General features: G+C 63.8%; 55 protein-coding genes and 1 pseudogene (1 of these 56 running past the window's edge). 18 read left to right on the top strand and 38 right to left on the bottom strand.

Annotation, left to right across the window (positions count from 1 at the left end):
* The 3 genes from JWQ24_RS18375 to JWQ24_RS18365 all read left to right on the top strand — a co-directional run.
* On the top strand, nt 1-230 hold the end of the coding sequence (locus tag JWQ24_RS18375) for an amidohydrolase family protein (protein WP_299811114.1). Its footprint begins 1,060 nt before the window's first position; 230 of the gene's 1,290 nt are visible here — the last part of the coding sequence; its start codon lies off the left edge, out of view; its stop codon occupies nt 228-230.
* Between the two features lie 51 nt (nt 231-281).
* Entirely contained in the window at nt 282-1,652 is a 1,371-nt protein-coding gene (locus JWQ24_RS18370) for an FAD/NAD(P)-binding protein (protein WP_299811112.1), read from the top strand.
* A gap of 112 nt (nt 1,653-1,764) precedes the next feature.
* The gene (locus tag JWQ24_RS18365; RefSeq protein ID WP_299811109.1) at nt 1,765-2,574 is read left to right on the top strand and encodes an IclR family transcriptional regulator; all 810 of its coding nucleotides are present in this window, start codon (nt 1,765-1,767) and stop codon (nt 2,572-2,574) included.
* A gap of 49 nt (nt 2,575-2,623) precedes the next feature.
* Here JWQ24_RS18365 and JWQ24_RS18360 read toward each other — a convergent pair whose 3' ends face one another.
* A complete protein-coding gene (locus JWQ24_RS18360) occupies nt 2,624-3,808 on the bottom strand; it encodes a hypothetical protein (protein WP_366521454.1) in 1,185 nt (394 codons plus the stop codon).
* A gap of 177 nt (nt 3,809-3,985) precedes the next feature.
* Here JWQ24_RS18360 and JWQ24_RS18355 point away from each other — a divergent pair, with 177 nt between their 5' ends.
* Nucleotides 3,986-5,164, top strand: coding sequence for a glycosyltransferase family 4 protein (locus JWQ24_RS18355; protein ID WP_299811106.1), 1,179 nt, complete (start codon nt 3,986-3,988; stop codon nt 5,162-5,164).
* Here JWQ24_RS18355 and JWQ24_RS18350 read toward each other — a convergent pair.
* The 6 genes from JWQ24_RS18350 to JWQ24_RS18325 form a co-directional block, all read right to left on the bottom strand.
* A complete protein-coding gene (locus tag JWQ24_RS18350; RefSeq protein WP_299811103.1) occupies nt 5,161-6,306 on the bottom strand; it encodes a glycosyltransferase in 1,146 nt (381 codons plus the stop codon). The two genes, JWQ24_RS18355 and JWQ24_RS18350, sit on opposite strands and share 4 nt — an antisense overlap.
* Nucleotides 6,299-7,321: a polysaccharide deacetylase family protein gene (locus JWQ24_RS18345; RefSeq protein WP_299811101.1), complete on the bottom strand. Its 1,023-nt coding sequence runs from the start codon at nt 7,319-7,321 to the stop codon at nt 6,299-6,301. Before JWQ24_RS18345 ends, JWQ24_RS18350 begins: the two co-directional genes overlap by 8 nt.
* A 44-nt stretch (nt 7,322-7,365) precedes the next feature.
* On the bottom strand, nt 7,366-8,862 hold the full coding sequence (locus JWQ24_RS18340) for a lipid II flippase MurJ (protein ID WP_366521453.1): 1,497 nt from the start codon (nt 8,860-8,862) through the stop codon (nt 7,366-7,368).
* Between the two features lie 82 nt (nt 8,863-8,944).
* Nucleotides 8,945-10,330, bottom strand: a complete 1,386-nt coding sequence (locus tag JWQ24_RS18335; RefSeq protein ID WP_299811099.1) for an O-antigen ligase family protein — start codon at nt 10,328-10,330, stop codon at nt 8,945-8,947.
* Nucleotides 10,327-11,478, bottom strand: a complete 1,152-nt coding sequence (locus JWQ24_RS18330) for a glycosyltransferase (protein ID WP_299811097.1) — start codon at nt 11,476-11,478, stop codon at nt 10,327-10,329. Before JWQ24_RS18330 ends, JWQ24_RS18335 begins: the two co-directional genes overlap by 4 nt.
* Nucleotides 11,478-13,802: a tyrosine-protein kinase domain-containing protein gene (locus tag JWQ24_RS18325; RefSeq protein ID WP_299811092.1), complete on the bottom strand. Its 2,325-nt coding sequence runs from the start codon at nt 13,800-13,802 to the stop codon at nt 11,478-11,480. The genes JWQ24_RS18330 and JWQ24_RS18325 overlap by 1 nt, the downstream gene beginning before the upstream one ends.
* A gap of 333 nt (nt 13,803-14,135) precedes the next feature.
* On the opposite strand from JWQ24_RS18325, the gene JWQ24_RS18320 reads away from it, so the two are divergent.
* Entirely contained in the window at nt 14,136-14,309 is a 174-nt protein-coding gene (locus tag JWQ24_RS18320) for a DUF1328 domain-containing protein (RefSeq protein ID WP_299811089.1), read from the top strand.
* Nucleotides 14,310-14,351: 42 nt separating this feature from the next.
* On the opposite strand, the gene JWQ24_RS18315 is transcribed toward JWQ24_RS18320, so the two are convergent.
* The 8 genes from JWQ24_RS18315 to JWQ24_RS18280 form a co-directional block, all read right to left on the bottom strand.
* Nucleotides 14,352-15,065: an ABC transporter ATP-binding protein gene (locus JWQ24_RS18315; protein ID WP_299811086.1), complete on the bottom strand. Its 714-nt coding sequence runs from the start codon at nt 15,063-15,065 to the stop codon at nt 14,352-14,354.
* A complete protein-coding gene (locus tag JWQ24_RS18310) occupies nt 15,046-15,810 on the bottom strand; it encodes an ABC transporter ATP-binding protein (RefSeq protein ID WP_299811083.1) in 765 nt (254 codons plus the stop codon). The genes JWQ24_RS18315 and JWQ24_RS18310 overlap by 20 nt, the downstream gene beginning before the upstream one ends.
* Nucleotides 15,807-16,808: a branched-chain amino acid ABC transporter permease gene (locus JWQ24_RS18305; RefSeq protein WP_299811080.1), complete on the bottom strand. Its 1,002-nt coding sequence runs from the start codon at nt 16,806-16,808 to the stop codon at nt 15,807-15,809. The genes JWQ24_RS18310 and JWQ24_RS18305 overlap by 4 nt, the downstream gene beginning before the upstream one ends.
* Nucleotides 16,805-17,674: a branched-chain amino acid ABC transporter permease gene (locus JWQ24_RS18300; RefSeq protein ID WP_299811231.1), complete on the bottom strand. Its 870-nt coding sequence runs from the start codon at nt 17,672-17,674 to the stop codon at nt 16,805-16,807. The genes JWQ24_RS18305 and JWQ24_RS18300 overlap by 4 nt, the downstream gene beginning before the upstream one ends.
* Nucleotides 17,675-17,835: 161 nt before the next feature.
* Nucleotides 17,836-19,014 carry an ABC transporter substrate-binding protein gene (locus tag JWQ24_RS18295; RefSeq protein ID WP_299811077.1) on the bottom strand — a complete coding sequence of 393 codons (1,179 nt, stop codon included), beginning with the start codon at nt 19,012-19,014 and terminating at the stop codon, nt 17,836-17,838.
* An 83-nt stretch (nt 19,015-19,097) separates the two neighbouring features.
* Nucleotides 19,098-20,534 carry a glutamine synthetase family protein gene (locus tag JWQ24_RS18290; protein WP_299811074.1) on the bottom strand — a complete coding sequence of 479 codons (1,437 nt, stop codon included), beginning with the start codon at nt 20,532-20,534 and terminating at the stop codon, nt 19,098-19,100.
* Between the two features lie 31 nt (nt 20,535-20,565).
* A complete protein-coding gene (locus JWQ24_RS18285) occupies nt 20,566-21,924 on the bottom strand; it encodes an aromatic ring-hydroxylating dioxygenase subunit alpha (protein ID WP_299811071.1) in 1,359 nt (452 codons plus the stop codon).
* 37 nt (nt 21,925-21,961) lie between these two features.
* The gene (locus tag JWQ24_RS18280) at nt 21,962-23,662 is read right to left on the bottom strand and encodes an amidohydrolase (RefSeq protein ID WP_299811068.1); all 1,701 of its coding nucleotides are present in this window, start codon (nt 23,660-23,662) and stop codon (nt 21,962-21,964) included.
* Between the two features lie 261 nt (nt 23,663-23,923).
* Here JWQ24_RS18280 and JWQ24_RS18275 point away from each other — a divergent pair, with 261 nt between their 5' ends.
* From JWQ24_RS18275 to JWQ24_RS18265, 3 genes are all read left to right on the top strand, one after another.
* Entirely contained in the window at nt 23,924-25,144 is a 1,221-nt protein-coding gene (locus tag JWQ24_RS18275; protein ID WP_299811066.1) for an FAD-dependent oxidoreductase, read from the top strand.
* 13 nt (nt 25,145-25,157) lie between these two features.
* Nucleotides 25,158-25,946: an IclR family transcriptional regulator C-terminal domain-containing protein gene (locus JWQ24_RS18270; RefSeq protein WP_299811063.1), complete on the top strand. Its 789-nt coding sequence runs from the start codon at nt 25,158-25,160 to the stop codon at nt 25,944-25,946.
* Between the two features lie 119 nt (nt 25,947-26,065).
* Nucleotides 26,066-26,410: a 5-carboxymethyl-2-hydroxymuconate Delta-isomerase gene (locus JWQ24_RS18265; protein ID WP_299811060.1), complete on the top strand. Its 345-nt coding sequence runs from the start codon at nt 26,066-26,068 to the stop codon at nt 26,408-26,410.
* 4 nt (nt 26,411-26,414) lie between these two features.
* Here JWQ24_RS18265 and JWQ24_RS18260 read toward each other — a convergent pair whose 3' ends face one another.
* The 5 genes from JWQ24_RS18260 to JWQ24_RS18240 all read right to left on the bottom strand — a co-directional run bounded on the left by JWQ24_RS18260 (nt 26,415) and on the right by JWQ24_RS18240 (nt 30,889).
* A complete protein-coding gene (locus JWQ24_RS18260; RefSeq protein WP_299811057.1) occupies nt 26,415-27,026 on the bottom strand; it encodes a hypothetical protein in 612 nt (203 codons plus the stop codon).
* On the bottom strand, nt 27,023-27,868 hold the full coding sequence (locus JWQ24_RS18255) for an ABC transporter permease (protein ID WP_299811054.1): 846 nt from the start codon (nt 27,866-27,868) through the stop codon (nt 27,023-27,025). The genes JWQ24_RS18260 and JWQ24_RS18255 overlap by 4 nt, the downstream gene beginning before the upstream one ends.
* Nucleotides 27,865-28,650: an ABC transporter ATP-binding protein gene (locus tag JWQ24_RS18250; protein ID WP_299811228.1), complete on the bottom strand. Its 786-nt coding sequence runs from the start codon at nt 28,648-28,650 to the stop codon at nt 27,865-27,867. The genes JWQ24_RS18255 and JWQ24_RS18250 overlap by 4 nt, the downstream gene beginning before the upstream one ends.
* Entirely contained in the window at nt 28,650-29,594 is a 945-nt protein-coding gene (locus tag JWQ24_RS18245; protein ID WP_299811051.1) for a YVTN family beta-propeller repeat protein, read from the bottom strand. Before JWQ24_RS18245 ends, JWQ24_RS18250 begins: the two co-directional genes overlap by 1 nt.
* Nucleotides 29,595-29,710: 116 nt before the next feature.
* Nucleotides 29,711-30,889 carry an ABC transporter substrate-binding protein gene (locus JWQ24_RS18240; protein ID WP_299811226.1) on the bottom strand — a complete coding sequence of 393 codons (1,179 nt, stop codon included), beginning with the start codon at nt 30,887-30,889 and terminating at the stop codon, nt 29,711-29,713.
* 128 nt (nt 30,890-31,017) lie between these two features.
* On the opposite strand from JWQ24_RS18240, the gene JWQ24_RS18235 reads away from it, so the two are divergent.
* Complete coding sequence (locus JWQ24_RS18235; RefSeq protein WP_299811048.1) at nt 31,018-31,524, top strand: DUF3280 domain-containing protein; 507 nt, start codon at nt 31,018-31,020, stop codon at nt 31,522-31,524.
* 123 nt (nt 31,525-31,647) lie between these two features.
* Here JWQ24_RS18235 and fghA read toward each other — a convergent pair whose 3' ends face one another.
* From fghA to JWQ24_RS18220, 3 genes are all read right to left on the bottom strand, one after another.
* Nucleotides 31,648-32,493, bottom strand: a complete 846-nt coding sequence (gene fghA, locus JWQ24_RS18230) for an S-formylglutathione hydrolase (RefSeq protein ID WP_299811046.1) — start codon at nt 32,491-32,493, stop codon at nt 31,648-31,650.
* 96 nt (nt 32,494-32,589) lie between these two features.
* Nucleotides 32,590-33,159, bottom strand: a complete 570-nt coding sequence (gene gfa / locus JWQ24_RS18225) for an S-(hydroxymethyl)glutathione synthase (RefSeq protein ID WP_299811044.1) — start codon at nt 33,157-33,159, stop codon at nt 32,590-32,592.
* A gap of 215 nt (nt 33,160-33,374) precedes the next feature.
* Complete coding sequence (locus tag JWQ24_RS18220; RefSeq protein ID WP_299811042.1) at nt 33,375-34,070, bottom strand: DUF1045 domain-containing protein; 696 nt, start codon at nt 34,068-34,070, stop codon at nt 33,375-33,377.
* Nucleotides 34,071-34,329: 259 nt separating this feature from the next.
* Here JWQ24_RS18220 and JWQ24_RS18215 point away from each other — a divergent pair, with 259 nt between their 5' ends.
* A complete protein-coding gene (locus tag JWQ24_RS18215; RefSeq protein ID WP_299811040.1) occupies nt 34,330-34,632 on the top strand; it encodes an HU family DNA-binding protein in 303 nt (100 codons plus the stop codon).
* 114 nt (nt 34,633-34,746) lie between these two features.
* Here the strand turns inward: JWQ24_RS18215 and JWQ24_RS18210 are convergent, their stop codons facing one another.
* From JWQ24_RS18210 to xoxF5, 4 genes are all read right to left on the bottom strand, one after another.
* Complete coding sequence (locus JWQ24_RS18210) at nt 34,747-35,256, bottom strand: PQQ-dependent catabolism-associated CXXCW motif protein (RefSeq protein ID WP_299811223.1); 510 nt, start codon at nt 35,254-35,256, stop codon at nt 34,747-34,749.
* Nucleotides 35,257-35,300: 44 nt separating this feature from the next.
* On the bottom strand, nt 35,301-36,194 hold the full coding sequence (locus JWQ24_RS18205; RefSeq protein WP_299811038.1) for a substrate-binding domain-containing protein: 894 nt from the start codon (nt 36,192-36,194) through the stop codon (nt 35,301-35,303).
* A gap of 48 nt (nt 36,195-36,242) precedes the next feature.
* A complete protein-coding gene (locus JWQ24_RS18200; RefSeq protein WP_299811036.1) occupies nt 36,243-36,767 on the bottom strand; it encodes a c-type cytochrome, methanol metabolism-related in 525 nt (174 codons plus the stop codon).
* Between the two features lie 101 nt (nt 36,768-36,868).
* Nucleotides 36,869-38,674: a lanthanide-dependent methanol dehydrogenase XoxF5 gene (gene xoxF5, locus JWQ24_RS18195; RefSeq protein WP_299811033.1), complete on the bottom strand. Its 1,806-nt coding sequence runs from the start codon at nt 38,672-38,674 to the stop codon at nt 36,869-36,871.
* Between the two features lie 340 nt (nt 38,675-39,014).
* Here xoxF5 and JWQ24_RS18190 point away from each other — a divergent pair, with 340 nt between their 5' ends.
* Nucleotides 39,015-39,947: a quinoprotein relay system zinc metallohydrolase 2 gene (locus tag JWQ24_RS18190; protein WP_299811028.1), complete on the top strand. Its 933-nt coding sequence runs from the start codon at nt 39,015-39,017 to the stop codon at nt 39,945-39,947.
* A gap of 45 nt (nt 39,948-39,992) precedes the next feature.
* Nucleotides 39,993-40,808 (top strand): quinoprotein dehydrogenase-associated SoxYZ-like carrier, encoded by an 816-nt coding sequence (locus JWQ24_RS18185; RefSeq protein WP_299811025.1) that lies wholly within the window; start codon nt 39,993-39,995, stop codon nt 40,806-40,808.
* Between the two features lie 11 nt (nt 40,809-40,819).
* Here the strand turns inward: JWQ24_RS18185 and JWQ24_RS18180 are convergent, their stop codons facing one another.
* Entirely contained in the window at nt 40,820-41,167 is a 348-nt protein-coding gene (locus tag JWQ24_RS18180) for a hypothetical protein (protein ID WP_299811022.1), read from the bottom strand.
* Between the two features lie 157 nt (nt 41,168-41,324).
* Here JWQ24_RS18180 and JWQ24_RS18175 point away from each other — a divergent pair, with 157 nt between their 5' ends.
* Nucleotides 41,325-41,669, top strand: coding sequence for a hypothetical protein (locus tag JWQ24_RS18175; RefSeq protein WP_299811019.1), 345 nt, complete (start codon nt 41,325-41,327; stop codon nt 41,667-41,669).
* A 1-nt stretch (nt 41,670) separates the two neighbouring features.
* Here the strand turns inward: JWQ24_RS18175 and JWQ24_RS18170 are convergent, their stop codons facing one another.
* Together JWQ24_RS18170 and JWQ24_RS18165 are read right to left on the bottom strand one after the other, a co-directional pair.
* The gene (locus JWQ24_RS18170) at nt 41,671-41,898 is read right to left on the bottom strand and encodes a hypothetical protein (RefSeq protein ID WP_299811017.1); all 228 of its coding nucleotides are present in this window, start codon (nt 41,896-41,898) and stop codon (nt 41,671-41,673) included.
* 116 nt (nt 41,899-42,014) lie between these two features.
* Nucleotides 42,015-42,878 carry a hypothetical protein gene (locus JWQ24_RS18165; protein WP_299811015.1) on the bottom strand — a complete coding sequence of 288 codons (864 nt, stop codon included), beginning with the start codon at nt 42,876-42,878 and terminating at the stop codon, nt 42,015-42,017.
* 211 nt (nt 42,879-43,089) lie between these two features.
* On the opposite strand from JWQ24_RS18165, the pseudogene JWQ24_RS18160 reads away from it, so the two are divergent.
* The 5 genes and pseudogenes from JWQ24_RS18160 (at nt 43,090) to atzF (ending at nt 49,091) form a co-directional block, all read left to right on the top strand.
* Nucleotides 43,090-44,260, top strand: a pseudogene (locus JWQ24_RS18160) (catalase).
* A gap of 75 nt (nt 44,261-44,335) precedes the next feature.
* Nucleotides 44,336-44,569, top strand: a complete 234-nt coding sequence (locus JWQ24_RS18155) for a cysteine rich repeat-containing protein (RefSeq protein WP_299811013.1) — start codon at nt 44,336-44,338, stop codon at nt 44,567-44,569.
* 289 nt (nt 44,570-44,858) lie between these two features.
* Nucleotides 44,859-45,569: an isochorismatase family cysteine hydrolase gene (locus JWQ24_RS18150; protein ID WP_299811010.1), complete on the top strand. Its 711-nt coding sequence runs from the start codon at nt 44,859-44,861 to the stop codon at nt 45,567-45,569.
* A gap of 15 nt (nt 45,570-45,584) precedes the next feature.
* Complete coding sequence (locus JWQ24_RS18145; RefSeq protein ID WP_299811008.1) at nt 45,585-47,240, top strand: regulator; 1,656 nt, start codon at nt 45,585-45,587, stop codon at nt 47,238-47,240.
* 18 nt (nt 47,241-47,258) lie between these two features.
* Nucleotides 47,259-49,091 (top strand): allophanate hydrolase, encoded by a 1,833-nt coding sequence (gene atzF, locus JWQ24_RS18140; RefSeq protein WP_366521452.1) that lies wholly within the window; start codon nt 47,259-47,261, stop codon nt 49,089-49,091.
* A 107-nt stretch (nt 49,092-49,198) separates the two neighbouring features.
* Here atzF and JWQ24_RS18135 read toward each other — a convergent pair whose 3' ends face one another.
* The 8 genes from JWQ24_RS18135 to JWQ24_RS18100 all read right to left on the bottom strand — a co-directional run.
* Nucleotides 49,199-49,912, bottom strand: coding sequence for a GntR family transcriptional regulator (locus JWQ24_RS18135; RefSeq protein ID WP_299811004.1), 714 nt, complete (start codon nt 49,910-49,912; stop codon nt 49,199-49,201).
* A 2-nt stretch (nt 49,913-49,914) separates the two neighbouring features.
* Entirely contained in the window at nt 49,915-50,316 is a 402-nt protein-coding gene (hpxZ, locus tag JWQ24_RS18130) for an oxalurate catabolism protein HpxZ (RefSeq protein ID WP_299811001.1), read from the bottom strand.
* Between the two features lie 2 nt (nt 50,317-50,318).
* Nucleotides 50,319-51,734, bottom strand: a complete 1,416-nt coding sequence (locus tag JWQ24_RS18125) for an AtzE family amidohydrolase (protein ID WP_299810998.1) — start codon at nt 51,732-51,734, stop codon at nt 50,319-50,321.
* Nucleotides 51,724-51,903 (bottom strand): DUF4089 domain-containing protein, encoded by a 180-nt coding sequence (locus JWQ24_RS18120; protein WP_299810996.1) that lies wholly within the window; start codon nt 51,901-51,903, stop codon nt 51,724-51,726. Before JWQ24_RS18120 ends, JWQ24_RS18125 begins: the two co-directional genes overlap by 11 nt.
* Nucleotides 51,904-51,913: 10 nt before the next feature.
* Nucleotides 51,914-53,644, bottom strand: coding sequence for an ABC transporter ATP-binding protein (locus JWQ24_RS18115; protein WP_299810993.1), 1,731 nt, complete (start codon nt 53,642-53,644; stop codon nt 51,914-51,916).
* A 10-nt stretch (nt 53,645-53,654) separates the two neighbouring features.
* Nucleotides 53,655-54,554 (bottom strand): ABC transporter permease, encoded by a 900-nt coding sequence (locus JWQ24_RS18110; protein ID WP_299810990.1) that lies wholly within the window; start codon nt 54,552-54,554, stop codon nt 53,655-53,657.
* Nucleotides 54,555-54,557: 3 nt separating this feature from the next.
* On the bottom strand, nt 54,558-55,571 hold the full coding sequence (locus JWQ24_RS18105; RefSeq protein ID WP_299810987.1) for an ABC transporter permease: 1,014 nt from the start codon (nt 55,569-55,571) through the stop codon (nt 54,558-54,560).
* A 100-nt stretch (nt 55,572-55,671) separates the two neighbouring features.
* Nucleotides 55,672-56,471, bottom strand: an 800-nt coding sequence (locus JWQ24_RS18100) for an ABC transporter substrate-binding protein (protein ID WP_299810984.1), incomplete at its 5' end; no start/stop codon positions are given.

The raw sequence follows: 56,471 nt of genomic DNA, 5'->3' as shown, positions 1-56,471 counted from the left end.
CGGCGACAATAATGGGGCTCGAAGGCTACGGCCTTGATGTCGGCTGCAACGGCGACCTGGTACTGCTGCAGGCGCGCGATCCGATCGAGGCGATCCGGTTGAAGGCAACGCGGCTCGCGGTCATCCGCCGCGGCCGCGTGATTGCGGAAACGCCGGCCCGCATCGCGCAGCTGTCGCTGGCGGGACGGCCCGGCGCCATCGATCCTGCCGGCTACTCGCCGCCAGAATGACGCCAGAACGATTCATGGCGACGCATAGCCTTTGAGCGAATAGAACACCGCATGACTTCTCTTCCTTCCACACTTCGCCACGTCGCCATCGTCGGCGGCGGCGCTGCCGGCACGCTGGCTGCGATCATTCTCTCGAAATTGCCTGGTATCGGTCGCCTCACGCTGCTCGATCGCGACGGCCGGTTCGGCCGCGGCCTCGCCTATTCCGCACCGGAAAAATGGCATCGCATCAATGTCCCCGCCATCAAGATGGGCGGCGTCGATGCCGAAGATTCCGAGGCCTTCGTCGACTGGCTCGCCGCACGCGGCGACGTGACCGGGCCGGAATACTCCGATTCCTTCGTGCCGCGATGGACCTACGGCGATTTCCTTTGCGACCAGCTCGCAAAGATCGACGCCACCGGCCGGCTCGAGCAGCGCACGGCCACAGCGGTCGCCGTTGCGCGCAGCGGCGACCGCTACCGGATCGAGCTTGCTTCGGGCGATGCGATCGAGTCCGACATGGCGGTGCTCTGCATCGGCAACCAGCCGCCATCACCGTTTCCCGGCATCGAGCCGTCGGCGCGCTCAATCGACAATGTCTGGACTAGTGGTGCGCTCGATGCGATTGCACCGGACGACCGCGTGCTGGTGATCGGCACCGGCGCCACCGCGGTCGATATCGTCATCGACCTCATGCATCGTGGCATCCGAAAAGAGGTCACGATGCTCTCCCGCCGCGGCCTGCTGCCGCGCGTTGACGTGGCGACGGTCGCCGATCCCGATCCGGTCGAGATCTGGCCGATACGCACGGTGCGCGGGCTGCTGCATTCACTGCGGGAGGACATCCGCCGCAAACAGGCGGCCGGTCTGCCGTGGCAGACTTCGATCGATACATTCCGGCTGCAGACCGCCGGATTCTGGCAGGGGCTTTCGACAGGCGAACAAGCGCGGTTCTCGCGACATCTGCGCGCCTACTGGCTGTCGCACCGCCACCGGCTGGCGCCGGATGTCGCGACTTCGCTGGAACAGTGGCAGAGCGATGGCCGGCTATCCGTGGTCGCCGGCAATATCGTCTCGGCCGTCGCCACGCCGACGGGACACGATGCCAGGCTGCGCCGGCGCGGCGGCAGCGAACAGCATCTTGCGACCAACTGGATCCTGAACTGCACCGGCCCGGAAGAACGCTACGACCGGATCGGCGATCCGCTAATCGGCTCGTTGCTGGCAGGGGGCCAGGCACGGCGCGGTGCGCTCGGCCTCGGCCTCGACGTCGATCCAAACTGCCGGCTGCGCGACGCCGCAGGCTATGCCCATCAAGGCCTCTATGCGGTGGGACCCGCAACGCGTGGCGCGTTCTGGGAAGTCACTGCGGCAAGCAATATCCGGAAGCAGTTGCTAGGGGTCGCCGATTACCTGCGGTCCACCAACCAAATTAGCTAAGAAACTCAATAGAAAATTCCCTACCGTGTTTCCCGTTTGCCGGTAACCGCATCTTATTTTATGGTATTTGCAGGCTGTATTCTTTATCCGCGATGACGCGGATCGGATGGTGATGTCGGTGCTCGATCACGACACGGTTCTGCAAGCCGAAAGCAATATCCGCAACGCGTTGCCTTCCGCCGAAGGCAGCTCGCGGAAGGTATTGCGCGCGCTATTGGCGTTCTCGATCGACCGACCGCGGCATACGGCCGAAAGCCTCGCCGCCTGTATCGGGTTGCCGCTATCCTCGACCTATCGCTATCTCAACATCCTCAAGGAAGCCGCGCTGATCGACGAAGACGGCCGCGGGAACTTTGTGCTGGCACCGCGCGTGATCGGGCTGGCGCAGGCCGCCCGCGCCGGTACCGGCCTCGCCTCGATCGCGCGACCGCGGCTGCGCAGCCTGTCGCAGCAGACCGGCGAGACCGTGATGCTGGTACGCCGCTCCGGCGACCGCGCCGTCTGTCTTGAACGTGTCGAGGCGACCTCGCGTTTCCAGATGACGTTTGAGGTCGGCATGGCGCTGCCGCTGCATCGCGGCGCCGCGCCGAAGATATTGCTGGCGCAGCTTCCGCCGGCGCAGATCGAGGCGACGCTCGACGACGTCGTGGCGCGCAATCCAGCGTTTGCTCCGCAACGCACGGCGCTGCGCGACGAACTCACCGCCATCCGCCGCCAGGGCTGGGCGGAATCCTACGCCGAGATTACGCCGCATGTCGTGTCAGGCGCGGTCGGTATCGTTGACGACAGCGGCATCGTCACCGCAATCTCCTTCGTCGCGCCGGTCTACCGTACGCCGAAGGTGGCGCAGAACAGGCTGATGCAGCATCTGCAAGACGCCGCCACGGATATTGCGCGGGCTTTCGACGAAATGGCGTTTTGATCCAAGACGTTTTGATCCAGGACTGCTGCGTACCCCTTTCAGATGCCGATTATTTCCTCAGACGCGGAAGGTACAGCATGTAGGTTTCATCGGCCGGCAGGCCGGTGAGCACCACGCGGCCATTGCTGACCGCGAGGTCGCGGCGCTTGCCGTCCCAGGCCCATAATTCGGCTGTTGTTGCCCATGGCGGCAATTGTACTTCCCAGACTGGTCCCCAGGTTTCGGTCCAGCCCTTCACGTCCTGCCAGACCTGCAACTGGCCGGCCGCGCCTTCCAGCGTGTACTTGCCGGACTGCCGATCCAGCGCCGTGAAGGTCATGTCGCCGGCCAGCTCGAGCACCATGCGCAAAACTTTCGCGCGCGGGTCCGGCGTCCACGGCGTTTCGGACGCGGCCATCGCATAGGCCGGGCCTTCGATGCGGCCGGTGTCGGCGAGATTCCAAGGAAACGCCAGCACGGTCGCCGAGGTCTTGCCGTCGGCACGGACGACGCCGGCATTGTCCCACAACGCCGTGAGAAACAGTTTGGCGGCAAGGTGTGGATCGAACCAGGCGCCGTCGCGGGTGATGTTGAATTCGGTGGAATAGAAATTGATGTCGCGTGTCAGGCCCATCGTCGTTTTGATACGCTCAAAGCAGGTCTGCGCCGAAAATTCGCGGCCGCGGGTCAGCGGGTACCACTGCGCATGGTAGTAGGTGTGCAGATCGATACCGTCGAGCCGGCCGTCCTGCAACAGGCCGGCGATGGCGGGGCCGTAGCCGCGCAAGGTTGCGTCATGGTGCGAATTGCAGGTCGCAAAACCACCGGGCACGACGCGCAGTTTCGCGTCGATGCTGTGCACGCCGTCAGCGAGCCCGGCCATCGCATCGCGGTAGACATCGCGCGGGATCGTCGCCTGCACGTCGGGCTCGTTGATCGCGGTATATATTTCCACACCCCAGTTTTTGATACCGTTTTCAACACCCCATTCACCATTTGGACGAAAACGCCTGGCGAAAGCCTGCCCTGCCGCGAACCAATCGTCGTATGATCCTGTCGGTTGCGGAGGTTGCAGCGTTTGATAGCTGCCTTCGTATTCCAACAGGATGATCGGCATAATACCATTGCGATGTGCTTCCAGCATCGCGGCATCGAAATTTTTCGGAATGGGCTTGCGATCGAGGTGACGCCAGCCGTAGGAGTCCATCCGTCCCATTTTGGCGCCGACGCCGTGCAGGGCGGTATATAGCTGCACGGACGGCGCCCCAGTCATATGTGTCACAAGGTTTCCGCCACCGATGCGATCTCGCAAAGGTGAAACCGGTACAATGGCGTCCGCAGCATGAACGTGCGACATCGATAAAGATAACAAGACGGCCACGGCCATCCATTTCTGATACTGGTTCATTCGGTCCCCTTATAGCGTCACCTTATGACAATCGAGATCGTTCAAATAGTCCAGGAGCTGAGCACGGTTGGCGGCGTCGAAAGCGTCGCCTGCGAACTTGCCGCCGCGTTCAGCCGCGCCAAGGTCGCCAACACCGTGCTGGCCAGTGCCGTCGGCAACCGTATCAACCCGGAGACGCGGATCGAGCGGGTCGGCGCCTGGCTATCCCGGATCCGCACGCGTGGTGTACTACGCTACTTTGGCCGTTTCATTGTGGTCCCGGTGTTCACGATCCTGGCGACGCGCGCGGCGATCCGGCATCCCAACGCGGTCATCATCAGCCACGGCGACAGCCTGACGGGCGATGTGCTGGTGGTCCACGCCGTCAACGCGCAAAGCCTCGCCGAAAAGCGCAACGCGCAGGACTGGTCGTGGCTGCTCAATCCGCTTCATCTCTGGGTGGCGCTGCGCGACCGCTGGATGATCGGCGGCTTGCGTTACCGGATGTTTGTCGCGGTGTCGCCGCGGGTCTCCACCGAGTTGCAAGCAATCTACGCGGTGCCTCCGTCGCGGATCCAGGTGATCCCGAACGGCATCGACCTCACCCGCTTCGTGCAGGATTCCGCTGCCGGCCGCGCGGTGCGCGTCGAGTTCAACATTCCCGAGGACGCTCGACTACTGCTGTTCGCCGGCCATGAATTCCGCCGCAAGGGGCTGGCGCATGCCATCGCTGCGCTGGAACGGCTCGGCCCCAATGTCTGGCTGCTGGTCGTCGGCTCCGACAATCCCGCGTCATATCGCAAGATGGCGACGACTTCGGCCGACCGTCTGGTATTCGCAGGGTCGCGCACCGACATGCCGGCGCTGTATTCGGCCGCCGACGGCTTCGTGCTGCCGACCTCCTACGAGACGTTCTCGCTGGTCTGCATGGAAGCGATGGCCTGTTCGGTGCCGGTGTTCGCAACCCCGGTCGGCGGCATTGAGGATTATCTGGTCGATGGCGTCAACGGCTACCAGATCCGGATGGACGGCGCGGACATCGCGGCCAAAATCGAGCACGCGTTTTCCAATTCCGAACTGACGCAGCGGCTGCGCGACGGCGCTCGCGCCACCGCCCTCGACTACGGATGGGACCATGTCGGCGCGCGCTACATCGCGCTGCTGGAGCAGGTGCAGGCTTCCAAGGAAGCCCGTTCGGCGCGCACGATCACCGCCACGGTCTAGCCTCGCCGCGCCGCCGCGGCTGCGCAGGCCGAAATCAGGTCGTCAGCGACGACGCGGTACGTAAAACGGTCGGAGACGTTCGACTGTGCGGCCAGACCTTGCGCCCGAAGCGCGTAGGGATCATCAGCAATCACATCGAGCAGTTTGGCCAAAGCCGAGGGATCGCGCTCCGGCACGATCCAGCCGCCGTCGCCGACGACATCCGGAATGGCGCCGCCCTGCGAGCCGATCACCGGAATGCCACAGGCCTGCGCCTCGACGATGACGCGGCCGAACTGCTCGCGCACCGATTTGGTGGTGCGCGTCAGCAAGATCATGACGTCAAGACTGCGCAGGAATGACGCGACATCAGTCGGTGTGCCCCAACCACGGATAGTCACCCGGTCGCAGAGGCCGAGTTCCACGATCCGCTCGCGCAGCCGCGCCTCGTGCGGCCCCTCACCCATGATCGCCAGCGACACCCGCGCCGCCGTCATCTTCAAAGCATCGAGCGCGTCGTCGAGGCCCTTTTCCTCGACGATCCGCCCGACATAGCCGATGCGAAAATCCGGCCGCGTCGCGCGAGCAGGCGAGGCTTCTGCGGCTGGATGAAAGGTCACCAGATCGACGCCGTAGCCGATTGACGTCACCGGACCCTGATAACCCCTTGCGCGCACCACCGCCGTGGCGTCGGGGCTGCGCGACAGCACGTGGTCGGTGTGGCCCAGCACCTGCTTGCGGATAAATTCGAACGGCGGCGGCAACCGCTTCAGGATGTTCTGGTCGACTTCCATGACCATCGCCGCCCGGCCCTTCACGAAGCGCGCCTGCAAGGCGACGACGCTCCAGGGCTCCTCCCATAGGTGAATGACGTCAGGATCGATTTCCCTGATCAACCGGCGCAGGCCGGGATAGAAATGCAGGTACCAGCTCATCGGCCCCGCGCGCTTGAACGCGATCGGCAGGATATGCAGTTTCAGGCGATCATCACGGGAGAGATCGGCATGCAGCGTACGGCCGAACTGGTGCCAATCTGCAGGCACCACGAGGTGGACATCGACATCACTGCGCTTGACCATTTCGTAATAGCGCAGCCGGCCGCCGTCGGCGGTCATGGCAGGGTGGGCGATCGACAGAATCTTCAGACGCTTGGAATCAGACACGCCCGGTCATCCTCGCGGCCGCGCCGGTCAGGCCGGTGAGATGCAATTCCATCGTCGCCAGGCTACGGTGCGCGCCGTTGATCGTATTACGCGGCAGGTCGAAGGCATCCTGCCCGCTGCGCATCAGGCCTTTCCGCGTGGTCGCGGCGCTGACGAAGCCGCTGTCGCGCGCGATCTCAAAATCGCGCGGCCCGCAATCGGCGCTGCGGCCATAGGGAAACGCAAAGTGCCGGCACGGAATTCCGAGCTTTTCGATCAGCCGGTCGCGGCTGCCCTGCAGTTCGGCGCGCGCGCGCTCGGGCGTCAGCGACGAGACGTGGGGATGGCTGACAGTATGGGCGCCGATCTCGACCAGGGGATCGTCGCGCAGCGCTTCCAGCATTTCCCAGGAGATCGCGTGCTTCCAGTGCATCGCGTCGATGTCGATATCGTTGAGCTTGCAGAATTCGACGTAGCACGCGGCGGCATGCGGGCCGTCCCATTGTCCGGCAACGCGGTGAAACGCGGCATTCTTGTCCTCGAAGGTCGCGACATCGACAGCGCCGTCCTCGAACATCACGCGATCATGGGTGAGCAACACGTCCTCAAGTCCTGCCGCCCACAGCGGCAGCGTAGCGTCGGGTATCCCGGTGGTAACAAACAACGTCACCGGCAGATCGTGGCGGCGAAACAGCGGCACCACTTGCTCGAACGTATCGCGGTAGCAATCGTCGATCGAGAAGTTGATGAAGCGATCATTGGCCCGACCGAGCGCGGAGCGGCGCAGCGCCTCCTCCATCGTCACCACGTCCCAGCCGCGATGCGTCAGATAGGACAGGAACTGATCGAGAAAATCGAGGTCGAGATAGAAATCGCGGTTCGGCAGTTTTTCCCACGCTTGCGCCGATGCGCCGCGATGAAAGGTCACCAGGCAACCGCGTGCGCTCATGAAAAAATCAGCGGCCATCGTGATCGGCCGGATCAACGCTTCCGAGGTAGCTAATTGCTTCGCGACGCCGGACAAAAAATGTTTCATGGAAACTTCCCAACCACAGAGCGCGTTCTATCCCAAAACATCCTCTAAATTCGTAGCAAGAGCCGCACGCGCGCAAATGCCGCAACGCATAGGCTCGGTATCAACATCGCAACGCCCAGGGCGATGCACGCCAGATAAGCAAGACCGCCGGCCATCAGACGGGGCAACGTGCCGTCGATACGCTCGTGAATCTGCCAGCCCAGCAGCGCCATCAGCGCCGCAGGGAAGCTCGCCAGCAGGATCAGCCACAACAGCTTGCGGCGCGAATCCAGAGCAATCACGACGCCGGCCAACAGCACAAAGCCGCGGGCAGTTTCACCAACACCCAACATCAGTGTGCCGTCGCCAGCGCCCAAAACCTGCAACGTCAGGAAGTTGACAGCGGTATTTACCACGTAGGCGGTTACAATAATCACTGCGGCCGCAAAATTCCGGCCGGCACCGTTAAGAATTCGTATCAGGATCCAGCCCAGCGTCGAGGCCCACAGGCCGAAGGCGATGCCGCGCAACGCTTGGCTGGTCAGCGTAACCGCGTGGTCGTTGAAGGCGCCGCGGAAGAATACCAGCCGCACGATCTCGGGGGCGAACATGACCAGGAACGCCGAAGCCGGCAGCGCCAGGGCCAGGATCGGGCGGGCGATCGACTCGACCTGGGCGGCGGGATCCTTCGGCGGATGGCTCGACAGCACGGCCAACCCGACCGGCTGGCTGATCAACAGCAGCGCGCTTTCGGTCAGCGTGCGCGCATAGTCCATCGATGCCACGGCGCCCGTCGCGACCCGCGACGCAAGCAGCCGCTCGACCCAGACATTGGCCTGCTCCGCGACCGGCAGCGCCAGCAACGGCCGCAGCCGGCGCAGGTATTCACGGCCTGCCGACGCCACATCCGCCAGCGTCAGCCCGCGGAAGCTGAGCACGCCCTCGCGCCACATCGTGTAGAGGCCCCAGGCGCCGAGCACATTGAAAGCGATCGAAAACGACCAGGCCAAGGTGTGGAAATTGCCGGACGCCGACAGCAGCGCGATGCCGATCAGCACCGCGATGTTGAGGATGCTGGCGCGGACATTGGTAAGCCGCGTGCGGCCGAGCGCAATCTCGCCGGCGGCCAGCACGTTGATCATCGCCGAAGCCGGCATGCCGAGCGCCATGATCCGCACGAAGTCCAGCGTCAGGCTGCGGCCCTCCGCCGAAAAACCGCCGACAAAGGCGTGGATCCAGTATTCACCGAGGATCTGGATGCCGATCATCAGCAGCGTCGCAACGGCGGTGACGGCGACCGTGAGCGCACCGAGACGCTGCGGCCCGTTGCCCGCTTTCAACGCATCGCGATGCATCGGGATCATGATCGCCGGCACGCTCTCGTTCTGCAGGAACGCCAGCGGCAGCATCACCGCGGTGATCGCGCCGCGAAAGCCGTCGGCGACCAGAGAGGCGCCGAGCACGTTGGCCATCAGTATCTCGCGCCCGAAGCCGAGCACCTTGCTGGCCAGGGCGCCGCTGATCAGGATGGCGGTAAAGCGGCGCGTCGAGGATTTGGACAAGGCTATACCGCCACGGCTCGGAGGGAGCCCATTGGGCCGGCTTCAGGGACTGCGCCGATCACGGCAATGCTGTTTGGACTTGTCATCTCCGTGAGTCCACCGATCCGCGCAGCCGCGGCGTAGACAACACCGCAAAGGTCCAGAAAAAGAACCCGGCCTCGCCGGAAGTAATGTTTGCCAGCGGAATCTGCATCAGCCCGCCGAGGCCCAGCGCGCCGACGATCACGGCCTCGCGGCTGGTGTCATGCCATGCCGTCCATATCGTATTGAGCCCCGCCCAGACCAGCGCGGCCAGGCAGATCAGCCCGAAGAAGATGCCCATCGTCACCCAGCAGGCGATGATCATGCCGTCGATCGGCATCGCGCCGGCGGTGCCGGCGTCGGTCGTCGTAAACCCGCTGCCGATTGCGGAAGAATCCCACTGGCTCCACAGCGTGACGAATTCCTCGAGCCGTTCCTGCGCACTGCCGTCCTGCGAGCCCTCGCCGAGCGTCGCGACACGCTCAGCGATGCTTTCGCCGAACGGCGTCAGCGTCGCTGCCAGCACGACGACCACGACCACGCCGATGGAGATCACGGCGGCCTTGCGGCGGGTAGCGCCGAACAGCAGGCAGAACAGGATGCCGACTGCGAGCGAGATCCACGCCGTGCGGTACGACGACAGCAACAGCGCGAAGGCTGCGGGCGTGGTCAGCAACAGCGCCAACCAGGGCAGGCGCGCAAAGCATACGATCATCAGGCCGACCGCCACGAAGGTGGCGAAGGAGGCCGGCGAGTTCATCGTGCTGTAGGTGCGCACCATATAGGGCAGCGGCAGGCCGGCCGATGTGATCGACGCATACTGCATCCAGTACACATCCCAATCCGGCGGATTGATGTACTGCAAAATGCCATAGACGCCGATCGCCGGCAGGATCAGCAGGAACGCCCACGCGGCGGCCTGCACCAGTTCGTCGCGTTTGTCGGTCTCGATCAACGCCGCGGCATAGACCAGCGGAGCGATCCATTTCAACGCGCCGGACGCAGCATTCATCCAGTCGGCCTGCATGATCGAAAGCGCCGTGCCATAGACGACGCAGATCCCAACGATCAGCACCGGCCATAATTCACGGCTCGGCGACAGCCGCGCCTCCAGCAGTCGCCAAAGCCGCGGCGCCGGCGCGAGGATCGCGAGCAACGGGCCGACCAGCAGCAGGCCGGACTGGTCGAAGCCGGCCGTCAGATCGACGACGCGGCGCACGAACGGCGCAAAGGCGAACAGCATCAGCGCCGCCTGCAAATGCGCCGCCGGCCCCTGCCGCCATGCATACCAGCCGACACCGACGCAGCCGAGCATGAAGAGCGGTCGCGAGATCGAACCGAGCGCGCCGCCAATCAGCGCCGTCCCGGCGAGCAGCGCCAAGGCGACGACCCAGCCCGGCACCGGCCAGACGCTGGCCCTGAAACTGGACAGGGTGACCGCGGTCACGCGCGCGCTCCCGAGGCATCGTCGATGACGCCGGCGATGGCCCGCAGCATCTGCGCAGCGCCGTAATGCGATTTGGCACGCGCTTCCGCATAGTTAAGCTGTGCTGCCAGTTCGGGCGGCTTCGACATGATGTTGATGATCGCCGCAGCCAGCGCGTCGGCATCGCCCGGCGGCACCAGCGTGCCGGCGCGGCCAGCTTGGAGAATGTCGGACGCAGCCCCCGCATCGGTGGCGATAACCGGCACACCGGCCAGCATCGCTTCGACCAGGGTACGGCCAAACGGTTCGGGATCGATCGAGGGGTGCACGACCGCATCGACGGCGCGCATCAACCGCGGCACGTCGCTGCGCCGACCGAGAAAATGCACGCGGTCGCCGAGATCAAGATCGATGACCATCTGGTTGAGTTTGGCCGCATAGGCCTGCTCGCCGAACATCGCGTCGCCGGCAATGATACAGCTCACGCCGGGCGTCCTGGCCAGTGCCTGCAAGACGACATGCTGGCCCTTCCACGCCGCCAGACGGCTGAACACGCCGACCAGCGGACCTTCCGGCAATTGCAGCTGTTGCCTGATCTGCGCCGGCGAAAGCGCCTCCGGCGCGATGTCGAGGCCGTTCGGCACCACGACGACCAGCGGCTGCTTGCCGCCCTCTGCAATGAAGGCATCGGCGCAGGCCTTTGAGGGCACCACGACGCGGCTGGCGAAGAGGTTTGCCAGCGTCACCTGCACGCGGCGCTGCATAGCACCGAAGTGCACGGAGCTGATAATATCATGCAGGTGCCATATCAGCGGCCGTCGCGCGACGCTGACCGCAAGCGCGGAGAGCACGAAAGCCTTCTGCGAATTGGCGTAGACAACGTCATGGCGGCGCGCCGCGGCGATGGTCTCAAGGACGATCCCGAACAACCGGCCGACCAGCGGAATGACCTTGAGGATCGAGCTGTCGCGGCGCACCTGCGTCAGCCCTTGTCCCCAGCGCGACACCGTGACCTTGAGTCCCTTGGCCGCCAGCGCAGGCGCCAACGGGCCGTTCTCGAACAGCAGCGCCGACTCACCGGCCCAGGGTTGCACGAGATCGACCAGTACCAGCTCTGCACCGGAAATCGCTCCGGTGTGGCAGACGAACAGAACGCGCGGCTTGGCCATCAGACCGCGCCGGCATAGGCCGGCATCCGTTCGACCTCACGGGCGGCGGCGGTGTCGGACTGCGCCATGGTGATGGCGATGCCGACGAGGTCGCCGCCGGCGGCACGGATCGAAGCCGAGGTGGCGATGGCCTGACCGATCGAGGAGCGGCCCGTGCGCATGCACATCAGGACGCCATCGACCTGCCGCGCCAGCACGCCGATATCGAGCTGTACGGTCGGCGACGGGCCATCGATCAGCACAACGTCGTAAATCTGGCTCCACTGCAGCAGATCGGCCAGCGGCTTTTGCATGATCAAATCGGCCGAGTTTGCGAACGGCCCCGCCGCGATGGCATCGAGATTGGCCGTGGAGGTGCGGACCACGACGTCACGCGGCTGGACGTCGCCTCGCAAAATGCCTTGCAACCCCATACTGCCGCGCAGCCCGAGCGCGGCTTCGAACTTCGGCGCGCCGAGATCGCATTCCACGACCAGCACGTTACGGCCGGACATCGCCAGATACTGCGCCAGCGCCAACGTCAGGAAAGTCTTGCCTTCAGCCGGCGCCGGTGACGCCACCAGCAGATGGCGTCGCTTGCTATCATGACCGGCAAACAATCCAGCCGACAGTTGCCGCAGCCCGTCCTGGAAGGCGCGGTCCTGCTGCGCCAGCGCCAGCGACTTCGTCAGCGATGCGCCGGACTGCGCGGTGAGGATAGCGCCAATCGCGGATTCCGGGGGTTTCCGGATCGACGGCAGCCGGGCCAGAATCGGCGCACCCGTGACGACGGCCAGTTCAGACAACGAACCGGCCGGCGCCGGCGCAGCCATCGGGATCGGCCTCGCGCCCGTGACTTCCGGCACGATCAACGGCGCAGCGGCTGCTGACACAGCGGCAGGCGGCGCAGCGGCAGCCGGCATGGTGCTGGCCGGCACAGCCTCGTCGGGCACATCACGACGCGGCGCGGGAGTGAACTGCCGCAGGTTGCCAAACTTGAACCGGTCGCCAAAGAAAGCGGCGCTCAGCGCCAGGAGCAGGCCGATAGTGGCGCCGGCGGCGAGGAACGGGATCTTCTTCGGGAAGAACGGCTTGGCCGGCAACTCGGCCAGGCTGACCAGCCTTGTGCTACCGATCAGCACGCGGCGTTCGGTCTCCAGCTCGGAGGCGCGCTTGTAGAGGTCGGCATATTGCTGGCGCTTGATCTCGGTGCCACGCACCATGCTCTCGATCGAAGCTTCGTCGGATGTCGCGGAGCCGACTTCGGACTTCACCGTCTCCATCTGCTTCTTCAGCGAATTGACCAGCGTATCGTTGGCATCATAGGCCTTCTGGGCACTGGAGGAGATGTTGGCGACTTCCGCCGTCATGCGGTCCTTGATCGCGATCTGCTCCTGCTCCAGCGCGCGCAGCGACGGATGGCGGGGGCCGAGCACATTGGCCTGGCTGGCATATTGCGCGGCGACCACGGTGAGCTGCTGTTTGAGATCGGCGATCGAGCGGTTCGCCAGCACCGAGGGCGCATCGAAGGCGCCGCGCGAAGCGCTGGCCTTGATCTCCTGCAGCCTCGCGAGCGCATCAGCGCGTGCCGCCTCGGCGGTCGAGAGCTGCTGGCTGATGCTGGTGAGACGTTCCGAACTGATCGGCGCGATCGAGCCGCGCATCAAACCCTTGGTGCGACGAAATGCCTGGATCTTGCTGTCGGCCTCGCGCACTTCCGCATCGAGCTGGCGTACTTCTTTCCAGAGATAGGAGGCGGCGATCTCGCGACTGTCGGAGCCGGCAACGCGTTGATCGGCAAGGAAAGCATTGGTCAGCGCATTGGCCATTGTCTGCGCGACTTCGCCCAGCGAGGAAGTATAGGAGATGTTGATGACGCGGGAGCGGCCGACCGCGCCGATCGAATAGCGCGAGGAAACGTAATCGACGAAAGCGCCGCTGTCGGTCTTCATCTTGTCGCAGGACGAGCCGCCGCCGAAACCGGTCTGGCACTCCAGGACCGCGGCATCGACCACGCCCGGCGCCGCCATCGCCAGCCGCATCAGCCGCGGCGAGCGGATCACCAGCAACTGGCTCTCGACGTCCGCGGGATCGCCGATCTTCTGCGCCCATACCGAGGAATTAACGTTCGCGGTGCCGCCCGGCTCCTGCTCGGCGACGATCACCGAGCCGACCGCGAGATAGCGCACCGGCAGCACGACCAGCAGCACGGCGGTCAGCACGAGCACGCCGCAGAACACTGCGGCGAACAACGAGCGATGGCGCCAGATCGTCTGCACCGGGCTGGGACCGGCGGCGTCCGGAGGCGCGGGAATGGTGGAGGGCTGTTGTTGCATCTCGGCCATCACGCATTCACGCCAAGGCTGCGGGCTGCGGTAGCGCAGCCTTCACGAAGCAACCAGCCATCCCTGCAAGCGACGCCCATCCTGAACCCTACTCACCCGGAAAATCCGGACCTTTGCCGTCGCGGAAACAGCCAATTGGCGGTCAACGTCGAAGCCGCAGGACCGCTCGTTCGAGCCCGCCGCGCGCCTCTACATTTAGGGATGTTTTGGTTAAGGGGCCGTTTAAATTGGGCTTTTCTCGCTTTGCAGGCCCAATCGGTAGGCTTCTGCGCGGCTGGAGGAACCAACTATGGGAGCCGCGCGTTTTCGCCGCATGCAAACAGGAGCTGCGCAATGAGCATCTTGAAATGGGCCTTGATCTTCTTCTTCGTCTCGATCGTGGCCGGCATCTTCGGCTTCACCGGGGTGTCCGCGGCCTCGGCCGACGTCGCCCGCGCGCTGTTCTACATCTTCGTTGCGATCTTCATCGTGCTGCTGTTGCTCGGCATCACGATCTTCAGGGCCTGACCGGGCTGATCCCCTTCGCGGCCCGGGGACAGGTTTCCCGGACTAATGGATGCCCACGCCGACCAGTCTGTCGACCAGCGCGCGGTCCAATCTCAACGCCTCCGGTCTGCCGGTCCAGCTGGTGCGGCCGCGCTCCAGCACCATGACGCTGTCGGCGAAATCCAGCGCGCGCTCGATCTGCTGCTCGACCAGGATGATGGTGACCTCCTTGCTGGCGGCGAGCTGGCCCAAGAGCGCCATCAACTCGTCGCAGATCACCGGCGCCAGACCTTCCAGCGGTTCATCGAGCAGCAGCACCTGCGGTTTGCCCAGCAGCGTGCGGGCCATCGACAACATCTGCTGCTCGCCGCCCGAGAGCTGCATGCCGTAGTTGCGGCGGCGGTCGCGCAGCCGCGGAAACATCGCATAGGCCTCGTCCAGCGCCGTGGGCAGACGCCCCTTCAGCCCGGTGCGCAGATTTTCCTCCACCGTCAAGGATGGAAAGATATCGCGGGTCTGCGGCACGTAGCCGATACCAAGCCCGACGCGCGCGGACGTCCGCATCGACGTGGCGTCCTCGCCGCCGATGCCGATCCGGCCACTGTGGCGCGTAGTAAGGCCCATCAGGGTCGCCAGCAACGTGGTCTTGCCCATCCCGTTGCGGCCGAGCACGGCGAGGCGATCGCCGGCCTGCACCGAAAACGCGATGTCCTCGATGATCCGGGTCGGGCCGTAGCCGGCGCAAAGGCCGTTGATTTCAAGCGCCGCGGCGGGCATCGGCATAGCTCCCGAGATAGGCGCGGCGCACTTCGTGATCCGCGGTCACATCCTTCGGCGATCCCTCGAAGATCAGCCGACCGGCCGCCAGCACCAGCACGCGGGCGGCGAACTTGAACACCAGATCCATGTCGTGCTCGATCATCAGCACCGCGATGTCCGCCGGCAGCGAGTTGATCGCCTCCAGGATCTTCGGCGCCTCGTCATGCGGCACGCCGGCCGCGGGCTCGTCGAGCAGCAACACTTTGGGGCGCAGTGCGAGACCGATGGCAAGTTCGACCAGCCGCTGCTGGCCGTAAGCGAGTTCGATCACCCGGCGATAAGCGAGGCGATCGAGCCCGAGATTGCTCAGGATCTCGCTCCATTCGGCCCGCACTTCGGGCTGTTCGGTCGCTGACGAGAAGAACCGCTTGCTGATCCCCCTGCGCTGCATGATGGCGAGCGCGACGTTGTCGGCGACCGTGAGGTTCTGGAACAGCCGCGTGGTCTGGAACGTGCGCACCAGCCCGCGCTGCACGCGCTCGGGAATGCTGTGCCCCGTGATCTCGTCGTCGCCCATCCAGAACTGGCCGGCACTCGGCATGAGATCGCCGGTGATGAGGTTGACCAGCGTTGTCTTGCCGGCGCCGTTCGGACCGATCAGCGCGACACGGTCGCCGGCGTTGAGGCTGAAGCTGACGTCGCGGGTCACCTGCAATCCGCCAAAGGCGAGCGAGACGTTGCGGGCTTCGAGCAGGCCGCTCATGACACCCTGCCCCGTCCGGTCAGGCGTGCCGCTAGCGCCAGCACCGGCGCGATCAATCCCTTGGGGGCGAACACCACGATCAGGATCAGCAGCAACCCCACCAGCGTCATCCAGTGGAACGGATTGGCGGCCGAGACGATGTGCTCGAAGATCTGGAACAGCACCGCGCCGGCCAGCGCGCCCCACAGATGGCCCGCGCCGCCGAGCACCAGCATGACAAGCACTTCGGCGGAACGCTCAAAACTGACTCCATCCAACCCGACCACGCCGGTACTCATCGCGGTGAGCGCACCGCCGATGCCGGCGACCGCGCCCGACACGCCGTACATGAGGACGAGGCGCGGATAGACCGCAACGCCGATCATCCGGGCGCGCAGGTCATCATCCTTGATGGCCCGGCACATCAGCCCGAACGGCGAGCGCACGAAACGCGACAAGGCGACGAAGACGATGACGAGAACCGTGAGCGAGAACAGGTAGGCGGTCCGGCTGTACATATCGAAATTATAGAGGCCGAGCACCTTGCCGGGCACGATGCCGGACAGGCCGTCGCTGCCGCCGGTCAGCCATTGCAGCTTGTTGGCGAGCGCAGCGACGAGCTGTCCCACCGCGATCGACAGCACCAGCTGCGGCAGCCCGCGGAACCGCGCAATCAGCGCGCCGGAGATCAGCCCCATCACCGCGCCGGCGAAGAGGCCGACCGCGAGCAACGCCAGGGGATCAGTGACGCCGCGGACACAGGCGACGCCGACAGCATAGGCGGCGACGCCGAAATTCGCGGCGTGGCCGAGCGTGGCGATACCGCAATAGCCGGTGACCAGATCGAGCGACAACACGATGAAGCAGATGCCGATCAGCCGCGTCAGGAAGGCCAGATCGTCCGGAAACAGGAAATAGCCGACCGCGCCGAGCGCGGCGATCGCCAGCGTGCTCAGCGCTTCATGCAGGAGCGGCGTGTGCCGCCTCGTCAGCACGTGGTTGATCGCGATCTCGCTCATGCGTGCGATCTCCCGAACAAGCCGTGCGGAAACAGAAACACGATGACGATGACGGTGAGGTAGAAGAAGAACTCGCCGAACTCCGGCGCGAGATATTTTCCGGTGGTATCGGCGAGGCCGAGCAGCATGGAGGCCGACAGCGCCCCCATGATCGAACCGGCGCCGCCGACCGAGACCACGACGAGGAACGTCACCATGTAGCGCAGGGCGTAGAACGGCTCGATCAGCAGGATTTCGGCGCCGACCACGCCGCCGAAGGCACCAAGCCCGATCGCCAGCGCGAAGGTGACGGCGTAGATAATCTCGGTCCGAATACCCAGCGAATCCGCCATGCCGCTGTGATCGACGGAGGCGCGCAGCTTGATGCCGAACTCGGTCTTCTCGATCAGCCACCACAGTGAAAGCGCCGTGACGACGCCGCAGGCGACAACGAACAGCCGGTGCGTCGGGATCGAACGAAAGCCGATATCGAGCGGACCGCTCAACAATGGCGGCAGCGGGATCGGCTTCAGCGTCGGGCCGAAGATGAAATTGACCACGCCGATGATCAGGAAGGTGATGCCGATGGTCATCAGCACCTGGATCAGTGGATCGGACTTGCGATAGATGCGGCGGTACAGCAGCAATTCGAACGGGATTGACACGATGATGGTGCCGACGACCGCCAGGAGAATGGCGACGCTGTAATGCACATTGAGGTCGCGGATCGCGTAGGAGGCGAGGTAACCGCCGATCATCGCGAAGGCGCCGTGCGCCAGATTCACCACGCGCATCAGGCCCATCATGATCGACAGGCCGATCGAGATGATGAACAGCACCATGCCATAGGCCAACGCGTCGGTAAGGATGCTGAGAGCAAGGCGCATGGTGTACTCGGTAAAGGGCCACAATACTGTCATTCCGGGATGCAGCGGACGGCAAAGCCGGCCGATGCAGATCCGGAATCCCGAGATGTTCATCGTCTCATTCCGAGGTTCCGGGCTCGCTCGCGCAGGTGCGCTCGCGCCCCGGAACGACAGTTTAGTTGTTACTTCTTGCTCAGCGCCCAATCCGGCTGATCCGGAAACACGGTGCCGCTTTCCTTGTTGATCAGTCTGCCGTTCTCTTTGACTACGGTGCGCAGGTAGACGTTCTGGCGGATGTGGCGGGTGTCGGGGTCGATCGATACCGGGCCGCGCGGGCTGACCCACTTCATGCCCTTCACCGCAGCTATCGCCTTGTCCGGATCGCGCTTGCCGTCGGTGGCCTTGATCATCTCATAGATCACGCGCGCGCCGTCATAGGCCGCGACGCCGGTCATCGCGACGTCCTCGACCTTGCCGCCATTCTTGACGATGGACGCGAGAAACGCCTTGTTTTCCGGGCTCTCGTGCGACACCGCGTAGTGATAGGTCGAGAGGATGCCGAGACTGTTGTCGCCGATCCCCGGCAAATCGATCTCGGTGACGACGTCGCCGGTCGACATCAGCTTGACGCCATCGGCCTTTAGGCCGTTGTCGACATAGGCCTTGATGAAACCAAGTGTCGGCGGACCGGACGGCAGGAAGGTGAAGATGGTGTCGGCGCCGGCCGCCTTGATGCGCTGCATGATGGGGCTGAAGTCGGTAGTGTTGAGCGAAATCCGGATCGCTTCGACGACGGCGCCGCCGTCGGTTTCAAACGTCTTCTTGAACGCGGCTTCAGCATCGATACCCGGACCATAGTCGCTGACGGCGATGGCAACCTTCTTCGAGCCGTTCTTGAAGGCGATGTTGGCAGCGGGCACGGTGTTCTGCCACATCGTGAACGAGGTGCGCACGATATAGGGGCTCTTTTCGACGATCGAGGACGTCGCGGCATTCATCACCACCAGCGGCGTCTTGGATTCTTCCAGCAGCGGCGCCACGGCCATTGCGTTCGGCGTGAAGTACATGCCGGCGAGATACTGCACCTTGTCCTTGACGATCAACTCCTGCGCCAGCGCCTTGGACTTCGCGGGATTCGGGCCTTCCTCGTCCTTGTAGATGAATTCGATGGTGTGCTCGCCGACCTTGTTGCCATGCTCGGCGACCCAGGCGTCGATGCCCATCTTGTAGTTGGCGCCGAACAGCGCGTAGGGACCGGACATCGTGCCGATCACGCCGACCTTGATGACGTCGGCGGAAGCGGTGCCGCTCATCAAGGCCAGGATGGCGACGGACAGGATCGATTTTGTGGATCGGTTCATCAGAGCAGTCCTCGTTGAAGGGAGAAAACTTTGTCGGAAAGCTGTATTCAATAAACGTGCCGGAAAGACCGCAAGCCGCCGCTTCAAAACATCTCGAAGTATTCGCGCTGCTCCCAGTCGGAGACTTCGGCCTGGAATCGCTCGATCTCGGCATTCTTGATGTGGGTGTAGTAATCCACCATCGTCGCGCCCATCTTCTCGCGGAAGAACGGATCGTCCTTCAGCGCGAACACCGCCTCGCGCAACGATTTCGGCAACAGCGGTGCGTCGCTGTCATAGGGTGTATCCGCCGACAGGCCGGGGTCGAGCGCGCGATCGACGCCGTCGAGTCCGGCGAGAATTTGCGAAGACATATAGAGGTACGGATTGGCGGCGGGCTCGCCGACGCGATTTTCCAGTCGCGTCGCGGAATCGTTCGGACCGCCCAGCACGCGGATCATCGCGCCACGGTTGTCGCGGCCCCAGATCGCGCGGTCCGGCGCCAGCGAATAGGAACGGTAGCGCTTGTAGCCGTTGATGGTCGGCGTCGTGAACACGGTCGCCGCGCGCGCGTGCGCCAGCAAGCCCGCGAGATAGCCGCGACCGAAGGGCGACAACGGCTCGCCGTCATCCGTGGACATAAATGCGTTCTTGCCGGTGTCGCGCGACACCAACGACTGATGCAGATGCCAGCCGGACGACACCACGTTGGGAATCTTCGGCCGGCACATAAACGTGGCGTGATAGCCGCGGCGATGGCATATCTGCTTTACGGCGCTCCGAAACAGCACCATGGAATCCGCCGGCGTCAGGCCGACGGTGGGCGCGAAGGTGAATTCGCACTGGCTCGGTCCGTATTCCACTTCCACCGACCGCAGCGGCAGGCCGAGCGCCATCACATCGCGGCGGATGAATTCAAGCACCGGTTCCATCTGGTCGTAGCGCTGCTCGGTGAGATACTGAAAGCCGTGCGAGAGAAGGCTTACATCCGGCGGGCGTCCGGGCTGCCCGGCATCTTCCGGCGCCATCCGGGTCTCTTCGCTCTTGAAGATGTGACACTCGACCTCGAGACCGGCGACGAAGTCATAGCCGCGTCTGTTGAGGTCGGCGAGCACGCCCTTGTAGAGATGGCGCGTCGCGAACGGCACCGGGCGGCCATCGGCGAAATGCACGTCGCACAACAGCCAGCCGGTGGCCTCGGCCCACGGCAGCACGCGAAAGGTCAAGGGGTCAGGAATCATCAGGGCGTCTGCTGCGCCCTGCATTTCCGGAATGCCGAAACCGCCACCGGCTGTGAACACCGGAAAGACCGACTTGTGCGAAGTGTCCTTGGCGAACATCGTGGTGGTGATGTTGCAGCCGTTCTCCAATACGCGCAGCGCCTCGCTGGCGATCAGCGTCTTGCCGCGCAGGATGCCGTGCTGATCCGGAAACGACAGCCGGATCACTTCCAGCTTCTGTTCCTCGACGATGCGTCTGAGCCGGACGGCGGCGTCCTTCTGTTCTGCGGACCACAGGCCGTGGCGTTCGACGAAACTCAACGCACTCTCCTGTAAAACAATGGGAAGCCGATCACTCGGCGGCCGTGAGGCGCGTGACGGTGGCCGGCGTTTCGTTCGGCACGGGCGCAGCCCACGGCGCGCCACGACGGCGGGCGACGTCGACTTCCATCCAGTAGGTTTCCCAGCCGCGGGTCGGGCCGATGCCGTCCATCGTGGCGGGGCCCTGGATGCTGCGCGCGTTGCCCGCGTCGAGGAACATCATCGGCTTCTGGCCGCCGGCGACCTTCTCGATCTCCTGCCGCAGCAGTTTTCGATAAGCGATAATCGCCTTGTCTGAGGTGCCGAGATGCTCGCGGGTGCGATCCTGGATCTTGCCCATCGATTCCACCGCCCACTGATCGTGAACGTTGATGTCGGCGCCCATGCCGGTATAGGTCTCATGCGCCTGCTCGTGCGGATCGAAGCCGTAATCGTTGCTGCGATTCTTGCGCGAGACATAGTTTGGCAGCTCGTAGAGTTCGAGGCGCTGCTCGCGCATTTTCACCTTGTCCACCGGCTTGGTGTAACTGGTGAAGATCGCATACCAGTAGCAGCTCTCATCATCGACCGGTACGTGCCACTGCGTGATGGTCATCTCCGTGCTCATCGGAATCGCAAAGCCGTGCGGGAAAATCTGGTTGGTGACGCGCACATGGGTGCGCTCGTCGTCGAGCTGGCGCAGGGCGATCAGCCGCAGGCCGAATTCGGTCGACTCGACGTTGATGATCGGCCGATCGTATTCCCGCAAGATCTTGGTCATCGGCATCTCGCTGCCGGACGAGGCGCCGCGGAACTGCTTGCCATAGGCAGCCGAAGTATCCTCGTCCTCGAAGAAACGGTGCAGGAACGAGGCGTGCGCGGGATCGATGCCGACTTCCAGCGCCTGCAGCCAGTTGCAGTCGAACAAGCCCTTGAAGGCAAAGGTGTAGACTCCGGGTGCGGCGAAACAATCCAGCTCCGGGAAGGCCGGCGGCTCGCCTTCGCCGAGATAGGCCCACAGGATGCCGCCCTTCTCGACGACGGGGAACGCGCGCTGCTTGATGCCGGCGCAAAGTTTGGAGGTGACCGGCTCGGCCGGGGTTTCCAGGCACTTGCCTTCGACATCGAATAGCCAGCCATGGAACGCGCAGCGCACGCCGCCGCCTTCGAGCCGGCCGAATGCCAGATCGGCGCCGCGGTGCGGACAGTCGCGATCGAGCAGGCCGTAGCGGCCCTGATCGTCGCGAAACAGCACGAAATCCTCGCCAAGCAGTTTGACGGGCCGGATCGGCCGTTCGCCTTCCAACTCGTCGACCAGCGCCGCGGGCTGCCAGTATTGGCGCATCAACTTGCCGGCGGGCGCCTTCGGACCGATGCGCGTGATCAGGTCATTCTGCTCTTGGCTCATCATGGTGAGTTTCCCCGTTCAATTACGATCGCGTCACCGCTCAGCGCTGAAATACAATCTTGCCACCGACCACCGTCAACTCGGCCTTAATATCCTTGATCTGGTCTTCCGGAACGCTCATGAAATCCGCGGAGAGGACTACGAGATCGGCGAGTTTGCCGGCCTCCAGCGTGCCCTTCTGCGCTTCCTCGAACATGTATCGGGATGCGGCGCTTGTATAGAGGCGCAGCGCCTGCTCGCGGCTGATCGCCTCCGATGGACCGTAAACCTGGCCGGCCGGATCCTTCCGCGTCACCATGATGTACATGTTGAGAAACGGGTTGATCGGGTTGACCGGAAAGTCAGTGCCGGCGCCGAGGTTATCGAGCCCCATCTTGTCGATCATGGTTTTAGTGGGAACGGCGCGATCGGCGGTTGGCCTGCCGAGAAAGCGCTCGACGGTCGCCGCCTTGTCCCACATGAACACATTCTGGAAATCGATGCGGACGCCCCGCTTCGCCGCACGCTCCACCTGCTCAGGCCGTATCAGGCTGGCGTGGATCAGACCGAAACGGCGGTCCCGGATGGATTTCTCCTTGTCGACCGCCTCGAGCGCGTCGAGCACCTGATCGATGCCGAGATCGCCAACCACGTGCACTCCGACACGCCAGTTGTACTTGTTGGCGATCGACACAAGCTGCCTCAGCCGCTCTGGAGTCTGCTGGGCAACGCCATGATAGTCGTTGTGCGAGTCCGGGTAGGCCTCGCGCATCATCGCAGTCTTCAGGGTCATGCCGCCGTCGTAGAAGATCTTGATGCCGCCGAGCTTGAGCCACTCGTCGCCAAAGCCCGATGCGGTCCCGTTGCCGTTCATGATCGCGTCCCACACCGCCAGATCGGCCGGCGGCTCCGGCCAGAACATGGTGCCGACCCGCACGGTCGCCGCGCCAGAAAGCGCGATCTTCTCAAGGGTACGGGTGTCATGCGCACTGGTGGCGCCTTCGACGACGCTGGTGATTCCGAAACTGTTGAGCGTCTTTTGGGCAATGGTGTACTGTCGGATTTCGTCGTCCTCGCTGTAGGCAGGCACGAGTTTTTCGACCTGCGGGATCGCGGTTTCCACCAGAACGCCGGTAACGTCGCCCGAGGCATCCCGCTCGAAGGATCCACCCACCGGATCGGACGTGGTCCGATCGATCCCCGCCTGCTTCAGGGCCAGCGAGTTGGCCATGGCGAAGTGTCCGACGGTGCGCAGATAGACCGGATTGTCCGGCGAAACGCTGTCGAGCTCCTGGCGGGTGAGGTAGCGCTTCTCGGCGAGTTGCGACGGCGGATGCCAGCCGCCGGTGACGATCCATTCGCCGGGCTTCTTCTTCGCGACGAACGCCTTGATGAGTTCAAGCGCGCCGGCGACGTTTTTCGCGGCGCCGAGGTTGACCACGTACTCGCCGAGGCCTGCTGCCCTGAAATGCGTGTGCGTATCGATCAGGCCGGGCAGCACGGTCCTGCCGGCCAGATCGATCACCCGGGTCTGCGGCCCGGCCAGCATCCTGATAGCGGCATCGCTGCCAACCGCGAGTATCCGCCCGTCGCGGATAGCCAGCGCCTCGGCGACCGTGGATCTGCCGTCCATGGTGAGGATCTTGCCGCCGGCCAGCACCAGCCCGGGGGCAGTCCGGTCAGCCTGTTGCGCCCAAGCCGGTTGGCCCAGCACACCGCCCGCCATCATGCACGAAACCAGCAACCTCGCAGATCGATTCATGAACAGCCCCCGCCGCAAATGTTCAATAGACGAACGTATGTCCGTATTTGATTAGACTGACTCTGAACTGGGAAACTGACAAGCCTCAATTTGGATCAGCGCGCGAATAAAACCGGCAATTTGCCGCAGTGGCGTGGCCGCAGGCGTTGCGCCTTGCCAAGCCGGGTCCAGGAACTATTGTTCAATCACTGAACCAAACGGCGGAAATCCCTACATGACTGTGACTTGTATTGCCCAGACCCCCTGCAGGGGTTTGTTCTCATGAGCGGCCTGGTCATCATCGGCGCGTCCTATGCTGGCGTGCAGGCCGGCATCAGCGCCCGGGAGAAGGGCTATCAGGGGCCGATCCGCATCGTCGCCGACGAGATCCACCTGCCCTATCAGCGGCCGCCGCTGTCGAAGGGGTTCCTGTCGGGCAGCGTCGCCCACAGCAACCTGATCCTGCGCGGCGACGATTACTTTAAAGCGCAGAATATCGAGATGATGCTCGGCCATCGCGCCGTTCGCATCGATCGCGACGCGGGCCGCGTCGAACTCGAAGGAGGCGAGCACCTGGCCTTTGATCAATTGCTGATCGCCACCGGATCGCGGGCGCGGCAGCTCACCGTGCCGGGCGCGGGTGGCGCGGACATCGTCTATCTGCGCACGCTGGATCATGCGGTGGACCTGAAGCCACGGCTGGAGGCGGCGAACGAGGTCGTCATCATCGGCGGCGGCTTCATCGGGCTCGAAGTCGCGGCCACCGCGGCAAAGGCCGGCAAGAAGGTGGTGATGATCGAGGCGGTGTCGCGGCTGCTGGAGCGCGCGGTGTCGCCGCTGATCTCGCAGTTCCTGCTCGACATGCATGTTGCGCACGGCGTCGATATCCGTTTCCACCAGAGCGTCACGGCGATCGAGAACTACGGCGCATTGCATGAGGTGATCTGCTCGAACGGCGACCGCGTCCGCGGCGACCTGATCGTCGCCGGCATCGGCGGCATCGCCAATGACGAAATCGCCTCCGCTGCAGGCATTCCCTGCGCCAACGGCATCGATGTCGACGAATACGGCCGCACCGGCGTGCCGGGCATCTATGCCGCCGGCGATTGCAGCAACCATCACAACATCTTCGCCGGCCGCCGCGTGCGGCTGGAATCGGTGCAGAATGCCACCGACCAGGGCAAGGCCGCGGGCACGGCGATCGCCGGCCACCTCGAACCCTATGTCGCCGTACCCCGCTTCTGGTCCGACCAATATGATGCGAAGCTGCAGATCGTCGGACTGTCCGGCCCCGACGATACGGCCGTCATCCGCGGCGCGCTCAGTGACGGCAAGTTCTCGGTGTTCTATTATCGCGAGGCCAGGTTGATGGCCGTGGACAGCATCAACAAGCCGGGTGACCAGATGATCGCGCGTCGGCTGATCGCGGCATCGCTGTCGCCTTCGCCGGAACAGGCCGCGGACCTTTCATTCGATCTCAAGAAAGTGGAAGCCGCCGCGTGACGGGGGACCGCGCATGGTGAAGCCGAAGCGCGCCGAGGGCGAGGAGCGCGGAAACACCGACTTCATCGAAAGCCTCGACCGCGGCTTGCGCGTGTTTGAATTGTTCGGCGCCGACCCCAGGCCGATGACGCTGAGCGATCTGGCCAAGGCCGCGGGCCTGCCGCGCGCCACGGCCCGGCGCATTCTGTTCACGCTGGAGCGCGCCGGCTATGTCGCCATCGACGGCAAGATGTTCACGCTGACGCCGCGTGTGCTGGTACTGGCAGCGTCGTACCTTTCGTCGAACCAGATCGTGGCGGTGCTTCAGCCGGTGCTCGACCGCGTCTCCAGCGCCGCGCAGGAAATCTCCTCGCTGGCGATCCTTGATGGCGACGAGGTGATCTTCATCGCGCGCGCCAGCCCGGCGCGGGTTTTCTCGGCGGGGATCGATCTCGGCTACCGGCTGCCGGCCTACTGCACCTCGGTCGGCCGGGCGATGCTCGGCAAGTACAGCAACAGCGATCTCGCCGCAGCCCTGGCCGCGATGGAGCTTAAGGCGATGACGCCGTTCACCGTCATCGACCGGGATCTGTTGCTCGCCTCCATCATGACCGACCGTGAGAAAGGCTATTCGCTGGTCGACCGCGAGGCCGAGCCGGGTTTCCGCTCGATCTCGGTGCCGGTGCGCCGCTATGACGGCGAGATCGTCGCCGCCATCAACATGGGCGCGCATGTCGACCGCATCTCCACCGGCGAGATGATCGACCGCTTCTTGCCGCTGCTGCGCGAGGCTTCCGATTCCGTGAAGTCGATGCTGCTGTAACAAGGCCCTCCCCGTCATTCCGAGCGCAGCAAAGCAATCCAGAAGCCTCGTGCGAGAGAAGAACTAGCGCTCCTTGCAATGACGGGGAAATGGTAAACTGCTCCCGAGGAAATTCAGACATGCCGCACATCATCATCGAACATTCCACCGACGGCCACGCGCAGTTCGATGCCGCCGCCCTCATGCGCGCGTTGCATGACGCCGCCGCCGGCACCGGCGTGGTGCAGGCCGCCGACCTCAAGATCCGCACATTGGCCTATTCGGATTATCTGGTTGCGGGCCAACGCGACGGCTTCTGCCATGTCACGCTGTACCTGCTGGAGGGGCGGACGCCCGAGCAGAAGGTGCTGCTGAGCGAAGCTATTCGTACGACGATGGTGCAATTGCTGCCGCAGACGAAGAGCCTCAGCGTCGATATCCGCGACATGGACCCGGTGGCCTACAAGAAGCGGCTGCTGGGCTGAGCCCCTACTCCATGCCCTGCTGGATGCTACGGCCGAGCGCGAACAGGCGTTGATCTATCGCGACCGGAACTTCGCAGACGAATTTGATGACGCGCTGGCGGTCTTCGAAAATTCTCGTCTGCCACAGCAACTGGTTACTGATCTGTTCGATCTTCGCCGGGTCCGAGGTCGTCTCGTCCTGCAGCGCATGCATCGACTGGCCGGCGGCGCGGATCGCGTCCGCGGCTTCGCGCTGCTTGCGGGTGATGCGTTCCAGCCCGCTCATCACCGAAGAACGTTGCCCGTTCAGCGTCTCGAACAGACCGGCGAACAGGCGCTTGCCTTTGTCCAGTTTGCGCTCGCTGGAGCCCGCGAGAAATTCCGTCACCGCTCTGTCGGCCTCATCAAGCGGCGTACGCCGCGCCGCAAGCCTCGCCACCAGCGCGCTGACGGCGATGTCGTCCTTCCATTTCTGTGTGGCATCGCCGAGGTCGGGCCCCGCCCACACCGCAGCAAGCGAGACCTCGGGAACCTTCGCCTGCATACAGGGCCAGTCCGGATAGCGCGGATCGGCGGCATGGCCGGCACCGGGCCAAAAGCCCAGCATCAGCATCGCGAAGATGAGCTTGAATTTCATGCCTCGCCTCCCGCAGGACCGCGACGCGCGATGCCGCGCGACGGGTCATAGGCCATTGCCGCCGCGACCATGAACACGATGGCGCAACCGCCGACCACCGCCAGCGACACGCCGTTGAGGCGGCCGTATAGCGCGAAGCGGATTAGTTCGACCGCGTGGGTGAAGGGGTTGATTTCGCATATAAAGGCCAGCATCGGGCTGCCCTCCTGCACGCGCCACAGCGGATAGAGTGCGGAGGAAGCAAAGAACATCGGGAAGATCACGAAATTCATCACGCCGGCGAAATTCTCCAGCTGCTTGATCCCCGACGAGATCAACATGCCGAGCGCACCGAGCATCAGTCCGGACAGGATCAGCGCCGGCAGCACGGTGAGATAACCGATCGGCGGTGGCTCGATCTCCCAGAACCAGGCAATCGCCAGAAAAGCATAGACCTGCAGCACCGATACCGCCGTGCCGGCCAGCAGCTTGCAGAACAGCAGATACCAGCGCGGCAGCGGGCTCACCAGCAGCGTGCGCATGTTGCCCATCTCGCGGTCATAGACCATCGACAGCGAAGACTGCATGCCGTTGAACAACTGGATCATCGCCATCAGGCCGGGCGTGATGTAGACCTCGTAAAGGATATAGGTCTCGTAAGGCGGGATGATCGAGATGCCCAGCACCTGACGGAAGCCGGCGGCAAAGATGAACAGCCACACCAGTGGCCGCACCAGCGCCGAGACGAAACGTTCGCGCTGATGCAGGAAGCGCAGCGCTTCGCGCCAGACAATGCCGTTCATGCAGACGGCGTATTGCGCCAACGTAAAGCCGCGCGGCGATGGGATCGCCTCAATCGTCATGGCGCGACCTCCGCGGTCAGCCGCATGAAGGCGGCGTGAAGGTCGCGCGCGCCGGATGTAGCGAGGATGTCCGCCAGCGTGCCGCGTGCGAGCACGCGTCCCTGATGCAGAACGACGAGACGGTCGCCGTCGGCGATCTCGTCGAACAGATGCGTCGCATAGAGCACGCCGATGCCCTGCTCGCGTACCAGCGCACGGACATGGCCCAGCATGTCGGCGCGCGACCTGACATCAAGGCCAACCGTGGGCTCATCGAGCAGCAGCAAGCGCGGCCGGTGCAGCAGCGCGCGCGCAATCTCCAGCCGCCGCATCTGGCCGCCGGACAAGTCGCGGCACTTGCTGTTGCCGCGATCGGACAGATCGATCTGCGCCAGCACTTCGGCGGCGCGCACGCGTGCTTCGCGCCGGCCAATGCCGTGCAGTGCTGCATGGTACAAAAGATTTTGCGTCACCGACAGATCGAGATCAAGCGTCCGCGACTGGAACACGACGCCGAGCCGTCGCAGCGCCTCGCCGGGCTCAGCGCCGATGTCGTGGCCGAAGATGCGGATGTGGCCGTGCTGCACACCAAACAGCCGCGTCACCAGCGCCACCAGCGTGCTCTTGCCAGCACCGTTCAAGCCAAGCAGCGCGGTGAACGCGCCCGGTGCCACGTCGAGACTGACGTGGTCGAGCGCGCGGCGGGCGCCGTAATCGTGGCAGACGGCGTCGATCGACAACGCAGCCGCCATCGCCGGTTCGCCGTGCAGATCGCTGTTCATGTGCTCGGCAGGGTTCGGCATCATGGTGGCGCCATCGTAATGCCCCAGGGCAGTTCACCGACCTGGATGGTTTTGATGACCTTCATTGCGGCCACATCGATCACCGAGACGTCGTTGGAAATGCCGTTGGTGGTGAGTAGATATTTTTCGTCGGGCGTAAACGCCATGTGCCAGACACGCTGCCCGACCAGCAAATACTTCGTCACCTGATGCGTGGTTGCATCGACCACCGCGACGCGGTTGGCGGGACCCAGCGCAACAAAGCCGGTCTTGCCGTCTTTGGTGATCGCCATTCCAACCGGCTGGATCGCCTCGCGGCGCAGCCCGGGAATCGCAAAATTGATCTTGCCGGTGGCCTCGCGCTTGACGGGATCGATGATGGTGACGGTGCCGCCGATCTCGGCGGAAACCCACAGCTCGGAGTGGTCGCGCTTGAATTCTGCGTAGCGCGGCCGGCCATCGACCAGCACGTTGGCGACGATCTGGCGCGTCTCGGTATCGATGAAATGCGCCATGTTGGTGGTCTCGGAGGTGTTGATCAGAATCTTGCCGTCCGGGCTGATCGCCATGCCCTCCGGCTCGACGCCGACCTGCACCTCGCCCAGTCGCGCGCGGCGAGCGATGTCGATGATCGTCACGGTGTTGTCGTTCTCGTTGGCGACGTAGAGGATCTTGCCGGCGGCGTCCTGCACGAACAGTTCCGGATCGGGGCCGGACGGAAGTGTGTCCACCACCTCCTGCTTCGCCACATCGATCACCTGGATGGTGTCGTCGTCGCCGACCGCAACCAGCACGAACTTGCCGTCGCGCGTGAACTCGATGCCGCGCGGGCGCTGGCCGACGGTGATGGTCTTCGTCACGGTCCACGTATCGGTGTCGATCACCGAGACGGTGTTGCCCTTCTCGTTGGAGACATAAGCGATGGTGGCGCAGGCAGGTGCAGCCAGAAAAATAGACGTCGTCATTGCGAGGAGCACGTGCGACGAAGCAATCCAGCCCTTCGCTTTTGGCTTCTGGATTGCTTCGCTACGTTCGCAATGACGGAGCGGGTGGCAAGCCGTTCGTATATCCATACCCTTGGTCAGTTCAACTTGCATTTGCTCTCCGGTCGATCGACGCCCAGCGTGTCCAGTTCCGATGTCTGGTGCAGAAACCCCTCCTGCGGCGACACCGACACCACCATGCGACCATCGGCGAGCAGGATCGGCTGGCGCAGTTGCCTGTTCCAGTCGCGCAAGGTCAGTGGCTGGCCCTTGAAGGCCGCAATCTCGAAATTGGGGCTCTTGAGAAACGTGGTGATCGTTTTCGCATCGCCGGATTTCGTACGCGATGCAGCCTCGCCGATCATCCGCACCGCGGTCCAGGCCTGCATGTCCCTTGCGGTCATACGGCGAGCATTGAGCTTGACGAAGCGGTTCTGCAACTGGATCGCGCCCCACTGATCATGGGCCGCGTCCCAGCTGGTCGGCACCAGTCCGGCAGAACCGGCGACCGGCCGCGCGTCCCATGTGCGGTACGGTAGATACAAAGCGAACACCTCGCTCTCGTCGGCGGCGACCAGCACATCGTAAGCGGGCGCAGATTGCGTGAAGGCAGGCATCTGGCGCTGGATTAGCGTGACGCCGCTGTCGGTGCGCCGCGCGCCACCTTTATCCTCGAAGGTCCGCTCCTGCACGATCTTCGCCCCGAACCTCGCGGCGGCGCGGCGCAGCGCGTCAGCATAGAGCTGGTCGGGCGGATGCGAGCCCGACACCAAGAGCCAGCGCTTCCATTGCTTCCACACCAGATACTGCGCCAGCGCATCGGCCAGCATCGAGCGCGTCGGCGCAATGTGCAGCACGTTGCTACGGCAATCCTCCTCGCGCAAACGGTCGTCGGTAGCGCCGGCATTGAGCAAGACCACGCCGCGCTCGCGCACCGCGTCGGCGACTTTCAGCAAATCGTCGGCCGCAAGGTCCGCAACTATGAAGCCGGCCTTGCGATCGGCCAGCGCGTTCGCTGCTGCGGCGGCATCGTCGTCCTTCTTCAGGCGGACCTCATCGAGCGTAAAGCGCTGGTCGAGAAAGCGGCCCGTGGTGCTGTTGTCCTCGATCGCCAGCCGCGCGCCGGCAAGGCCGTCATTGTCGGCGCCTTGCTGCAACAGCGAAAGACTCGGGCGAAACCCGGCCGGGCCGAGATAGCCGATCCGGATCTCGACCGGTTCGGCTGCCGCCGACGCCGCGGTGAGCAGCACGCAACTGGCGATTGCCCACCACTGCAGAGCCAAAGAAACCTCCTCCCAAGCCTCCTTCGACATCCGCCGATCCGAAGACTTCTGACTTGAAACATGGCTGATCCGTCCTAAGTTGCAACGAACATTTTGGTGTGGCCCGGACCGGAGCATCGATCATGCGCGCGATAGGGGTTATTGTCGTCTTGCTGCTGGCGCTGTCACCGGCGCACGCGCAGACACCAAAGGCCGCGGTGTTCGATTTCGAATTGGCAGATTCCAGCCTGGAAGGCGAAAAGAACGGGCCGCGCACCGACGAACAGGCACGGCTGTTGCTTGTCAGCGATCAGTTGCGTAAGGGGCTCGCCGATTCCGGCCAATTTGAAGTGCTTGATATCGCCCCGGTCCGCGCCGAGGCGCATAACAGCAACCTGCAGGCTTGCGGCGGCTGCGACGTACAATATGCGCAAAGACTGAACGCCGACCTTGCGATCACTGGTGTCGTGCACAAGGTGTCAACGCTGATCCTCAACATGACGATCTTCGTCCGCAATGCGCGGACCGGGCACCTGATCACGGCCGCAAACGCGGATTTCCGCAGCAACAGCGACGAATCCTGGTCGCGCACCGCCAGCTTCCTGCTGCGCAACCGGCTGCTTGAGCCGAATTTCGGCGTGCCGAAGTAGTGCGGGTTCGTTCCCCGGTGGCTTGAATAGTAGCCGGGATCCCGGATCTGCGGAGCGGTACAGCGGCGATGCAAGTGCATCGCTTGAGAGTGCCGCACCGCGTCCGGGACACGATCGCTATCTCTAGCCCTGCAGCCGCACCGCGTGCCAGCGCAGATGGTCCTCCATGAAGGTGGAGATGAAGTAATAGCTGTGATCGTAGCCTGGCTGGCGGCGTAGGGTCAGCGGGATGCCGGCGTCGGCACAGGCGTTTTCCAGCAGACCGGGATGGAGCTGCTCGGTAAGGAACGGATCGGCGTCGCCGACATCGACCAGCAATTCGCCTATCCGCGCGCCGTCCTCGATCAGCGCCACCGCGTCATGCGCCCGCCACGCCGCGCGATCCTCGCCGAGATAGCCGCCCAGAGCCTTGATGCCCCACGGCGCCTGCGAGGGCGCGGCGATCGGCGAGAATGCGCTGACGGCGCGGTAGCGGTCGGGATGGCGCAACCCGATTGTCAGCGCGCCGTGGCCTCCCATCGAATGGCCCATGATCGATTGCCTGTTCATGTCGGCGGAAAAGTTCGCGCCGATCACCGCCGGCAATTCTGCCGTGATGTAGCTCCACATCCGGTAGTTCGTGGCGAACGGCGCTTGCGTCGCGTCCACATAGAAGCCGGCGCCGAGGCCGAAATCATAGGCATTGGCGGGATCGCCGGGCACGCCCTCGCCGCGCGGGCTGGTATCGGGCGCGACGAAGATCACGCCGAGTTCAGCGCAGGCGCGGCGGAATTCGCCCTTCTCGGTGACATTGGCATGGGTGCATGTCAGGCCGGAGAGATACCACACCACCGGGCATGGCCTGACGCCGGCCTGCGGCGGCACGAACACCGAAAACGTCATGCCGGTGCCGGTTGTGCTGCTGGCGTGCTTATAGACGCCCTGCGTGCCGCCATGCGAGCGGATCAGCGAAACGGTTTCGATCGTCATGAAGCATGCTCCGGCGCAAAATATAAACCGCCGGCAACGCGCCGGCGGGTGCATATGCGCCCGCCGGCGGGACCGGATCAAGTCCGGCCGATGGCGTCAGGCCGCCTTGGCGCGGGACTGAGCGACGTGACTGGAAATCGCGTCCATCAAGGCCGGCGACAGGCAGTCATAGGGTTCCAACCCCAGCTCCTTCAGCCGTGCGCGGATACCTGGCATTTCCTTGGCATCGACGCCGGATTCGATCACCGACGACACGAAGGCCGCAAAGCCCGGTGCGGCTGAGCCGCCGTGCTCAAACAGTTCGGGGTGGATGAAATCGAGCCCGTAGAACGGATGCGCCTTGTTCTCGATCCGGCCGTACATATGCGTGCCGCAGACTTTGCAGGCGTGGCGCTGGATCGTCGCGGAAGCGTCCACGACCTGCAGCTTGTCGCCGTTCTCTAGCACCGTGACATTATCGCGCGGCACCACGGCGACCACCGAGAAGGTTGCGCCTTCGGGTTTCCAGCATTTGCTGCAGCCGCAGGCATGGTTGTGTGCGACGTCGCCGCGAATGCCGACCTTGACTGGTCGATCCTTGCATTTGCAGACCAGTGTTCCGCCAGCGAAGCTTCCGCTACCGGCCTTGACGCCGTTGTCGACCGAGGGGTGGATGTGAACGGTCATGGGTCAATCCTCCTGTCCGATTTTGTTTTGATAGTTGGCGGCGATGCATAGCCCTGCAAACAGGTTCACTCTCCAGTTGCTACCCAAATCATTGCACGGCTGCGCGCAACGTCAAGGATGCTGAGGCAGGCTTCGAGCTTTTTTGATACGAATTCGCGCACAGCAGGGATGCTGCGTAGCGATATCGCAAACGCAGCAGCCGCACCTGCGAAGTATCAGATCAAGTTTGCTTCGTGGAGGACGCGGAACCGCGACTTCGCATCCGGTTGCCGGAACACCCCGATGCGGTCGATGCGAAGCGTCGTGAGCGCGAGCGCGGCGAAATCCGCCTGCAGTCTCGCCAGCACCTCCGCGCCGCGCGGCGGCGGCAACCGGCCAGTCAGCGTCATATGGAACAGGAAGTCGTCACACACGAAAGGATAGCCGAAGCGGTCGAGTTGTTCGGCCTGGCGCGGCGTAAATGTCTCCGGCTTGCGCCGGGCGCGATCGGCCGCCGTCATCGGTGCGCGCATGGGATCGAACGTCTCGACACACTCCTGCGCCAGCGCGTGGAGTTCGGCCACCGGTTCGGCGGCCACGATCGCGATGAAGCCGCCGACACCGCGGACCACCGGTGCAATCACCGGGATCGCGCGCGGCGTGGCGGCGAAGCGATCGAACGCGGCGATCAATCCGGCTTCGCCAATGCCCGGCGCCAGCGCGAACGGCGCTTTCAGCGTAGCGTGGAAGCCGTATTTGCGCGGGTCCTGCGTCAGCTCGGCCCAGTCCGGAATATCGGCGACGAGCCGGTCCGGGAACGGCACATCCTGGCCGACAAAGGCATCGTAGCCGAGCACGTTGGCGCCGAAGCACGCGAGAGGGGCATCGGCGGGCGGCGCGTAATAGATCGCATAGCGGGGGAAATCGGTCATGGATCGACCATAAAGCGGCAGCACATCGGCGCAACCAGCGCCGGAACTCCGGGGGTGGTCGATGTCGTGAGGCCTGCGATACATGTTGAATCGGCGTCTCGGTCCTGCGAAAGCCTGTCGCACAAGTCGAATCGTGGCTTGCGGCGTCGAAAACACTATTTTTTCAGGCAAAATCTGTGCAGATCCCATTCAATCCGGGTTTTTTTCTGTAATTTTCAATAGTGTCAGTTTCACCGAATCACTCACGCAAAGGTGCCCAATGGCCGATCAAATGACCAAATCGCAGCTCATCGAGAAGATCAACGAGTCCCATCCGGATCTGACCAAGAAGGACGTCAAGGGCGTTCTCGAGACTCTGGCCGTGGTCGGCTACAAGGAATTGAAGAAGAACGGCGTGTTCCTGGTCCCCGGCTTCGCCAAGTTCGTGGTCATCAAGAAGCCCGCCACCAAGGCACGCAAGGGCACCAACCCCTTCAACGGCGAGCCGATGACCTTCAAGGCCAAGCCGGCCCGCAAGATCGTTCGCGCCCGTCCGGTCAAGGCCGCCAAGGACGCAGTCTAAGCGACACGCGGCAGCCCTCAGGCGCCGCATTGAAGTGAGAACGGCGCGGCATTCTCGAGGGAGTGTCGCGCCGTTGTCATTTGAACCCCTTGAGCGATCGCATGCCGCGCGGCTTCACTCCCCTGCCCGCGGCTCCGGCTTGGCGTCGACCATCGGCAAGTCGGCCTGGCGCCAGCCGTCGGTGCCTTCGGAATACCAGGCGACATTCGTATAATCATAGGTCAGCGCGCGCTTGGCCGCGTTCCAGGACATCCAGCAATTGGCCTGACAATAGAACACCAGCAACCGCGCTTTATCGCCGCCACTGGCGCGTTGCAGGCCGCGCTTGAGGTAATCCTCGGTGACTTCAGCCAGTTCGCCGTAGCCTGTATCAGGCAGCCACAGGCTACCCGGGATATGCGGCCGCGGCGCTTCGCGCCACACAGTGCCGGCCGGCAGGTTCGTTGGCTTCGGCGGCCGCGGCAGCACATCGATGAAGGCGGCAGCACCCGAACGCCAGCGCGCCTCGGCCTGCGCCGTGGTCAACACCTGCGCGCCCCGCAAGGTCGCCGGCACCGGCGCGCGGTAATTCTCCATACGATAACCCGGCGGCTCCGCAACGACATCCTGCGCCCGCGCAGGCATCGCAGCGATCCATGCGAAAGCCACGAACCATGCGAGATGCCGGATCACGGCTGCTTCGGCACTGATGTTTGCGCGGAGATCGGCCGGTCGTTGTCATCGAGCAGCGGCACCCCGTAGCCCAGCAGGATCGTATTGATCTCGGCCTGGTTATCCTGAATGAAGCGGTTCAGCAGCCGCTTCCAGTTCTGGTCGGCGGCGCGCACGCCCATGCCGATCCGGTATGCCAGCCGCGGCCCGCTGGTTTCCTTGACCAGCGGCGTGACGTGCAAAGGCGGATTGGCCCGCTTGGCATGGTAGCCGGCCATCGGCCCCCACAGTACGCCCACATCAACCACGCCGCTGGCGATGTCCGCGATCATCGCCTCGGCCGAGGAATCGATCCTTGTGTCGACCATCAGCGGATAGGGCTTGGCGTTGCCCATCAACCCGTTGACGGCGATGTTCGTGGCCGGCGGCGTCGCGGCAACGACACCGATGTGCTTGTCCTTCAGGCGGGGATCACTGAGCGTCGAGACCCCCTCAAGTCCGCTGCCGGATTTTGCCACCATCGCATACGCCGTGCGCATATAGGGGTTGGTGCCCTGCACGAGGTCGTCGCCCTGCGGATAGCCCATCACGACGTCGCAGCGATGCGCGCCAAGCGTCATGCGAAAGAAGCCGGTGGCCTGCGGAAAGAAGGTGTAGGCCAGACGCTTCTGCAACTTGGCGGCCAGCAGTTCGGCGATCTTGTTCTCGTAGCCCTCGCCCTTGTCGTTGGAAAGCGGCAGGTTGCGCGGATCGGCGCAGACCCGCAGCACTTCGGGATCGATCAGTTCGATCGACAGATCGCCACCCTCCGGCCGTGGCTGCGCGCCGGACGGCGCGACATCCAGCCATGCGGCCACGGCGGCAAAGGCAAAAGCGATGGCCTGATATCGACGGGCTACGAAAAATGTCATCGCCGTCATCTCCTTCGATCCTCCGCCTGCAACGGATGCGACCGTCGGTTACTTCTTGACGCCCATGCAGGAATCCTCCGCCTGCTGCGCGGCCGGCGGCTTGTCGTCGTGCTTGGCCGGCCGCACGCGGCCAACCGCATCGGCACCGCGGGCGCGCAGGTAGACGTAGAGATCATCGATATAACAGGCGACATTGGGATTATCGCCGAAAGCCGGCATCACATTGGTGTGCGAGGTATTGACGTTCTTGCGGCCGCTGGCGACCACTTCCAAGAACTCGCCATAGCTCAAGGTCTTGACGGATTCCTTCAGCGCCGGCGCGTAACTTGAGCCCTCGCCATCGGGGCCGTGGCAGACGTGACATTCCGAATGGTAACGGCGATAGCCGGAATAAGTGTACCAGTCGGTGCTGCCATTGGTGACCTTGAAGGTCGGGTTGTCTTCCTTGTCGAAATATTTTCCGTCCTCTTCCTTGACGGCGGCGGGATCGGGTGGAGCTTCAGCAAAAACAGGATGAACGAAGGTCACGACGGCCGCAAACGCCGCCACACAGAGAATAGCACGCACGGGCATTTCCTTGAGTTTCTTATTGCGGGATGCGTCTGGCGGGAGCGCCCTTGGACCGAGCAACCGGCGCGTGGATCGCTCCACGCGCCGGTCGTTAGCGGCTCCGTCTATTGCGGCAGCGCGAACACCGTGAGCCCGCCACCGAGCGCGGTGTAGTTCGTCAGTGCTGCATAGCCACCCACCGCGCCGAGGCCGGCGGTCGGATCGGTCAGACCGGCCGCAAGCCCGATGCCTGCCCAGCCGCCGACGCCGGACAACACGGCGATATATTGCCGGCCGCCCTGCTCATAGGTGGTGACGTTGCCGATGATGCCGGACGGGGTCTTGAACTTGTAGAGTTCCTTGCCCGTCTTGGCATCGACCGCCTTCAGGTAGCCTTCCAGCGTGCCGTAGAACACCACGCCGCCAGCGGTGGCGAGCGCACCGGACCACACCGAGAACTGCTCCTTGTTGGACCATACGATCTTGCCGGTCTTGTTGTCCCAGGCGATGAAATTCCCCATGTGGGAATCGCCCTGGGGCGGATACATCGACAGCGTGGCCCCGACATAGGGCTGGCCGGCGGTGTAGCTCACCTTGAACGGCTCATAGTCCATGCAGACGTGGTTGGTCGGCACGTAGAACAGCTGCGTTTCCGGCGAATAGGCCGCCGGCTGCTCGTCCTTGGTGCCGAGCGCGGCCGGGCAGATGCCCTTGGTGTTCTTGTCCTCGCCGCCGGACTCGGTCGAGTACTGCGGGAGCACCTTCGGCCGGCCGTAGGTTGGCGAGGCCTTGTTCATATCGACGCCGGAGGTCCAGTTCACCTTCGGATCGTACTTCTCGGCGACCAGCAATTCGCCGTTGACGCGGTCGAGCGTGTAGCCGATGCCGTTGCGGTCGAAGTGCGTGAGAAGCTTGCGCGGCTGGCCGCCCATCTCCTGGTCGCTCAGGATCATCTCGTTGACGCCGTCATAGTCCCATTCGTCATGCGGAGTCATCTGGTAGACCCAGCTGGCCAAGCCGGTGTCCGGATTGCGCGCGAAGATGGTCATCGACCACTTGTTGTCGCCCGGGCGCTGCTTGGGATTCCAGGTCGAGGGATTGCCGGATCCGTAATAGACCATGTTCAGCGCGGGATCGTAGGACAGCCAACCCCATGTGCAGCCGCCGCCGATCTTCCACTGATCGCCCTGCCATGTCTTGAGGCTGGAATCCTTGCCGACCGGCTTGCCGAGTTCCGTAGTCTTGACGGGATCGACCATGATCTGGTCGTCCGGACCCTCCGAGAAGGCGCGCCAGACCTGCTTGCCCGTCTTGAGATCATAGGCGGTGACGTGGCACTGCACGCCGAATTCGCCGCCGGAGATGCCGATCAGAACCTTGTCCTTGATCACCAGCGGTGCCGAAGTGCCGGTACCGCCCTTGCCGGGATCGCCGTTCTTCACCGACCATTCGACCTTGCCGGTCTTGGCGTCGAGCGCCACCAACGTTGTGTCGGCCTGGTGCAGGAAGATCTTACCGTCGGCATAGGCGACGCCACGATTCACCGTATCACAGCACATCACCGGGATGACGTTGGGATCCTGCTTGGGCTCGTACTTCCAGACGATCTTGTTCTCGTTGGCGAGGTCGAGCGCATAGACAATGTTCGGGAACGGTGTGTGAACATACATCATGTTGCCGATCACCAGCGGGCCGCCTTCATGGCCGCGCAGCACGCCCGTGGAGAACGTCCACGCGACCTGCATCTTGCCGACATTGGCGGCCGTGATCTGCTTCAATTCCGAATAGCGCTGGCTGGCATAATTGCCGGCCGGAATCACCCAGTCCTTCGGATTCTGCTGCATCTTGAGCAGTTCGTCGTTGGCATTTGCCGCGCCCGCGGCAACGACCGCTACAGCGCCGAGACAGGTAGCGAATAGCACCTTGTGCATGTCGTATCCTCCCACGTGATATTGTTCGTTGTTGCTTAACCTTGCGATGGGCCCGAGACGCACGCCCAGCACTCACACCTGCAGCGGGATATACTTCAAACGGAAAGTCGCAGCGGTAGCGGCGGAGGACATTCTCGTCTCTTCGCTTGCCGCCGATTCCAAAGACCCCGGCTATCCCAACGAACCGAAGTCCAGTTGAAGTCGAAAGCATGGAAATGCTAATCCCGACATTTCCTGCACGCAACACAAATTACAAATGATAGTACCTCTTTCGAGTAGTTCGCTTTTTCGCACTGCCGAACAACGCGCGAGTTCCAAAATGTGTCATGGATACTTACGCATGATGCACCGATGGCTGACGGTCACACTATCAATATCAATCATTTTAACGATCGCCACTGTGCAGGCGCAGCAAGACCAGCCACTCGCGGTTAGCGAGATCGCGCCGGGCGTCTTCGTGCATATCGGCCAGATCGCGCTGATGACTCCGCAGAATGACGGCGGCATCGCCAATATCGGCTTCATCATCGGCCGCGATGCGGTGGCGGTGATCGACAGCGGCGGCAGCGTGCGCGAAGGCAAACAGCTACGCGCGGCGATCCGGCAGCGCACCAAGCTTCCGGTGCGCTATGTCATCAACACCCACGGCCATCCCGATCATGTATTTGGCAACGCCGCCTTTGTCGCCGACGGCGCGATCTTCGTCGGGCACAAAAACCTGCCGCAGGCGCTGGCGCAACGCGGACCGTTTTATCTTGATGCGTTTCGCCGCCTGCTCGGCGACGCGCTGATCGATGACGTCCGCATCATCGCGCCGACCATGCTGGTCGACGGTGAGATGACGCTCGACCTTGGCGGCCGCACGCTGGCGCTGCGCGGTTGGCCGACGGCGCACAGCGACAGCGACCTCACAGTACTCGATATCACCACCGCGACATTGTTCGCCGGTGACCTGGTGTTCAGGGAGCACATCCCGATCGTCGACGGCAGCCTGCGTGGCTGGCGCGGCATGCTCGAGCAGCTGGCAGCGCTGCCGGCGCGGCGCGTGGTGCCCGGCCACGGCGCGATCGGCGCTTGGCCGGACGCGCTCGATGACCAGCGGCGGTATCTGCAGGTGCTGGATGCGGATATCCGTGCGCTGATCGCCAAAGGCGTGCCGTTGTCGCGTGCGGTGCAGCAGGCAGGCCTGTCGGAGAAACCGCGCTGGCAGATGTTCGACGACTATCATGCTCGCAACGCCACCGCCGCCTACTCGGAAATTGAATGGGAATAGTTATGACGCCGGGATAAAGTACCGGTTCGCTCAGGAGATCGCGCCATGATCGCAGGTCGTCTTTTTCGAGTAGCCCTTTTCGCTATTGCGCTGCACGGCCCCGCGCTGGCCGCGGACGAGCCTTACGATCCGTGGCCCGGGCTGGTGCAGGATATTTTCGACAACCGCCCGATGCAGGATGGCACGGGCATCGTCGCAATCGAGATGCCCACCCGCGCCGAGGACGCCGCCATCGTGCCGGTGACCTTGCGCACCACGCTGCCGCCGGGCGACAGCCGCCGCGTCCGCGCGATCACGCTGGTGATCGACCAGAACCCGGCGCCGATGGCCGGCCGCTTTGAGTTCGGGCCAAATTCCTCGGTGTCGGAAATCTCCACGCGGGTCCGCATCAACAACTATACGGACGTCCACGCTGTGGCCGAACTCAGCGACGGCCAACTCTATGTGACGAAGATCTACGTCAAGGCTTCCGGCGGTTGCTCGGCGCCAGCGGCAAAGAACGCCGAAGAGGCCAAGGGCAAGCTCGGCCAGATCCGTTTCCGGCAATTCGCCAAATCGGGCGACAATCCGGCGAGCGGCGCCCGCGAAGCGCAGCTGATGATCGGCCACCCCAACAATTCCGGCCTGCAAATGGATCAGGTCACGCGACTCTATGTTCCGGCGTTCTTCGTCAACGACATCAAGATATGGCAGGATGACCAGTTGCTGCTGTCGCTGGAAGGCGGCATTTCAATCTCCGAAGACCCCAACATCCGCTTCACCTATCTGCCGCAGGGCGCGAAGCGCTACCGCGTCGAGGCGCGAGATACCGAGGGGCATGTTTTCGCCGGCGAGTGGAAGGCGGAAGGTTCCGGGATTTAACACAGCAAGCCCTAGAAGCACCGCACCTCAGCCTCGGCCTGGGCGCGGCGCAAATCCGTGAGGGCGGCGGTCGATTGCGGCGCGGAACGGAACTGGCCGCCGAGATTTCCCTGCACCTGCGCCATGCTGAGCACCGTCTCGGCCATCACGTAGCGGTCATAGGGCAGCAGCGTCGCCACCACGTCGATCGAACAGGAGCACTGCTCCAGCGATTGGCGGCTCTCGCCATTGGCTTTCATGCAGCCGAACACATAGTCGGAACGGATCGAGGTCGGGTAGTCGTTGAATTCGGCAGCCACAATCGGCGTAGCCAGCAACAGCAGGGTTCCGACGAGGCTATAAATAGTACGGGGTCTCATCACAATCCTCCCGGCCACGGATCACAGCATCCTACACAAAATCCCGTCGGCGAAAATATGGCAGCCGTGCTGCATCGCACGATACGTAACACGTAACGCTGGCGAGATCGGCAACCGCCATGATAGCAATCACCACCGATCCAACCGGAGCCCCGCCATGCGCACCATGTTGATGATTGTCGCTCTGCTCGTCACCGGCATCAGCCCCGTGGCCGCGCAGGGCAAGGGCATCCGCCTGTGGAACCTGACCGCCGAGACGATCTCCAGCTTCCAGCTATCCGCGCCAGGCCAGAACCTGTGGGGCGCGAACCAGACGCTGAACGACAAGGACAAGGAAGTCGACCACGACGAGCGGCTGCGCATCACCGATGTCGCCCCGGGGCGCTATGACGCCCGTGTCGGCTATCGTGACGGACGTTCCTGCATGGTGCATGGCATCGAGATCCGCGCCAACGCCGTGTTCTCGATCGCCGACAAGGACCTCAAGGAATGCAGCAAATAACCTAGCCGGCGCGGCTGCCGCCGGCATCAGCCCGGCTGTGCGGATATTCGCAGCGCCATTTCACGGCCGTCCATTTCGGGTGCTCGCCGACCCATTGGGCGATGTAGGGCATAGCGCCCATCGTGCATTGCTGCAGCGAGATCGACGAAGTGAACGTCAGATGGGTCTCTTCACAGGTGGCCGGCGACAATACCGCGCAAACGGTCACAACGAGTTCGATGGGATTCATGCCACACTCCTTGCTGGGCGACAGGATAGCACAAGCAGAAACGGCCGCGCAGCAACGAAGTTTCAGGATGGCTACATTGTCGCGGTCGATGATACCGGCGGGCAGTTGAACACCATTCAAAAATTGACCCCGTAGATCAGCCGCGCCTGGTGCCGCTCGAAGCCGGTGAGATTGAGCGCGCGACCCGGGCTGCTGCCGTCGCGTCCCCACGCCTGCGTGCTCCACGCCACCGTCAGCCGCTTCTCCGGCGAAAACTGCAGATACGCCGTCGGCCCGATGAACAGCGCGTCGCCGGAAAATTCCTGCAGGCCGATCCCCTCATAGGCGCGCAGATACCGCGCCTCGCCGCCGAGATAGAAACCGGGCCGCAACTGCGCCATCAACGCACCAGCGACGCCGATGGTGGAATCCCGCTCGGTGGCGAGCGTGCCGTTCAATCGGGTCCATTCCGGCTGGTAGCTCAGGTTAAGCGCCGCAACGAGCGTGCCGGGGATCAACTCGCGGTCGAACGCCAGCGTGATCCCGGTGCCGTGCGACCGCGCCGGCGCCCCGCTGCCGTCCTCAATCCGGCTGACATCCGCTTCCACCGCCAGCGTCATGCCGAACGGCCGGTGCTCGCGATCGAGAAAGCGATAACGCAGATCGACCGACAGACCCTGCCAGCCGGCCTGGCGGCGATCGGCGAGGCCGGCGACGCCGCCGATATCATGCGCCGCAAAAGAAGTCCCCAGCTCGACGCGGAAATCCTGCATCGGCACGAATTCCAGCTCGAACTCTTGGCCGAACGCGCGATAGTGTCCGCCATTACGGGACAGCCGCGCGCCGGTCCGGGTTTCGAATTCGCGCTCACCGACCCGGCCAATGTCGCTTCCGATCATGAAGCCGAACAGATGCTCGGTGTCGATCTCGTCCGCACACGCGGCCACAGGAGCCGCCAGACCCAACATCGCGATAATGGTGAGCGCGGCACGGATGGACATGGACCTTCCTCTAGCTGGACCGACGGCAGCACGATAGCCGCCGGACCGACATAGCACGGATAACGTCGAACATCTGTATCACCGCCGGTGACTGAACATAAAGTGTCGTTTCCCGCCGCTTTTTTTCCAGAACGCTTCCGCAACAAGCCTGACTGGAACGCAATCACAGCTGCGGCATCGACGGGAGTTACTTCTCACGCGGGATATGAAAATGGCAAAATCCACGACCCGGCCTAGCCACGCGCCAGCGACCGCAACTATCCATGACCAGCAGCTTGTCCGCGGCGCCGGCGGAGAACTTCACCAGATCGCAGAAGGCGAGACGCCGCTGCTCACCACCGCACAGGGCGGCCCGGTGCTCGTGATCAGAACACATTAAAGGTCGGTCCGCGCGGCCCTCGCTGATCGAGGATTTCCACTTTCGCGAAAAGATTTTCCACTTCGACCATGAGCGCATTCCCGAACGCGTGGTGCATGCCCGCGGCTACGGCGCGCACGGCTTCTTCGAGACTTACGATTCGCTGGCAAAGTATACCCGCGCAGACCTGTTACAGCGCGCCGACGAACGCACGCCGGCCTTCGTGCGGTTCTCCACAGTCGCCGGCAGCAAGGGCTCGTTCGATCTGGCGCGCGACGTCCGCGGCTTCGCTGTCAAGCTTTACACGCAAGAAGGCAACTGGGATCTGGTCGGCAACAACATCCCGGTGTTCTTCATCCAGGACACCATCAAGTTTCCCGACCTGATCCACTCCGTCAAGGAAGAGCCGGATTCCGCATTTGATCCGTGAGCGAATGATATCGCATCTGCTGAACATCGAGGAAGGCATCGCCAACAAGGTTGCAGCCATGCTTGGCCTCAAGGACATGCCCGAGCCGAAGTCCGCGGCATTGAGCATCGTGATGAAAGGGCCGGAACGCTTCGAAGGCCGCAAGCTCGGCATCGTGGTCACCGACGGCGCCGACGCCAGGCTGCTGGCGGCCTTGCAGGCCGCGATCGTCAAGGCCGGCGCCACCTTCGAAATCATCGCGCCGAAAGTCGGCGGTGCCGACGCCAGCGACGGCAGCCTGATCCCGGCCGACCAGATGATCGATGGTGGCCCTTCGGTGCTCTACGACGCGGCGGCCCTGCTGCCCGGCGACAAGGGCATCGACGACCTGCTTGGCGAATTCACTGCCCGTGACTTCGTCACCGACGCCTTCGCGCATTGCAAGTTCATCGGTTATGTGGACGCCGCAGTGCCGCTGTTTGCCAAGCCGGCATCGCGGATTCGATCGACGAAGGATTCATCGAACTGGGCGGTCCCGAGGTTATCGATGGCTTCATCGATAACCTCGGCAAGCTGCGGCTGTGGAACCGCGAACCCGGCGTCAAGGCGCATTGAGTTCCAACCAGCATTTATGCGCCGCAGGGAACGATCACGTCGCCAATCGCTTGAGTTACGAAACCGGGGATCATCATGTTTTTCAAATCGACTGTTGCCGCCGCCATCCTGTTTGCCCTCGTCGCCACCGCTGCGTCCGCGCAGCAGAGCGGCACCGAACAGGAGCAAAAAGCCTGCGCGCCTGACGTCAAGAAGTTCTGCGCGAGGGTTATCGATCAGGGCGACCTCGTCATCCTCTCCTGCCTGCAGCAGAACCGCCCGAACATCTCGCCGGCCTGTAACCAGGTACTGGTCAGCCACGGCCAATAGACAAGCGACCTCGCCTCCACTGAAAACGGTCTTCCGATTTTCGCCGTTGCCGCGCCGAAGCTGAAACCGTCCATATTTTGCGCACGCTCAGCTTTTATGCTGGGCGTTTTGCTGTGATCGGGGTTTTTGCGGCAGGACCGGCGCGTCGCGCGCCGCACGCAATCGTCAATTTCAGCCTTCTGTCGCATCATTTCCGGCGAAATCCTTCGGCCTGCCTGCGTTGTATACAATGGCACGACGCTTGCTTCGTTTACCGTGAGATCACCATCGATCGGAGAACGGATCGGCCATGGAAGACTCACTGCATATAGCAACCTTGACGGCCGAACCCGGCCCGATCGACGTCGACTGGGCGACGACCGCGCTCCTGATCATCGACATGCAACGCGACTTCATGGAGCCCGGCGGCTTCGGCGAAACGCTCGGCAACGACGTCTCGCAACTGGCCCGCGCCGTGGCCCCGATCGCGGCCGTGCTGAAGGCCGCGCGCGAAACCGGCATGATGGTGGTGCACACCCGCGAAGGCCACCTGCCCGATCTGTCCGACGCGCCGAAGGCCAAGGTCGAACGCGGCGCGCCCTCCCTGCGGATCGGAGATCCCGGCCCGATGGGCCGCATTCTCATCCGTGGCGAGGCCGGCCACGATATCATTCCCGCATTGTATCCGGTCGAGGGCGAGATCGTCATCGACAAGCCCGGCAAGGGCGCGTTCTACGCGACCACGCTCGGCGCCGACCTCAAGATGCGCGGCATCGACACGCTGCTGGTCTGCGGCGTCACCACCGAGGTCTGCGTCAACACCACCGTGCGCGAGGGCAACGATCGCGGCTACCGCTGCATCGTGCTGGCCGACGGCTGCGCGTCCTACTTTCCGGAATTCCACGAGATGGGCCTGAAAATGATCAAGGCCCAGGGCGGCATCTTCGGCTGGGTCAGCAACTCCGCAGCGGTGCTGGAAGCCGTGAGCAAGCAAGACGTACTGGAGACTTCATCGATCTGACAGGGGAGTATCACGATGAGCACGATCGCGGGGAATGCCGGCAAATCCGATTTCAAGCCAGTGTTGTGGACGCCGGGCGACTGGAATGCATTTTTCGGTTTCGGCACCAACATCCTCGTCAACATGCTGGTGCTCACCGGGCTGCTGCGCTTCGTGCTGAAGATGCCGGACTCGCTGGTGTTCGGCCGTATCCTGCCGGCGCTCGGCCTGATGATGTGCCTGTCGACATTTTACTATGCGTATCTCGCCTACCGGCTGGCGCAGAAGACAGGCCGCTCTGACGTCTGCGCGCTGCCGTCCGGCGTCAGCGTGCCGCACATGTTTATCGTCACCTTCGTGATCATGCTGCCTATCACCATCAAGACCGGCGATCCGCTAAAAGGCTGGTCGGCCGGACTGGTCTGGGTGTTCTTCCAGAGCTTCATCCTGATGATCGGCGGCTTCATCGCGCCGTATATCCGCAAGATCACGCCGCGCGCCGCACTGCTCGGCACGTTAGCCGGCGTCTCCGTCACCTTCATCTCGATGCGCCCGGCGCTGGAGATGTACATGACGCCGCAGATCGGTCTGGTATCCTTCGCCATCATCCTGCTGAGCTGGTTCGGCGGCATCAAGTATCCGAAGAACATTCCGGCCGGCCTCGTCGCCATTGGCGTCGGCATGGTGATCGCCTGGGGCTCCAACCTGTTCGGGCTCGGGCTCGGCGGCCTCAGCGTCAAGGGCGTCGGCGATGCCTTCGCGAGCTTCGGCTTCTCATTGCCGATCCCGGCCGTCGGCTATGTATTCTCTGGATTCGAATTTCTGGGCATCATCCTGGTGACGGCGATTCCGTTCGGTATCTACGATCTGGTCGAGGCGATGGACAACGTCGAATCCGCGGAGGCCGCAGGCGACGAATATCCGACCACCCGCGTGCTGACCGCCGACGGCGTGGTGTCGCTGATCGGCTGCATGATGGGCAATCCGTTCATCAACGCGGTTTATATCGGCCATCCCGGCTGGAAGGCGATGGGCGGCCGGATCGGTTACTCCGCGGCGACCGGCCTGATGGTCGTGGTGCTGTCGTTTTTCGGCATCATCTCGCTACTGCTGGCGCTGGTACCCGTCGTGGCGATCTCACCAATCCTGCTCTACATCGGCATGCTGATCGGCGCGCAGGCGTTCCAGACCACGCCGATCAAGCACGCCCCCGCCGTCGTGCTGGCGCTGACGCCGCACCTGGCGGCTTGGGCGAAGCTGCAGATCGATACCATGCTCGGCGCCACACTAAGCGCGGCGCAGACCGTGGGCGCGCTGGCACCCGACAAGGTCGGCGCCGTCAAGGAAGCCGCGATCGCATCATTGCCGCAGCAGGGCGTCATGTATCACGGGCTCGACGTGATGGGCGGCGGCTCGATTCTCGGCGGCCTGATCCTCGGCGCGGTCGGCGTGTTCATCATCGATCGCGAATTCGTCAAGGCATCGGCCTTCGCTTTGGCCGGCGCGGTGATGACCTATTTCGGCTTCATGCACGGCGAAGCGGTGGGGATCGGCGGCGGTTTGGGGGTGACGCCCGGCGTTGCGCTGGCCTATGCTGTGGTCGCGGCCGGGCTGTATGCAGCGGAGAAGTTCGGCACCGCGCCACTTACTGTCCCGCAATCGGAGCCACATCTTGCCGTACCTGCTGAATAGACTTCTTGCCATCGGCGGATGGCGCCCGCGCGCCGTCCGCAGCAGGTTCGCCTCGTGACCGAAACCATTGCCGACATCGTCGCCGCGCACCGCGCCGGCACCCAGACGCCTGCGCAGACAATAGCACGCAGCTTTGCGCGCATCCGTGCGCATGGCGACCCCGCGATCTTCATCACGCTGCGTGACGAGGCCGAGGCGCTGGCTGAAGCGGTCGCGCTCGCCGCAAAGGACGCCGCCACGTTGCCGCTGTACGGCGTGCCGGTCGCCGTGAAGGACAACATCGACGTCGCCGGATTGCCGACGACGGCCGCCTGCCCGGCCTATGCCTATACGCCGACCCGCGACGCCTCCGCCGTCGCGCGGCTGCGCGCGGCCGGCGCCATCATCATCGGCAAGACCAATCTCGACCAGTTTGCCACCGGCCTCGTCGGCGTGCGCTCGCCCTACGGCATCCCGAAGAACGCGGTGCGCGACGACCTGATCCCCGGTGGCTCGAGCTCCGGCTCCGCGGTCGCGGTCTCCGCCGGCCTCGTGCCGCTGTCACTGGGCACCGACACCGCCGGCTCCGGCCGCGTGCCGGCGATGCTCAACAACATCGTCGGCCTGAAGCCCAGCCTCGGCCTGATCCCGACCGCGGGCGTGGTGCCGGCCTGCCGCACGCTGGACTGCGTCTCGATCTTCACACTCACCGTCGATGACGCGGTGGCCGCCCTCGACGTCATGGGCGGCTATGACGTCAAGGATCCCTATTCCCGCCAGCGCCCGGTCGGCGCGCTGACGGAGTTCCCGAAAGCGCTTCGCCTCGGCGTGCCGCGCAACGGCCAATTGATCTTTTTCGGCGACACGGTGTCCGAGAAGGCTTATGGCGATGCGCTGAAGCGCTGGACGGCGCTCGGCGCAACCTTGGTCGAGTTCGACCTTGAGCCGTTCTACGAGACCGCGCGGCTGCTCTATGATGGGCCGTGGGTGGCGGAACGCCTGTTGGTGATCCGCGATCTGCTGGCCTCGGCGCCGGATGCCATTCATCCGGTAACGCGCGAGATCACCATCGCCGGCGCCCGCCTGAGCGCCACCGACACCTTCGCTGCCCTCTACAAATTGCAAGGCCTCAAGCGCACCGCCGAGGCGGCCTTTGCCGATATCGACGCATTGGTGCTGCCGACGGCGCCAACCGCCTATACGACGGCGCAAGTGCTGGCCAATCCGATCGAGCTCAACAGCCGGCTCGGCACCTATACCAACTTCGTCAATCTGCTCGACCTGTGCGGTCTGGCGCTGCCGTCCGCGATGCGTGCCGACGGCATCCCGTTCGGCATCACGCTGCTGGCGCCCGGTGGCCATGATGCACAGCTCGCCAGCTTCGGCCGTGCCTTCCACGCCGATACCAAGCTGCCTCTGGGCGGCAAGAAGCTGCCGCAACCGCCGCTGCCGGCTTTGCCCGCAACTACGCATGGCGACGAGATCGCCATCGCCGTGGTCGGCGCGCATCTGACGGGCATGGCGCTGAACGGCGAGTTGACGGCACTCGGCGGCCGGCTGCTGAAGGCGACCTCGACCGCGCCGGACTATCGCTTCTACGCGCTGAACGGCACCACGCCAGCGAAGCCCGGCCTGTTGCGCGTCGAAGCCGGCTCCGGCTCGGCGATCGCGATCGAGGTCTGGGCGCTGTCGGCGGCCGCATTCGGAACATTCGTCGCGGCGATCCCCTCACCGCTGTCGATCGGTACGCTGCAACTCGCGGACGGATCGAACGTGAAGGGGTTTCTGGTCGAAGCCACCGCGGTCGATGGCGCGCGGGATATTTCCAGCTTCGGCGGCTGGCGGGCATATACGGCGGAAGCGGCGAAGTAGCTCTTATGCTGTCATTCCGGGATGCACTCCAGCCGGCTTCGCCGTCTGGAGTGCATCCCGGAATGACAGCATTTTCTTCAAGTCGAAGCGTTTACTGCCTGCTGCCGCTACACCGTCACCGCGTAGTGCTCATACTCGCCGCGCACCAGTTCGATATGCGCGCGCATCGCGGCAGCCGCGCCAGCGCGGTCGCCGCGCAGGATGGCGACGACGACGCGATCATGCTCGGCCTGCGATTTGGCGAGACGACCGAGATTGCGGAACTGGGCGCGGCGGAACGGCTGCACGCGCACCCGCGTCGCCAGCGTGATCTCGGCGATGTAGCCGTTCTGCGAGCCCGTATAGATCGCGTTGTGGAAGCTCTCATTGACCTCGGCAAAGCGTTCGGGATTTCCGTCATAGCTGAGCACGCGCAATTCCTCGTGCACGGCCTCCAGCGCCTGACGTTCGACCGCGAGCATGCGCTCGGCGGCCAGCCCCGCGCACAAAGCTTCCAGTTCGGCCATCGCCTCGAACATGCCCGACAGCCGTTCCAGCGACGGTTGCGCCACGAAGGCGCCGCGATGCGCACGGGAATCGACCAGCCCGCTGGCGGCCAACTGCCGCAGCGCTTCGCGCACCGGCGTGCGCGACACCTCGAAACGCCGCGCAATTTCTGTTTCGTCCAGCGCCGCGCCCGGCGCAAGTACGCCGCGGACGATATCATCGGCCAGCTGCAGCCGGAGTTCCTCGGCGCGCGTGATTTTTTCGACAGCCGACGCGCCGGCCTTGCGGCCGGGTCGCTTCGATCCGGGCACCACCAGCATGTCGTCTAAACTCATGCTCAGTCCTTGGTCGCTTCTTTGGGCTCGTCGATGATACTGACGGAGGCTGCGACGATGCGCCAGCCTTCGGCGAACCGCACCCAGGTCTGCATCTGCCGCCCGACCTTACCCGGCGCGTTATCCCGGTAAAATAGCGTCGAGGCGACGGCATTGTCGCGGCCGTAGGCGGTGATCACCGTGCGTGCAGTGCGGCGCATCAATCCGACGGCCGGGCGTGCACTGCGAAAGGCCTGGATCTCATCGTAACCATAGAGGTTTTCGGCCATGCCGTAGCGCAGGGTGCGCGAGTCGTTGCGGAACAGTTCGCCGAGCACGGCGGTGTCGTTGCTGACCAGCGCCGTCTCATAGCGCGCAAAGGCCGCGCTCACTTCGGCAAGCACGTCGGGAAGATCGATATCCATTTTCAGAATCCTTTCGGGCGAAGCGCCGCGGCGACACCGGCCTGCTGCAACGCATAAGCAACTCGCAGCGCGAGATCTTCGCGCCAGGGTGCGGCAATGATCTGGACGCCGATCGGCATCGGATCGAGCGGGATCGGTACAGCCACTACCGGCAGGCCGATGAACGAGATCGGCTGGGTATGGATGCCGATATTGGCGCGCACCGGCAGTTCGACGCCGTCCAGCGTGAAGTTCACCTGGCCGAGCTTCGGCGCGATGCACGGCGTCGCCGGCGCGATGATGATATCGACCGTCTTGAAAAGCTCCAGCACCTGCTGACGGTACCAGCGACGGAATTTTTGCGCACGGTCGACGAAAGGCGCGGGCACCATCGCGCCAGCGATCAGCCGGTCGCGCGTCGCCGGGTCGAAATCGTTCGGACGCGTTCGCAGCCGGTCGAGATGCAGCGAGCCGCCCTCAGCGGTCGAGATCACATAGGCTGCCGAACGCGCACGCGCGGCTTCGGGGATCTCCACCTCGCGGGTGACGCCGAGCGCCTTGGTGACGCGGGCGATGGCTTCCCTGGCTTCGGGAAACAGGTTCTTCCTGAAGTAGCCGCCGGCCAGCGCCACGCGCAGATCGCCGATGTCCTGCTTCAGCAGCGAGGTCACCGGCTCGACGTGGCGTGTCGAGCACGCCGCGTCGTCGGTGTCCGGTCCCTGCATCGCATCATAGGATAGCGCGAGGTCTTCGACCGTGCGCGCGAACGGGCCGAGGTGATCGAAGCTGGCAACGAAGGGGAACGAGCGCGCGCGCGACAGCCGGCCATAGGTCGGCTTCAGGCCGAAGATGCCGCAAAACGACGACGGCACGCGGATCGAGCCGTTGGTATCGGAGCCCAGCGCCAGCGGCACCAGCCCGCCGCCAACCGCAGCGCCCGAACCGCCCGACGATCCGCCGGTCATTCGCGTGGTGTCGTGCGGATTACGCGAGGCGCCGTCATGGACGTTCTCGCCGGTGAAATCATAGGCGTATTCGCCCATGTTGAGTCCACCGAGTAGCACGGCGCCCGAGGCTTCCATGCGCTCGATCAGTGTGGCGTCGCGGGTCGAGGCCGGACGGTCGCGGTTGATCTTGGAGCCGGCGCGGGTCGGCAAGCCCTCGATATCGAACAGGTTCTTCACGGCGAACGGCACGCCGGCCAGCGGGCCGACGCTTTGGCCGGCCGCAATTGCTGCATCGACAACTTTCGCCGTGGCGCGCGCGCGTTCGGCGGTGACATCGGTGAAGGCGTTGAGCACCGGATCATGCGCGGCGATCCGCGCCAGGGCGGTTTCGGTGACGGCAAGCGCGGAGATTTTCTTCGCGGCCACGGCCTGCGCGATTTCGGAAGCGGGCAGCCATTCGCCGGCGGGGCTCATTACGGGATCAGGCTGCATAGATGCCGGCCGGTTCGGATTCATCGGGCAGCGCGAATTCATCGACCATACCGGCCAGTTTCAACGTCACGGCGAGGTTGGCACGGATCATCGGCTTCCAGGCGTCTTCGATCGGCAGGCCGAGCACTTTCGCCACGGTGTCGATATAGTCATCTAGTGGTTCGGCCACTGGCACTCTCTCAATCGTTAGAAACTCGGTGAACCGGCAGCGGCGGATGCGGGATCGCCGACAGCAGTTCGCGGGTGTAATCGTCCTGCGGCGCGTCAAGCACGGCGTCGGTCTGGCCCTGCTCCACGATTCGCCCTGATCGCATCACGATGACACGATCGCACAACAGCCGCACCACATTCAAATCGTGCGACACGAAAAGATAGCTCATCCCCATCGACAGTTTGAGGTCCTGCAGCAGGTTCAGGACCACCGCCTGCACCGAGACGTCGAGCGCGGCCGTCGGCTCGTCCAGAATGATCAGCTTCGGCTGCAGCGCAATGGCGCGCGCGATGCCGACGCGGGCCTTCTGTCCGCCGGACATCTGGTGCGGAAAGCGATCGAGCAAATCGAGCGGCAGCCCGACCTGGCGCGCGAGGTCCTCGCATCTGGCGCGCAGCGCATCGCCGCCCTTGATGTCGCCGAGCTGCATGATCGGATCGGCGATGGCGCGGGCCGCGGTGAAGCGCGGGTTGAGACTGTCGGTGGGATCCTGGAACACCATCTGGATGCTCTTGCGCAGCGGCAGCCGCGCAAACTGGTTCGGCGGCATGCTGCCGATGTCGTCGCCATCGAAGATGATATTGCCGGAGGTCTTGTCGATCAGCCGCATCACCATCATCGACGTGGTGGATTTGCCGCAGCCGGATTCGCCGACCAGACCGACGCTCTCGCCGTGGCTGACCGTGAAGCTGATGCCGTCCACCGCCCGGAATTTATCGGGCTCGGCGGCAACCTTTCGCGAGAACAGCTTGGCAAGACTCGCGGTGGCGCCCTGGCGGGCATATTCCTTGACCAGATTATCCACGCGCAGCAGCGGGATTTCACTGGTCGCCGCGGCGGCCGCGGTCACCGTCTGCACCGGCATCGCGGCGCGCTCTTCGGCCGGCAGCAGATCACGCAACGACACGCCGAGCCGCGGCGTGGCTTGCATCAGCTTCCTGGTGTAGGCGTGCTGCGGATTGGCGAAGATATCCGCCGACAGGGCCGTCTCAACGACGCGGCCTTTCTCCATCACCACGACGCGGTCGCAATAGGCGGCGGCAAGGCCGAGATCGTGGGTGATCAGGATCGTCGACATGCCCCGGCTCTTGGTCAGTTCGACGATCAGATCCATCACGGCCTTCTGCGTGGTGACGTCGAGGCCGGTGGTCGGCTCGTCCGCAATGAGCAGCTGTGGATTGCAGGCCAGCGCCAGCGCAATGACGACGCGCTGGCACATGCCGCCGGACAGCTCAAACGGATAGGCATGGTAGCGCTCGCGCGGCCGGGCGATCTTGACCTGCTCCAGCACCTCGATCGCCTTGTCGGCACGCTGATGGCTGCCGGCCTGAGCGTGCTGGCGCAGCACATCCTCGATCTGGTCGCCGACCTTGCGGATCGGGTTCAGCGCCGCGCGCGGGTTCTGGAAGATCATCGAGATCTCCCGGCCGCGCAGGTCGCGCATCTGGCTTTCGGTGGCGCCCTTGATGTCGACGCCGGAGAACATCACCGATCCCTCGGCAATCTTGCCGGCGCGATCGAGGATCCGCATCACGGCATAGGAAGTCACCGACTTGCCGGAGCCGGACTCGCCGACGATACCCAGCGTCTCGCCCTTGGCGACCGTGATATCGACATGTTGCACCGCCTTGACGATGCCGCGGCGGGTGGCGAATTCGACGGTGAGGTCGTTGACGTCGAGGAGAGGTTTCGCAGCCATGAAATTATCCTCACGTCCTTCGCTGCGGATCGACGATATCGCGCAGGCCGTCGCCGAGCAGGTTGAAGCAGAACACCGCGATCATCAGCGCCAGGCCGGGAAACAAAGCGATCCACCATTCGCCGGACACCATGAAGGACGCGCCCTCGGCGACCATGATGCCCCACTCGGCGGTCGGCGGGCGGACGCCGAGACCGATGAAAGAGAGGCCGGCGGCATTCAGGATGGCGTAGCCCATGGTGAGTGACATCTGCACGATCATGATCGGCATGATGTTGGGCAAGATGTGCACCAGCAGGATGCGCATCTCGCTATTGCCCGAGAGCCGCGCCGCCTGCACGAAGCCGGCGTCGCGCCGTACGTTGGCCTCCGCGCGCGCCACGCGGGCATAAAGCGGGAAGTTCACGATCGCGGTCGCGATGATGATGTTCTGCACGGTGTTGCCGAGTGCCGCGACGATGCCCATCGCCAGCACGAACAGCGGGAACGCCATGATGGTATCGGCGATGCGGCCGACGATGCGGTCGGTCCAGCCACCGAAATAGCCCGACGCGATGCCGGCAAGGCCCCCCATCGCGAACACCAGCAGCACCGAGGCGATGGCTATGAAGAAATCCAGCCGGGTCGCGACGATGACGCGGCTGAAGATATCCCGGCCGAGCTGGTCGGTGCCGAACCAGTGCAGCGCCGACGGCGCCTTCAAGGCCTGCGCGGTGTCGGAGGCCAGCGGATCGTACGGCACGATATAGGGGCCGAAAATCGCGGCGAAGACGATCAACACCAGCAGCCCAAAGGCGAAGGCGGTGACGCGGTTCTCGCCGAGAATATAGCGGGTGTGCTGGAACGTCGCCGCAATGGCCGAAGTGCGGACTGCGGGGACGGGTTCGACTGCGGGGGCCGCGGTGCTCATACTCTAGCCTTCCAGCCTGACACGGGGATCAATCACGCCGTAGAGAATGTCGATGATCAGGTTGATCATGACGTACATCACGGCCATCGTCAGCACGAAGCCCTGTACCGGCGCGAAGTCCGACGAGATCAGCGCTTCCACGGCGTAGGAGCCGATGCCCGGCCAGGCGAACACCTTCTCCACCAGCACGTTGGCGCCGAGCAGGAACGAGAACGTCATCGACAGCGTGGTGATGACCGGAAGCATCGCGTTGCGGAACGCGTAGGTGACGATCACGGTGCGCGGCGACAGGCCGGATGCGCGCGCGGTGCGGACGAAATCCGACGACAGGATCGCCAGCATCGAGGCGCGCGTCATTCGCGCAATCGGCGCCAGCGAGAAGATCGCCAAGGTCGCGGTCGGCAGGATAAGCTGGTTGAACGAGGAGCGGAACGCCTCCCAGTCACGCGCGATGATGCTGTCGATCAGGTAGAAATTGGTGACGGACGGCGGCGTGGTGGCGAACACGTCGAGCCGGCCGAGTGGCGCCGGCGACCAGCCGAGCCGGAAATAGAACACATAGACCAGTACCAGGCCTGTGAAGAACACCGGCAGCGAGACGCCCGCCGTCGTCGTGATGCGACACAGGTGATCGATCCACGAGCCCGGTTTTGTCGCAGCGAGAATGCCGAGCGGAATCGCGATCACGACGGAGACGATCAGGCCGAGCAGCGTGAGCTCGGCGGAGGCCGGCAACCGGTTGCGGATTTCGGTGGCGACCGGCTGGCCGGTGGTCAGCGAGTTGCCGAAATCACCATGCGCGAGATCGGCGGTATAGCGAAAGAATTGCTCGATCAGCGGTTTGTCGAGGCCGAGCTTCTTGCGGATTTCCTCGATCGCATTCTTGTCGGCCGAAGGCCCGGCGAAATATGCCGCGGGATCGCCGGGCAGCGCGCGTGTCAAAAGGAACGTCACGATCACGACCCCGATCAGGCTCGGGATCGCGAACATCAGGCGTTTTCCGATCAGGGTCAGCATGATCCACTCCGGTCCTTCTTTCCCCTCTCCCCCGAGCAAAGCGAAGCTTTGCAGGGTGGGAGGGGAAGGCAGCAAGTGCGCCCCGCTTCAGCCATCGCCCTTACGCCTTGACCAGCGCGCGGTAGTCGAGCCGGCGGTGGAACCAGTACTGATAGCCCGAGATATTCTTCTGCATCGCGACGTTGACGTAAGGCTGGTACAGTGGAATTCGCGGCAAATCGCTGAAGGCAAGATCGACGAATCCCTTGACGTCCTTGTCATAGCCCGCGGTGTCGCCGGTCGCGGCCGCCACGCGGGCGCCATTGATGAACTTGTCCATCTCCGGCGACTTGTAGCTCATGGTGTTGAACACCGAATTGTCGCCGTGATAGCACCAGTAGAAGAAGTATTCGGGATAATCGAGCCAGCCGGAGAACACGTTGGTGTAAAGCGGCATCTCCTTCTTGTTCAGTTCGGTACGCCAGTTGGCGCCGGGGATCTTGTTGATGGTGGTCTTGATGCCGATCTGGCCGAGGCTCTCCTGCACCAGCACGCAGAGCGGCTCGTTGACCACGGCGAAGCCGAGATCGAACGAGATGGTGGTCTCGAAACCGTTGGGATAACCGGCTTCAGCGAGCAGCGCCTTGGCCTTGGCGATGTCGGTATTGTACTTGGTGGCCTGCGGCCACGCCACCTCGGTGGGCTTGTCGGCCGACGCCCCGAACATCGGGTTGGCGAGGCCGAACAGAACCGCGTCGATGATCTTCTGGTACGGGATTGCGTAGGCCACGGCCTGGCGCACCTTCGGATTGTCGAACGGCGGCTTGGTGACTTTCATGCCGATATACTGGATGCCGTTGGAGAACGGCAGCGACACGATGTCGAGTTTGCCGACGGCCTTGAGCTCCTGGAAATCCTTGT

The organism is Tardiphaga sp. (assembly GCF_028290495.1).
Lineage (GTDB): Bacteria > Pseudomonadota > Alphaproteobacteria > Rhizobiales > Xanthobacteraceae > Tardiphaga.
Note: the sequence above shows the minus strand (reverse complement) of the source record. Positions and strands in the feature narration are given on the sequence as shown.

Excerpts from the sequence above, each read along its gene's own strand:
- JWQ24_RS18370 (WP_299811112.1), top strand. The coding sequence starts at position 282 with ATGACTTCTCTTCCTTCCACACTTCGCCACGTCGCCATCGTCGGCGGC.
- JWQ24_RS18365 (WP_299811109.1), top strand. The coding sequence starts at position 1,765 with ATGTCGGTGCTCGATCACGACACGGTTCTGCAAGCCGAAAGCAATATC.
- JWQ24_RS18355 (WP_299811106.1), top strand. The coding sequence starts at position 3,986 with ATGACAATCGAGATCGTTCAAATAGTCCAGGAGCTGAGCACGGTTGGC.
- JWQ24_RS18345 (WP_299811101.1), bottom strand. The coding sequence starts at position 7,321 with ATGAAACATTTTTTGTCCGGCGTCGCGAAGCAATTAGCTACCTCGGAA.
- JWQ24_RS18330 (WP_299811097.1), bottom strand. The coding sequence starts at position 11,478 with ATGGCCAAGCCGCGCGTTCTGTTCGTCTGCCACACCGGAGCGATTTCC.
- JWQ24_RS18325 (WP_299811092.1), bottom strand. The coding sequence starts at position 13,802 with ATGGCCGAGATGCAACAACAGCCCTCCACCATTCCCGCGCCTCCGGAC.
- JWQ24_RS18320 (WP_299811089.1), top strand. The coding sequence starts at position 14,136 with ATGAGCATCTTGAAATGGGCCTTGATCTTCTTCTTCGTCTCGATCGTG.
- JWQ24_RS18315 (WP_299811086.1), bottom strand. The coding sequence starts at position 15,065 with ATGCCCGCCGCGGCGCTTGAAATCAACGGCCTTTGCGCCGGCTACGGC.
- JWQ24_RS18310 (WP_299811083.1), bottom strand. The coding sequence starts at position 15,810 with ATGAGCGGCCTGCTCGAAGCCCGCAACGTCTCGCTCGCCTTTGGCGGA.
- JWQ24_RS18305 (WP_299811080.1), bottom strand. The coding sequence starts at position 16,808 with ATGAGCGAGATCGCGATCAACCACGTGCTGACGAGGCGGCACACGCCG.
- JWQ24_RS18300 (WP_299811231.1), bottom strand. The coding sequence starts at position 17,674 with ATGCGCCTTGCTCTCAGCATCCTTACCGACGCGTTGGCCTATGGCATG.
- JWQ24_RS18295 (WP_299811077.1), bottom strand. The coding sequence starts at position 19,014 with ATGAACCGATCCACAAAATCGATCCTGTCCGTCGCCATCCTGGCCTTG.
- JWQ24_RS18285 (WP_299811071.1), bottom strand. The coding sequence starts at position 21,924 with ATGATGAGCCAAGAGCAGAATGACCTGATCACGCGCATCGGTCCGAAG.
- JWQ24_RS18280 (WP_299811068.1), bottom strand. The coding sequence starts at position 23,662 with ATGAATCGATCTGCGAGGTTGCTGGTTTCGTGCATGATGGCGGGCGGT.
- JWQ24_RS18275 (WP_299811066.1), top strand. The coding sequence starts at position 23,924 with ATGAGCGGCCTGGTCATCATCGGCGCGTCCTATGCTGGCGTGCAGGCC.
- JWQ24_RS18270 (WP_299811063.1), top strand. The coding sequence starts at position 25,158 with ATGGTGAAGCCGAAGCGCGCCGAGGGCGAGGAGCGCGGAAACACCGAC.
- JWQ24_RS18265 (WP_299811060.1), top strand. The coding sequence starts at position 26,066 with ATGCCGCACATCATCATCGAACATTCCACCGACGGCCACGCGCAGTTC.
- JWQ24_RS18260 (WP_299811057.1), bottom strand. The coding sequence starts at position 27,026 with ATGAAATTCAAGCTCATCTTCGCGATGCTGATGCTGGGCTTTTGGCCC.
- JWQ24_RS18255 (WP_299811054.1), bottom strand. The coding sequence starts at position 27,868 with ATGACGATTGAGGCGATCCCATCGCCGCGCGGCTTTACGTTGGCGCAA.
- JWQ24_RS18250 (WP_299811228.1), bottom strand. The coding sequence starts at position 28,650 with ATGCCGAACCCTGCCGAGCACATGAACAGCGATCTGCACGGCGAACCG.
- JWQ24_RS18245 (WP_299811051.1), bottom strand. The coding sequence starts at position 29,594 with ATGACGACGTCTATTTTTCTGGCTGCACCTGCCTGCGCCACCATCGCT.
- JWQ24_RS18235 (WP_299811048.1), top strand. The coding sequence starts at position 31,018 with ATGCGCGCGATAGGGGTTATTGTCGTCTTGCTGCTGGCGCTGTCACCG.
- fghA (WP_299811046.1), bottom strand. The coding sequence starts at position 32,493 with ATGACGATCGAAACCGTTTCGCTGATCCGCTCGCATGGCGGCACGCAG.
- gfa (WP_299811044.1), bottom strand. The coding sequence starts at position 33,159 with ATGACCGTTCACATCCACCCCTCGGTCGACAACGGCGTCAAGGCCGGT.
- JWQ24_RS18220 (WP_299811042.1), bottom strand. The coding sequence starts at position 34,070 with ATGACCGATTTCCCCCGCTATGCGATCTATTACGCGCCGCCCGCCGAT.
- JWQ24_RS18215 (WP_299811040.1), top strand. The coding sequence starts at position 34,330 with ATGGCCGATCAAATGACCAAATCGCAGCTCATCGAGAAGATCAACGAG.
- JWQ24_RS18210 (WP_299811223.1), bottom strand. The coding sequence starts at position 35,256 with ATGCCTGCGCGGGCGCAGGATGTCGTTGCGGAGCCGCCGGGTTATCGT.
- JWQ24_RS18205 (WP_299811038.1), bottom strand. The coding sequence starts at position 36,194 with ATGACATTTTTCGTAGCCCGTCGATATCAGGCCATCGCTTTTGCCTTT.
- JWQ24_RS18200 (WP_299811036.1), bottom strand. The coding sequence starts at position 36,767 with ATGCCCGTGCGTGCTATTCTCTGTGTGGCGGCGTTTGCGGCCGTCGTG.
- xoxF5 (WP_299811033.1), bottom strand. The coding sequence starts at position 38,674 with ATGCACAAGGTGCTATTCGCTACCTGTCTCGGCGCTGTAGCGGTCGTT.
- JWQ24_RS18190 (WP_299811028.1), top strand. The coding sequence starts at position 39,015 with ATGATGCACCGATGGCTGACGGTCACACTATCAATATCAATCATTTTA.
- JWQ24_RS18185 (WP_299811025.1), top strand. The coding sequence starts at position 39,993 with ATGATCGCAGGTCGTCTTTTTCGAGTAGCCCTTTTCGCTATTGCGCTG.
- JWQ24_RS18180 (WP_299811022.1), bottom strand. The coding sequence starts at position 41,167 with ATGAGACCCCGTACTATTTATAGCCTCGTCGGAACCCTGCTGTTGCTG.
- JWQ24_RS18175 (WP_299811019.1), top strand. The coding sequence starts at position 41,325 with ATGCGCACCATGTTGATGATTGTCGCTCTGCTCGTCACCGGCATCAGC.
- JWQ24_RS18170 (WP_299811017.1), bottom strand. The coding sequence starts at position 41,898 with ATGAATCCCATCGAACTCGTTGTGACCGTTTGCGCGGTATTGTCGCCG.
- JWQ24_RS18165 (WP_299811015.1), bottom strand. The coding sequence starts at position 42,878 with ATGTCCATCCGTGCCGCGCTCACCATTATCGCGATGTTGGGTCTGGCG.
- JWQ24_RS18155 (WP_299811013.1), top strand. The coding sequence starts at position 44,336 with ATGTTTTTCAAATCGACTGTTGCCGCCGCCATCCTGTTTGCCCTCGTC.
- JWQ24_RS18150 (WP_299811010.1), top strand. The coding sequence starts at position 44,859 with ATGGAAGACTCACTGCATATAGCAACCTTGACGGCCGAACCCGGCCCG.
- JWQ24_RS18145 (WP_299811008.1), top strand. The coding sequence starts at position 45,585 with ATGAGCACGATCGCGGGGAATGCCGGCAAATCCGATTTCAAGCCAGTG.
- atzF (WP_366521452.1), top strand. The coding sequence starts at position 47,259 with ATGGCGCCCGCGCGCCGTCCGCAGCAGGTTCGCCTCGTGACCGAAACC.
- JWQ24_RS18135 (WP_299811004.1), bottom strand. The coding sequence starts at position 49,912 with ATGAGTTTAGACGACATGCTGGTGGTGCCCGGATCGAAGCGACCCGGC.
- hpxZ (WP_299811001.1), bottom strand. The coding sequence starts at position 50,316 with ATGGATATCGATCTTCCCGACGTGCTTGCCGAAGTGAGCGCGGCCTTT.
- JWQ24_RS18125 (WP_299810998.1), bottom strand. The coding sequence starts at position 51,734 with ATGCAGCCTGATCCCGTAATGAGCCCCGCCGGCGAATGGCTGCCCGCT.
- JWQ24_RS18115 (WP_299810993.1), bottom strand. The coding sequence starts at position 53,644 with ATGGCTGCGAAACCTCTCCTCGACGTCAACGACCTCACCGTCGAATTC.
- JWQ24_RS18110 (WP_299810990.1), bottom strand. The coding sequence starts at position 54,554 with ATGAGCACCGCGGCCCCCGCAGTCGAACCCGTCCCCGCAGTCCGCACT.
- JWQ24_RS18105 (WP_299810987.1), bottom strand. The coding sequence starts at position 55,571 with ATGCTGACCCTGATCGGAAAACGCCTGATGTTCGCGATCCCGAGCCTG.